This window comes from Exiguobacterium sp. s56 (assembly GCF_018618255.1).
Lineage (GTDB): Bacteria > Bacillota > Bacilli > Exiguobacteriales > Exiguobacteriaceae > Exiguobacterium > Exiguobacterium chiriqhucha.
Genome location: NZ_JACSLR010000001.1, coordinates 344,025 through 401,695 on the forward strand (window position 1 = coordinate 344,025; position 57,671 = coordinate 401,695).

The window sequence follows — 57,671 nt, forward strand, 5'->3', positions numbered from 1 at the left end:
AATGGCGAGATTTTCGATGCTGCCCTGAACAAATCGGACGAAGAGCTTGAGAAGATGATGGCGTTTTACGATTTCATCGAGATTCATCCGCCGGCGCTCTATATGCATCTCATCGATAAAGAAATTGTCGCCAACGAACTTGAGTTGCGTGAAATCATCAAACGGATCATTCGCGTCGCAGGTCAGGCCGGACTGCCGGTCTGTGCGACTGGCAACGTCCACTATCTCGACCGGACGGACCGTTCGTATCGGGAGATTTTGATTCGGACGCAAGGTGGCGCCAACTTCATCAACACGCGGAAAGAACTCCCGCACGCTCATTTCCGCACGACGAAAGAGATGATGGAAGACTTCAAATTCCTCGGGGACGAGCTCGCCCGCGAGATCGTCATCACGAACCCGAACGCGATCGCCGATCAAATCGAGTCGATTCAAATCATCCCGGACGACTTGTATACGCCGAAGATTGAAGGGGCCGACGATGAAGTCCGGAATATGAGTTATGATATGGCCCGCTCGATTTATGGAGAACAACTGCCTGAAATCGTCGAAGCTCGGCTCGAGAAAGAGTTAAAGTCGATTATCGGTCACGGGTTTGCGGTCATTTATTTAATCTCGCATAAACTCGTGAAGAAATCGCTCGATGACGGCTATCTCGTTGGGTCACGTGGTTCGGTTGGATCGAGTTTCGTTGCGACGATGACCGAAATCACCGAGGTCAATCCGCTGCCACCGCATTACGTCTGTCCGAAGTGTCAACATTCCCACTTCTTCGACGACGGATCGGTCGGGTCCGGGTATGACCTTCCCGACAAGCAATGTCCGGAGTGCGGGACTTGGTATACGAAGGACGGGCACGATATCCCGTTCGAGACGTTCCTTGGTTTCAAAGGGGACAAAGTACCGGATATCGATTTGAACTTCTCGGGTGAATATCAACCACACGCCCACGCTTACACGAAAGTGTTGTTCGGTGAAGAGTATGTGTATCGTGCCGGTACAATTGGGACGATTGCCGATAAGACGGCGTACGGATACGTGAAAGGCTATGCGACCGAGAACGATAAGATTTATCGGAATGCCGAGGTCGACCGGCTCGTCTCGGGTGTCACCGGCGTCAAACGGACGTCCGGGCAACACCCGGGGGGGATTATCGTCGTCCCAGATTATATGGACATCGCCGAAATTTCGCCGATCCAATATCCGGCCGATGATAAGTCGTCCGAATGGAAGACGACCCACTTCGACTTCCACTCGATTCACGACAACTTGCTCAAACTCGATATTCTCGGTCACGATGATCCGACCGCCATCCGGATGCTCCAAGACTTGTCCGGTATCGATCCGAAGACGATTCCGACGGACGATCCGACGGTCATGAAAATCTTTTCGTCGCCGGAAGTACTCGGTGTGACGCCGGAACAAATCGAATCGAAGACGGGTACGCTAGGGATTCCAGAGTTCGGGACGAAGTTCGTCCGGCAGATGCTCGAAGAGACGAAACCGTCGACGTTCTCCGAACTCGTTCAAATTTCGGGACTGTCTCACGGGACAGATGTCTGGATTGGGAACGCGAACGAACTCATCTATAACGGGACGTGTGAATTGAAAGACGTTATCGGGTGTCGTGATGACATCATGGTCTACTTGATTTATGCGGGCCTCGAACCGTCATTCGCCTTCAAAATCATGGAGTCGGTACGGAAAGGGAAAGGCTTGTCGGAAGACATGGAGACGGAGATGCGGGCCAACGATGTCCCGGAATGGTACATCTCGTCTTGTAAGAAGATCAAGTATATGTTCCCGAAAGCGCACGCCACGGCGTACGTGCTCATGGCCGTCCGGATTGCCTACTTCAAAGTGCATCATCCGATTCTGTATTACGCGACGTACTTCACGGTCCGGGCCGGCGACTTCGATTTGTCGGCGATGATCAAAGGGTCACAGGCCGTGCGTAAAGCGATGTCGGATATCCGTGAAAAAGGATTTGAAGCCACGGCGAAAGACAAAGGTCTCCACACCGTGCTCGAGCTCGCACTCGAGATGTTAGAGCGCGGCATGAAATTCCAGAACATCGATTTGTACCGTTCGAGCGCGACCGAGTTCTTGATTGAAGGGAACACGCTCATCCCGCCGTTCAATGCCGTCGATGGTCTCGGTACGAACGCGGCGAAAGCGATTGTCGATGCACGTGCCGAAGGACAGTTTTTATCGAAAGAAGACTTGCGCAAACGGGCCAAGTTGTCGAAGACGATCGTCGAGACGCTCGATACGATGAAATGTCTCGAAGGCCTCCCGGATGAGAACCAACTCTCGTTCTTTGATTTTGGGGTGTAAGTTGCGAAAAACCGGGAAAATATGATATATTGGTATCGAACAATGTTGGATACTACGACGGAAAGGAGTAGGGAACCCTACTCCTTTCTTGTATGTAAAAGCCAGAAGGAGGGATGAGAGTGTCCAAAATAACAGAAGTCGTCGAAGCGATCGCGTTGCCGATCGTGGAGCGTGAGAACATGGAATTGGTCGATGTCGAATTCGTGAAAGAAGGGCCAGACTGGTTCTTGCGCGTCTATATCGACAAGCCGGGGGGCGTCGATTTAGATGATTGCGTCAACATCAACGAACAACTCTCGGAAAAACTAAACGATAGCGATCCGATCGAACAAGCCTATTATCTTGACGTCTCGAGTCCCGGTGCCGAACGACCGCTGAAGAAGCCGACCGACTTTGAACGCGCGATTGGAAAGAACGTCTATATCAAGACGTTTGCCCCGATTGAAGGTGCCAAAGAGTTCGAAGGGATTTTGACGGAATATGACGGCGAGACCGCCATCGTCGAGACACGCATCAAGACAAGAAAAAAAGCGATATCGCTACCGGTAGACAAAATTGCACAAGCCCGCCTAGCGGTCACGTTTAGTTAAGGAGAGGTAAAGATGGGGCCACAATTACTCACAACAATCGAACAGATTGCTAACGAAAAAGGAATCGAGAAGGAGATTATCATCGATGCACTTGAGCAGGCGCTCATTTCGGCATACCGCCGAAACGTCGCCAACCCGAATGAAAACGTAAAAGTTGAATTCGACCAAGTGACCGGTGATATTCGTGTCTTCGCACTTCTCGAAGTCGTTGAACGTCTCTCGCATCCCGAGCAACAATTGTCGCTCGAAGAAGCGCATGAGATTGACCCGAACTATGAGTTAGGGGACTTCCATAAAGAAGAAGTCACACCGAGCGACTTCGGTCGCGTCGCAGCGATGACAGCCAAACAAGTCGTCACGCAAAAGATGCGGGAAGCCGAGCGCGAGCGCATCTATAACCACTTCGTCGATAAAGAAGACGAGATCATGACGGGGATTGTGGAACGGTTCGACCCACGCAACTTGTATATCGGTCTTGAAAACAATATCGAAGCGGTGCTCACACCGAACGAGCAGATGCCAAATGAATCGTACCAGATTCATGACCGCATCAAGGTGTATGTCACAAAAGTCGATTCGACGACGAAAGGGTCTGGCGCAGCCATTCAAGTCTCGCGGACGCATCCAGGTCTGTTGCGTCGTCTGTTCGAGCTCGAAGTGCCAGAAATCGCGAGCGGAACGGTCGACGTCATGTCGGTCTCACGCGAAGCGGGTGATCGCTCGAAGATTGCTGTTCATTCAGACATCGTCGATCCAGTCGGCGCTTGTGTCGGTCCGAAAGGGCAACGTGTCCAAACAATCGTCGATGAGCTCAACGGTGAGAAAATCGATATCGTACGTTGGTCGAACGACCCGAAAGAGTTCGTGAAAAACGCACTCAGCCCGGCTCAAGTCGTTGACGTGTACGTCAATGAACCGAATAAATCGACGACGGTCGTTGTGCCAGACTATCAATTGTCACTCGCCATCGGGAAACGCGGTCAAAACGCCCGTCTTGCCGCTAAGTTGACGGGATGGAAAATCGATATTAAGAGCGAGACCGATGCAGAAAGCATGGACTTGTATGATACGTACGCCGAAAAAGTTGAACCGGAGCCAGAAATTGTTCACAATGAAGTGGAACAGACTGACTCGGTTGACGTCGCCCTCGAGCCGACAACGGTGAAAGAAGAGGAATGACCATGAAGCAAAAGAAACTTCCTTTGCGCAAATGTGTGGTCACGCAAGAAATGTTACCGAAACAAGCGTTGATTCGTGTCGTTCGGACGCCGGAAGGTGACGTCGTCATCGATACGTCCGGTAAATTGAACGGACGTGGAGCGTATTTGTCGAAAGATGCGGATGTGATTCGTTTAGCAGAGAAAAAACGGACACTCGATCATCATTTAAAAGTCAAGACGAGTGACGCGCTTTATGAGCAGCTGCTTCAAGCTGTCACAGGAGCCGAATCATGAGTCAGTGGGAATCATTGTTAGGCCTTGCCGCACGTGCGAGGAAAATAACGATGGGAGAAGAGTTTGTGTTGAAGGATGTACGAGCTGGCCGAGCCAAGCTTGTCATCCTTGCCGGAGATGCAGGAGCGTCTACGAGAAAACGGGTTACCGACAAGTGTACATCGTATGGTGTTCCATTGATTGAAGTGAGCGACCGATATACAATCGGGGCTGCTTTAGGTAAAGACATGCGAGTCGTCGTGTCTGTGACAGAATCCGGATTTGCGAACAAGCTTAAGCAACTTCTCTCTTAACTATTAACGGAGGTGGATGCTTTGGGAAAACGCGTCTATGAATTTGCAAAAGAACAGAATGTAACAAGTAAACAAGTCATTACTCAGCTCGAGAAAATGAACAAGCCAGTAAAAAACCACATGGCTGTCTTAGATGAGGAGTCGGTCAAGCAACTCGACCGTGTCTTCAATCCTGAGAAATACCGTTCGGCTGACAAGCAAGAAAAGCCAGCTGCAACGAAACCAGCTGAAACGAAGTCTGCCGAGTCAAAACCGGCTGACGCGAAACCTGCTGCCAAGCAAGAAGCACCGAAAGCACGCCCACAAGCGTCTGGCGGTCAAAGCAACCAAGCGGGCAACCGTGGTGGCAACCGTTTCGGCAACAACCGCAATGACAACCGCAACAAAAAGCGCGGTGGTAAATTCAAAGGCAAGCCTGCAAAAGCAGCCGTGCCATTAGAAGCGGATCCAAATTCGAAAACGAGTCAGCGTAAAGCAGCTCGTTTAGCGCAAGAGTCTGAAATGGGCAACGTCATCAAGTACGATGATGTACTCAGCGTATCGGACCTCGCTGCGAAGATGGATAAAAAGCCAAACGAGATCATCATGAAGTTGATGGGTCTTGGTGTCATGGCGACAATCAACCAAACACTTGATGACGAGACGATTGAGTTGCTTGCAACTGAATTCGGTTATGAAGTTGAGAAAGAAGTACTCATCGATGAGACGGACTTTGAAGAAGTAGAAATCGACTTCTCTGAGTATGAGCTTGTTGAGCGTCCAGCTGTCGTCACAATCATGGGTCACGTCGACCACGGTAAGACAACACTCCTTGACTCGATCCGCAACACGAAAGTCGTTGCTGGTGAAGCCGGCGGAATCACGCAGCACATCGGTGCTTATCAAGTTGAAGTCAACGATAAAAAGATCACGTTCCTCGATACACCAGGTCACGCCGCCTTTACGACGATGCGTGCTCGTGGAGCCGAAGTGACGGATATCGCGATTATCGTTGTCGCAGCGGATGACGGCGTCATGCCACAGACAGAAGAAGCCATCTCACATGCGAAAGCGGCAAACGTGCCGATTATCGTCGCTGTGAACAAAATGGATAAAGAAGGCGCAAACCCTGACCGCGTCAAACAAGAATTGACAGAGTTCGGTCTTGTACCGGAAGAGTGGGGCGGCGAAACGATTTTCGTACCGATCTCAGCTTTGAAAGACGAAGGAATCGATGAGTTGCTCGAGATGATCTTGCTCGTTTCTGAAGTCGAAGAGTACAAGTCGACGCCTAAAATGCCAGCTCGCGGTTCGGTCATCGAAGCGAAGCTCGACAAAGGCCGCGGTCCTGTCGCCACGCTTCTCGTTCAACACGGGACACTCCGGATCGGTGACTCAATCGTCGTCGGTAGCACGTTCGGACGCGTCCGGGCCATGGTCAACGATATCGGTCGTCGTGTGAAAGAAGTCGGTCCATCGACGCCAATCGAAATTACAGGATTGAACGATGTCCCACAAGCGGGTGACCAGTTCATCGTGTTTGAAGATGAGAAGAAAGCACGTGCAATCGGAGAAAAACGTTACCAACGTTACCTCGAATCACAGCGTCGCGAATCGGCTAAAGTTAGTCTTGATGACTTGTTCAGCCGCATTCAAGAAGGCGAAGTCAAAGATTTGAACGTCATCATCAAAGCAGACGTTCAAGGTTCGGCTGAAGCACTCGCTGGTTCACTCCGTAAAATCGACGTCGCAGGCGTTAAAATCAACATCGTCCACCAAGGTGTCGGTGCAATCACAGAAGGTGACGTCATTCTCGCTTCGGCGGCAAATGCGATCATCATCGGATTCAACGTTCGCCCAGATGGTAACGCCCGGTCGATGGCCGAGCAAGAGCATGTTGAAATGCGTCTGCACCGCATCATCTATAACGCAATCGATGAAATCGAAAGCGCGATGAAAGGGATGCTCGACCCTGAGTTCGTTGAAGAAATCACAGGACAAGTTGAAGTCCGTGACGTCTTTAAAGTCTCGAAAGTCGGTACGATTGCCGGCTGTTACGTCACAGAAGGTAAAATCTCACGCGACGCCGGCGTCCGCATCATCCGTAACGGGATTGTTGTGTACGAAGGAAAACTCGATACGCTTCGCCGTTTCAAAGACGACGTCAAAGAAGTCGCGACAGGTTACGAGTGTGGGATTAAAGTAGAGAAGTTCGACGACATCAAAGTGGAGGACGTTATTGAAGCGTTCATCATGAAAGAAGTCGAACGTAAATAAAGCGAGGAGGGAACACGTATGAACATTCGTGCCCAACGCGTCGCAGAGCAGATGCGTAAAGAGATTACAGATATCTTGCTCCGTGAAGTCAACGACCCACGTACGAAGAACGCTACAATCACGAGCGTTGATGTGACGGGAGACTTGCAGCAAGCGACAGCCTACTACACGGTGCTCGGAGACGACGCCACGGTGAAGGCTGAAACGCAAGCTGGTCTTGATAAGGCGAGCGCATTTATTCGCCGCGAGATCGGGAGCCGCATCCGTCTTCGGAAAACGCCAGAATTGTCGTTCGAATACGATTCATCGGTCGCATATGGTAGCCATATCGATTCATTGATTCGTGACTTAAATCGGAACGACCAATAAATTGAAGGGGGGACTCGCGTCTCCCCTTTTTTGATGGGAGGAATTCAGATGGAACCAACTGGCGTATTGATTTTAGATAAAGAGAGCGGCATGACGAGCCACGACTGTGTGTTCAAGCTCCGTAAATTGTTCCAAACGAAAAAAGTCGGACATACCGGCACGCTGGACCCGGAAGTGACCGGTGTCCTACCGATTTGCCTCGGACGGGCGACAAAGCTGTCTCGTTTTCTGACCGATGAAGGCAAACGGTACGCCGCCGAGATTACAATCGGAACAGCGACGATGACGGAGGACGCCCATGGCGAGGTGGTCGAGACGCGTGAAGTCGGTCCCGAGGTGTTCACCGCTGCGGACATCGATCGTGTCCTTGAGAAGCTGACAGGAAAAATCGAGCAAATCCCGCCTTACTTCTCTGCTGTCAAAGTGAACGGTAAGAAATTGTACGAATACGCCCGAAAAGGTCAGACGGTGGACCGACCGCGCCGCATCGTCGAGATTCATCGCCTCGTCCGGACGAATGAGCCGGTCATCGAAGACGGTGTCTGCCGTTTCCGTGTCGACGTCGAGTGTGGCAAAGGGACGTTCATCCGGACGCTCGCCGTTCAAATCGGGGAGCAGCTCGGCTATCCGGCCCATATGAGCGACTTACGGCGGACCCGGTCTGGTTCGTTTGAGGAAACGGCCGCCGTCACGTTGCAGCAACTGGCCGACCTCGAAACGGTCGAGGAACGAATGAACCACCTCATCCCGCTCGAAGAGGTCATCAAACGTTGGCCGGCCATGACGATTCCAGCCAATCGAGAACGGTATATTCGAAACGGAGGTCGTTTGAACGACGTCTCGCTCGAATTTGAACTGTTTACTGTCTATAATGAAGAAGGAATTCCACTTGCCCTCTATCGACGGCTTGACGGAACAACAGACGCAACTGTCGAGGTCATGTTGACTATCGACTAAAGGGGAGATTGAAGTATGGAAACAATCCATCTGACGTATCCTGAGACACCAGACCTGGTCCCTTCGGTCATGGTGCTCGGATTTTTTGACGGCGTCCACACCGGACATCAGGCCGTGATTCGGCATGCGCAGGCGCAAGCAAAACAGCTTGACGTGCCCGTGACCGTCATCACGTTCGACCCGCACCCGAAACAAGTGTTATCGAACAAACCGGATGCGGTCCGTTACATCACACCGCTCCAGCGGAAATTGAACCGGATTGCCGCACTCGGTGTCGAACGGTGCATCGTCATCACGTTCACGAAAGAGTTGGCGAGCCTGTCGCCACAACAGTTCGTGGATGACTATTTGATTGGTGCCGGTGCGGTCCATGTGACGGCAGGTTTTGACTACTCGTACGGTAAATTCGGCGAGGGGACGATGGAGACGCTGCCGTATCATGCGCGCGGTCGCTTCACGACCTCGGTCGTCGCCGAACAGACGAGCGGCGGCGAAAAAGTGTCGTCGACGCGGATTCGTCAGTTGCTCGGTGCCGGTGATGTCGATGTGGCGAGCAAATTGCTCGGTACGCCGTACGTTATCTGCGGGGAAGTCATCCACGGTGACGCCCGAGGCCGGACGATCGGCTACCCGACGGCGAACGTCGTCATGGACGCATCGTATGTCATGCCGCGTCTAGGCGTCTACGCGACGCGTGTACGGCTTCAGGACGGTCGGACGTTCGACGCGATGACGAACGTCGGTCGGCGGCCGACGTTCTATGCGACCGGTGACGTCTCAATCGAGAGCCACTTGTTCGACTTCTCGGAAGATTTATACGGACAATTGATCGAAATCGAATGGATGCACTATTTACGGGACGAGCGGGCGTTCGACGGACTCGACTCGCTCATCGCCCAACTCAAGCAAGATGAGACGGCCGCTCGGGCAATCCTGTCTTGACTTTGGATGGGTGGTACGGTATCCTATTTTGGTACGCAAAGTACACCGCTTCGCTTGGCTGATCGATTCACCAACGTCGGCTCGGCAACGCGGCAATTTTCTATTAAATGGAGGTGGAGAGGCAATGGCACTCTCAAAAGAACGTAAGAACGAAATCATCGCGGAATACGCGACAAAACAAGGTGACACTGGTTCACCGGAAGTTCAAGTTGCAGTATTGACTGAACAAATCAACACTTTAAACGATCATCTTCGTACACACAAGAAAGACCACCACTCACGTCGCGGTCTTTTGAAAATGGTTGGACGTCGCCGTAACTTGCTTACGTACCTTCGTAACAAGGACGTTACACGTTACCGTGAATTGATTCAACGCCTTGGTCTCCGTCGTTAATCCGAACGGACCATGTGACGGGCTGGGACACTTGTTCCTAGTCCGTTTCTTCTTTTTTAGGAGGAAAATCATTAGACATTCATATGAATGAGTTACATAATAAACTAGATAAGGTTTGAGAGGAGAATGTTCATGTTAGGTACGAAACAAGTATTTTCTACAGAATGGGGCGGGCGTCCGCTGTCTGTAGAAGTCGGGCAACTTGCGAAACAAGCAAACGGCTCGGCACTCGTCCGTTATGGGGACACGGTCGTGCTCGCCACGGTCACAGCATCGAAAGCGCCGAAGGATTTAGATTTCTTCCCGCTCACGGTCAACTATGAAGAAAAATTATACTCGGTCGGTAAAATTCCAGGAGGTTTCCTCCGTCGGGAAGGTCGTCCTGGGGAGAACGCGATTTTGACATCGCGCCTCATCGACCGTCCGATCCGTCCGCTTTTCCCGGATGGCTTCCGTCATGATATCCAAGTGATGATTTACGTCATGTCGAACGACCCGGACTGCCCAGCTGAGATGGCCGGTATGCTCGGAACGTCAATCGCACTCTCGATTTCAGACATCCCGTTCGATGGCCCGATCGCCGGTGCGACAGTCGGACGCGTCAACGGTGAGTTCGTCGTCAACCCGACGACGGCTCAGCTCGAACAGACAGACCTCGAACTCCAAGTCGCCGGAACGGCAACTGCAATCAACATGGTTGAAGCAGGCGCCAACGAAGTACCGGAAGACGTCATGCTCGAGTCAATCTTGTTCGGTCATGAAGAAATCAAGAAATTGGTCGCTTTCCAAACGGAAATCGTCGAAGCTGTCGGGAAACCGAAGTTCGAATACACGGTGTCGAAATTTGATGACGCCTTGACGGCTGAGCTCGAAGCAGCTCGTCCAGAAATCAACGCTGCGGTTCAAGTCGAAGAGAAGCATGCGCGTGATGCAGCAATCAACGAAGTGATTGCCAAGTACGTCGCCATCTACGAAGAGCGCCTTGTCGACGAGCCGGCCAAGTTGAAAGAAGTGTCTGGCATCTTGAACAAATTTGTCAAAGATGAAGTTCGCCGTCTCATCACGGTCGATAAAGTTCGTCCGGACGGTCGTCGCCCGGAAGTCATCCGTCCACTTGCGTCGGAAACGGGCTTATTGCCACGCGCCCATGGCGTTGGGTTGTTCACACGTGGACAAACACAAGTCATGTCGGTGGCGACACTCGGCGTCATCGGAGATGCTCAAATCATCGACGGCATCGGTCTCGAAGAGAACAAGCGCTTCATGCACCATTACAACTTCCCGCCGTTCTCGGTCGGAGAAGCTCGTCCGGTGCGTGCGCCAGGTCGTCGTGAAATCGGTCACGGTGCTCTCGGAGAACGTGCGTTGCTTCCGGTCATCCCGAAAGAAGCCGACTTCCCGTACACGATTCGTCTCGTCTCGGAAGTACTCGAGTCGAACGGTTCAAGTTCACAGGCGTCAATCTGTGGCTCGACACTCGCTCTCATGGATGCAGGGGTTCCAATCAAGGCACCGGTTGCCGGGATTGCGATGGGTCTCATCATGGAAGGCGAACATTACACGGTTCTCACGGACATCCAAGGACTCGAAGATCACCTCGGTGACATGGACTTCAAAGTCGCTGGAACGAAAGACGGGATCACGGCGCTCCAAATGGATATCAAAATCGCCGGAATCACGCGTGAGATTTTGGAAGAGGCACTCGAACAAGCACGTTCAGGCCGTCTCCACATCTTGAATCATATGCTTGAGACGCTCGACGCACCGCGTCCGCAGTTGTCGAAGTATGCACCGAAAATCGTGACGATGACGATCAATCCGGATAAGATCCGCGATGTGATTGGACCGGGCGGGAAGATGATTAACAGCATCATCGACCAAACGGGCGTCAAAATCGATATCGAGCAAGACGGAACGGTCTTCATCGCGTCGACCGATCAAGATGGCATCGATATGGCGATGGCCCTCATCGGCGACATCGTCCGTGAAGTCGTCGTCGGCGAAGAGTTCGATGCAACGGTCCGCCGCATCGAGAAGTTCGGCGCGTTCGTCGAATTGTTCAAAGGGAAAGACGCGCTCGTCCACGTCTCTGAGTTCAGCTTAGAGCGTGTCGCGAACGTGGAAGACGTCGTTAAACTCGGCGATACAATCAAAGTCCGTGTGACGGAGATTGACGACAAAGGCCGAGTCAATGCCTCACACAAAGTACTCATCCTTGAAGGATTATCACCGGAAGAACGTGAAGCATACGAAGCAAAACGTAAAGCGCAGCGCGAAAGCCGTCCACCACGTGACAGCCGTCCGCCGCGTCGTGACGGAGACCGTCGTCCGCCACGCTCGACAAACTAATCATGATGGCCATCGTCTGGTGCGATGGCCTTTTTCATAGGAGTGATAACATGGAATGGATCACATTAGACAACGGCGTCCGCATCGTGATTGAGCCGATGGCGGATGTCCGTAGCACGTCGACCGGTGTCTTTATCAAAGCCGGAACTCGGACCGAAGACATGACCGAGATCGGCATCAGCCATTTGATTGAACATATGTTATTTAAAGGGACGAAGACGCGAACGGCAAAAGAAATCGCGTCGTTCTTCGATGAGCTCGGGGGTAGCGTCAACGCGTTCACGTCGAAAGATCATACGTGCTATTACGTGAAGACGCTTGACGAGCACGCGGTCATCGCGTTCGATGCGCTCGCCGACATGCTGTTCGATTCGTTATTTGATGAGACGGAGCTCGAGAAAGAGAAGCGGGTCGTCTTAGAAGAAATTAAAATGTATGAGGACACACCGGAAGACCTCGTCCACGAGCTGCTCGCGAAAGCCGTCTATAAGGACGACATCCTTGCCGAACCGATTCTCGGGACGGAAGCGAGCGTCCTCAGCCTATCGCGGGACCAACTGCTCCGTTACGTCGCTTCGACGTACACGGGCAATCGTGTCGTCGTTTCAATCGCCGGGCATGTGACCGATGAATTGATTGAGGCGGTCAAGACAAGGTTTGCCGACCTCCCATCAGGGGAATCTCCGAAAGAATCGACGACTCCGATTTTATACAGTGACGTGATGAAAAAACAGAAAGAGACAGAGCAAGCACACCTCTGTTGGAACTTTGAGGCGATTGCCGCCAAAGATGACCGTCTGCCGCATTTGGCCTTGATGAACAATGCCATCGGGGCCACGATGTCATCACGTCTTTTTCAGTCGATTCGAGAAGAAGAGGGGCTGGCATACTCGATTTACTCGTACTACACGACGTTCGATGACCACGGGACGTTCACCATCTATATCGGGACATCTCCGGATACGCTCGCCCAAGTCGAGACGATTATGACGCGCGAACTCGAGACGTTGATTGCGGACGGATTGTCCGACGAGGAAGTCGAGAAAGGCAAGCGCCAATTGAAAGGCTCGCTCGTCCTCGGGAATGAGAGTACGAGTGCCCGCATGAACCGAAACGGTCGAAACCTCGTCCTGCTCGACGATGTCGAGGACTTGAATGAGGTGCTCGATAAAATCGATCGCATCGATGTGCATGGTGTCAACGCCTTAATCAGAGAGGTGCTCAGCCACGCCCCTGCCAAATCTTATGTCCTTCCGTCCGAAGACTGACTTGAAACCGAATTGTAAGTTCTCTACACTGATTAAGAGGTATTCTTTACTTTGGACAGGAACAGGTGAAAGAAGGGAAAGACTTGAACTTAACGGATTTAGCTAAACACATTCAATTGATTAATCAACCAAACTTACAAGCCATCCCAGTGACCCATGTGACGACCGACTCGAGAGAAGTCGTCCCTGGGACGCTGTTCGTCGCCATCAAAGGCTATACGGTCGACGGCCATGACTATGCCGAATTGGCGGTCAGCAAAGGGGCCGTAGCCGTCGTCAGCGAGCGTCCGCTCTCGTTAAGCGTACCGAACTTAATCGTGCGCGACAGCACACGATCGGTCGGCCTCTTAGCGTCGGCGTTCTATCAGTATCCGTCTGAACAGATGCGTCTGTTCGGGATCACGGGGACGAACGGCAAGACGACGACAACGACGATTTTGCGCGACGTCCTCACCGAGCTCGGTCATAGCACCGGATTGATCGGCACGGTCGAGGTCCGCATCAACGATACGGTCGTCCCAAGTAAAAATACGACACCGCAAAGCTCGGAGCTACAACAGTTGCTCGCCCGGATGCACGCAGAAGGCGTGACCGATGTGATGATGGAAGTGTCATCGCACGGACTCGAACTCGGCCGTGTCATCGGGACGGACTTTGATATCGTCGGATTCACGAACTTGACGCACGACCATCTCGATTTCCACGGTACGTTCGAGAACTATGCGCGAGCGAAAGGCCTACTGTTCGCACAGCTCGGACAGATGGCGTCACGTCACAAGGTCGCCGTACTGAACGCAGACGACCCGTACAGCAAGCTGTATGAGACGATGACAGGGGCGCGAGTAATTACTTATGCGATTGACGCGATGGCAGACGTGACGGCATCAGATATCGTTCAGACGCTGTCAGAGACGAGCTTTTGCCTCAACTATCAAGGCGAACGCCATCCGTTGACGGTTCAATTCATCGGCCGCTTCAACGTGTATAACATCTTGCTCGCGACAGGTTGCCTGCTCGCGGCAGGCTATCGCTTGCCCGAAATCGTCCAGGCGCTCGAAGCGATCCATCCGGCCAAAGGGCGGATGCAACGCCTCGATGTGCCGGGCTATAACGTCTATGCGGATTACGCCCACACGCCCGACGGTATCGAGCAATGCTTGAAGTCGCTCGTCGGCGTGCCGAAAGAGAAGATTGTGTTCTTAATCGGGACAGGCGGAAATCGTGACGTTACGAAGCGACCGACGATGGGAGAGATGGCCTCGAAGTATGCGGGAACGGTCGTCATCACGACGGACGATCCACGCTTTGAAGCCTACGACTCAATCACGAGCGGCATCGCTGCCGGGATGACCCACGACAATTTCGTTGAAATCGGGGACCGCGAAGAGGCGGTCCGCTACGCGGCCAAATTGGCCGAGTCCGATAACATCGTCGTCCTGGCCGGCAAAGGACATGAGAAATATCAAATCATTGGCAATGAGAAAATTCCGCTAGATGAAGAAGCGATCGTCCGAGCGACAATTTTGAAGACGGAGGAATCATGATTTATGGCAGTACAACCGATCACCTTGACAGAAAAAGAGCATGACGAGTTCGTCAAAACACATGACCGTGGGGATTTGCTTCAACTCTCAAGTTGGGCCAACGTCAAACGACAAAACGGCTGGTTCGCCGAGCGGATCGCCGTCGCGACCGGTGATGTGACGAGCGGGGTCGCATTACTCTTGTTCAAACGCGTACCTAAACTCCCGTTCACGCTTTGCTACGCGCCACGCGGTTTCGTCGTCGACTATGACGATGTGGCTTCGTTGACCGCGTTGACCGAAGAAGCGAAACGGGTCGCCAAAGCGAATAAAGCAATCACCGTGAAAATCGATCCAAATATCGACCGAGACGAAGTGCCAGGCCTGTTGACGGAAATGGCTAGCCTCGGTTTTAGCCATAAAGGATACGGCGGCGGGTTCGATTACGCCCAGCCGCGGTTCACGATGGAGACGGACTTGCGTCCGAGCGAGAAAGAGATTTTTGGCAAGTTCCATCATAAGTTCCGCTATAACGTGCGTTTGGCAGAACGAAAAGGAATCGTCTGCACGGAAGTCGGTCGCGATGGTCTCCAGACGTTCGCGGAGTTGATGAAAGTGACAGGCGAGCGGGACGGCTTTGCCATCCGCGGCCTTGATTACTTCGAGAACTTATACGATTGCCTGCAGCCAGGGGACGCGCGTCTGTTCTTGACGAAACTCGAACCGAAGCTCGCGCTCGACCAACAGATGGCCACGCTCGAAAAAGCCGAACGTGACCTCGGCAAGATTGAACGTTCCCTCGAGACGGAGACGGTCGAGAAGAAACGGACAAGTCTGTTGAACCGTCAAAAGCAGACGGGCGAACAGATTGAAAAGATTAAAGCTGCGTTGCCGGAACTGAACGAGTTGCACGACAAGTACCCGAACGGGCTCGTCTTATCGGGCGGTCTGTTGACGTTAGCCGGACGACGCTCGTATTACTTGTACGGTGCGTCTTCGAACGAGTTCCGTGACTTCATGCCGAACCACCTCATGCAATGGACGATGATGCAAGCGGCCAAGGCGAGCGGGGCCGAACGCTATGATTTCGGTGGCGTATCGGGCAGAACCGACGCCGATGATGAGTATGCGGGTCTGTATGCGTTCAAATCAGGTTGGGGTAGCGATATGATCGAGAAGGTTGGCGAGTTCGATCTCGTCTTGAATCGTCCGCTCTATTTCGCCCTTGAAACAGGATTACCGCTCGTCAAAGGACTCCGTAAACGGTTGCGCCGATGAAATGGACCGGCGTCTTGACGTTCGCGATGACGGCTTTTTTAGTCGGAATCTTTTTAGCGTATACGTTGTCACGTCCGGGGCCGATGCCATGGGTCGATGAACCGACGTTCGAGTCGGGGATGTGTGAGCGCAACTCGCGCTCGGAAGCGGTCATCGTCGAGCGTAGCGAGAAGGCGTTCGCCAAACTGCATCCGCACGTACGGGAGCGGAGTGAATCGTTCGTGCGGCTAGCCTATTCGTGCCTCGGTCTCGAGGTTCGCCTGACGTCAGGATACCGTTCAGCCGATGAGCAGAACGCCCTGTACGCCCAAGGTCGCTCGAAACCAGGTCAAGTCGTGACGAACGCCAAAGCAGGTGAGAGCTACCATAACTATGGCCTTGCCGTCGACTTCGTCATCATTCACAACAACCGCGCCGACTATGATTTGGAGTCGGACCACAATCGGTCGGATGAACCGGATTGGCAAGAACTAGGGGAGCTCGGCAAGGCGCTCGGCTTCGAATGGGGCGGGGATTGGAGAAGTTTTCCGGATTACCCACACTTACAAATGGACTTCGGTTTGTCGATTCGTCAGCTCGCTTCCGGGAAACGTCCGGATGACAAAGCGACGATGCCGCTTGCCGATGTGATGAAACCTCTCGTCGATTGAACGGAAATGTTGGCATATCAGCAGTTTTCCGATACAATATTCAGTAGCGATAAGTGGACGAAACAGAATATGCAACATCTAGGAGGTTTTTGTTAGTGTCAAAGAAGAAGACAGAGAACGTTAGCGTCTTTGCGCTTGGAGGCGTAGGCGAAATCGGGAAGAACATGTACGTCGTGGAACTAGACGACGACATCTTCGTCATCGATGCCGGCCTTATGTTCCCAGGCGATGAGATGCTCGGGATTGATATCGTCATCCCGGACATTACGTATTTGAAAGAAAATAAAGATCGGGTACGCGCGATTTTCATCACACACGGTCACGAAGACCATATCGGTGGGCTCAGCTACGTACTCCGTGATTTGAAACACGTTCCCGTATATGGGACGAAATTGACGCTCGGTTTAATCGAGCTCAAATTGAAAGAGGCTGGCTTATTGAAAGAAGTCGACCTCCGATTGATTGACGCCAAAACGAAATTGACTATCGCTGATCATTTCATCACTTTCTTCCGCGTCAACCACTCGATCCCGGATTGTGTCGGGGTCTGTATCCAAACGTCACAAGGCGCCATCGTTCACACGGGCGACTTCAAGTTTGACTACACACCGGTCGATGGGAAACAGTCAGACTTCAACAAGTTGGCGGCAATCGGCCAACGGGGCGTCCTTTGCCTCTTGTCGGATTCGACGAACGCGGAACGTCCGGGTCAAACCGGTTCGGAATCGCTCGTCGGTGCCGAGTTGAACGACGTCATCTATCAAGCCGAAGGCCGCGTCATCGTCGCGTCATTCGCCTCGAACGTGCACCGTCTGCAACAAGTGTTCGCGGCAGCCGAAGCGAACGACCGTAAAGTGGCCGTCGTCGGCCGCAGCATGGTCAATATCGTCGAAGTGGCCCAGAAGCTGAACTACTTGCGCTTCAAGCCGAAGACGCTCGTCGAGCTTTCACAAGTGAATCGCTTGCCTGACAACAAAGTCGTCATCTTGACGACTGGTTCGCAAGGTGAGCCGATGGCGGCCTTGACGCGCATGGCGCGCAACGCCCATAAACAAGTGAACATCCGCCTGAACGATACGGTCGTCATCGCGGCGACGCCGATTCCGGGGAACGAGAAGTCCGTTTCGAAGACGATTGACCTGCTCTTCCGCTCAGGCGCCAACGTCATCTATAACCAACGCAAAGTACACGTCTCGGGACACGGTTCGGCCGAAGAGCTCAAGCTCATGTTGAACCTCGTCAAACCGAAGTACTTCCTCCCGATTCACGGGGAGTACCGGATGCAGATGGCCCACTCGAAACTCGCCGAGCAAGTCGGTGTGAAGTCGAACAACATCTTCATCGTTGAAAAAGGAGATGTCGTTGAGTTCACGGGCCGCAAAGCCCGGATGAGCCGCAAAGTGCCGGCTGGAAACGTCTTAATCGATGGAATCGGTGTCGGGGACGTCGGGAATATCGTGCTCCGTGACCGTCGTCTCTTGTCACAAGACGGTGTCGTTCTCTGTGTCGTCACGTTGAACCGGAAACAGAAGAAATTGATTTCAGGACCTGAACTCATCTCGCGTGGATTCGTCTATATGCGTGAATCGGAAGAGATGATTTCAGAAGCGAACCGCATCGTCACGAAACAGATTGAGAAGAGTCTCCAAGCTGGAAGTGATTGGACCGAGTTGAAATCAAATATCCGCGAACGGCTCAGCGTCTATTTGTACGAGCAGACGAAACGTCGTCCGATGATCTTGCCGATCATCATGGAGATTTAAAGAATTGAGATTAAGGCAAAAGTCATCAGACTTTTGCCTTGTTTTTTTAGGAGGAATCTAAGGTGGCACAAAAAACGAGAAAAACTCCGGTGAAGCGGAAGCGACCGACGACGAGACGTGCGAAAAAACAGCCCATCCCACTGCGTACATATGGCTGGATCGCCTTCGTCCTGTCGATTACGGCCTTCATCTTTTCCCTGTTCGATTTCGGATGGGTCGGCAATCAGACGTCACTTCTCGCGACGACGTTATTCGGGGGCTGGGGGGCATTGACGTATTTGGCAATCGCGTTCACGTTGCTCGTCTTCTTAAATGAGTTTCGCCCGATGCAACGGACCGGGATTCTATTGTTGTTCACGTCGTTTCTCATGTTCGGGGACTTGGTATGGGGGGCCGAACGAGGCGAGGTCAACGGGGCGCTCTATCGACTCAACCAATACTTGCTCTCTGACTTCGGGATCGTCTTTTTAGGCGCCCTCTGCATGATTGTCGGGATTTCCCTATTGTCGCCAACGATTTGGCGGACGATGGGTTCGCGGCTGCTTGAGACGGGCACGGCCATCAAACAAGAGTGGCACGACCGGGAACGGGTCAAACCGGCCCCTGTGAAGCGTCAGAAGGCTGTCCCGGCCCCGGCAAAGGTCGTGGAACCGACACCTGCCGAAGCGGAGCCTGAGGCGGATGCGGTGACGATGCACGATATCCCGATCGTCGGGTTCAGCGAGAAAGTCGTCGCCGAGAAACGTCCGAAAACGGAGGAGGCGGCCCCGTCGGAAGAAGTGACCGACCTGCCGACCGAGGATATGATGATGACGGCGTCACAGGATGTATCGGATACGTATGAGCTTCCGACGTTCACCATTCTCAGTGAACCGGTCGTGACCGATTTGTCCGGCGAGAACGCCCGCTTGAAAGCGAATGCGACAAAACTCGTCCAAACGCTCAAATCGTTCGGCGTCGGCGTGAAAGTATTGAAGATTCATCTCGGGCCCACCGTGACGAAATATGAACTGCAACCGGATATCGGGGTCAAAGTGAGCCGCATCACCTCGCTCAGTGACGATCTTGCCCTCGCGCTCGCGGCGAAAGATATCCGCATCGAGGCACCGATCCCGGGCAAAGCAGCCATCGGGATTGAAGTGCCGAACCAGGAAGTGGCCCCGGTCTGTCTCCGTGAAGTGCTCGAAGCTGATCCGGTCAAGCGGGAACAGTCGCCGCTCCTCGTCGCATTGGGCCGCAGCATCAGCGGTGAGACGGTGACGATCGCCTTGAACAAGATGCCGCATTTGCTCGTCGCCGGTTCGACTGGTTCGGGGAAATCGGTCTGCATCAACGGAATGATCGTGTCGCTCTTGATGCGGACGCGTCCTGATGAGGTCCGGCTCATGATGATTGACCCGAAAATGGTCGAGTTGAACGTCTATAACGGTGTCCCACACTTATTGACGCCGGTCGTGACGGATCCGAAGAAAGCGGCCCAAGCGCTCAAACAAGTCGTCGCCGAGATGGAGCGGCGCTATGAGCTGTTCAGCCGCTACGGAGTCCGGAACATCGAAGGCTATAACGAACTCGTCGATAAGTCGGATGACGAGGACGCGAAGCGTCTGCCGTTCATCGTCGTCATCGTCGATGAGCTCGCCGACTTGATGATGGTCGCCTCGAACGACGTCGAGGACGCGATTATGCGTCTCGCCCAGATGGCTCGGGCAGCCGGCATTCATATGGTACTTGCCACGCAGCGTCCATCGGTCGATGTCATCACCGGTGTCATCAAAGCGAACATCCCGTCACGGATCGCGTTCGCGGTCTCGTCGCAAACGGATTCCCGGACGATTCTTGACGGCGGCGGTGCGGAAAAGCTGCTCGGACGGGGTGACATGCTCATGCTCGCCAACGGGATGAACAAACCGATTCGTGTCCAAGGTGCGTTCGTCTCGGATCAAGAAGTCGAGACGGTCGTCAATCACGTCATCGCCCAACAACGGGCCCAGTATGTCGAGGCGATGATGCCGAAAGAAGAGGAAGTCACGACGATCGACTCGGACGATTCATTGTTTGAAGAAGTCGTTCAATTCATCTTGACGCAAGAGACGACTTCCACTTCGATGATTCAACGAAGATTCCGCATCGGTTATAATCGAGCCGCCCGATTGATCGATTCGCTCGAACAGGCTGGATATGTCGGGCCGTCAGAAGGCTCAAAGCCGCGGAAAGTGCTCATTAACCAACCAGAGGGTTAAACATTAAAACGAACGATTAGGTATAAAAAATCCTAATCGTTCGTTTTTTATATAATTTCAGATAATCCTGTTCAAACGTGATGATCGAGGTCGACGTCATGTTGAGACGAACTAATATAGCACATCTGACCTATTCGAGACATTAAGACATACTACTAAAATCGTTGAACCGCTTTCATTTTTTAATACCGTTTACATTTTACGTTTTCTTTTCAAACGGCTTCACAACAGGTATTATAGACTAAGAGGTATACATAATCCCTTCACTTTAAAATATTTCCCTGATTCCGAACAAAAAGTATTGCGTTCTAATTCTCGAATCCCTATACTTAGTATTGGCAAGGACATTCATACGTCAGATGTCTGAGCACTGGTTAGAATAGGTAAAGGTGGTGAGGCCCATGTCGATCAAGCTCGATCATCGCTTGCTCTATCTTCGCGTGATTGAGAAAATCAAGCAAGATATCGACGATGGTGTCTATCGTGAAGGAGAGAAACTTCCTTCAGAGTTCGAGTTGTCGAAGCAACTAGGAGTCAGTCGAGCGACACTCCGGGAAGCCCTTCGTATCCTCGAAGACGAGAAATTTGTCGTGCGGAAACATGGCGTCGGAACATTTATCAGTTCAAAACCCCCGTTCACTTCAGGGATTGAAGAACTGTTCAGTGTCACGGACATGATCATGCGCGCCAAGATGACACCAGGAACGAAAGTATTGGTGGCCGAAAAGGTTCTAGCGACCGAGAGAGAAGCTGAGCGTCTGAAAATCGAACCGAACTCGCCGATTTATCGGATCGTGCGGATTCGTTATGCAGACGAGACACCAGTTGTATACTGTGTCGATAAAATTCCGGCCCACCTCGTCTCGAATCCTAAAGCGTTGACGGAAGGTAAGTCGTTGTTTGATGCGCTCGAACAAGAGGTAGGACGTCGGGTCGCTTATGCGATCACGCACATCGAACCGAGTGTGAACGCGGAAATCTCGACGCAACTTCAAACGGACCAACCGTTACTGGCATTAAAGCAATTGCATTACGATGAGAGCGACTTACCGCTGCTCGATTCGGCGAACTTTTTCCGAGCGGACCGCTTCGACTTCCACGTCGTTCGCAAACGCGTCTAAGCACGTTCGTTTTATCCGGAAACGGTTATTTTTGGGGAACAGCGTGAAAGCGCTTTCTTATACCGGTGTAAAGACTACTGATGACATGACAACCTTAATTGTTATGATCCGAAAGGGGAAACACGACGATGAACAAGAAAAAAACGATTCTCTCAGCTTTAGCAGCAGGTCTCACACTCTCAACAGTGCTCGCAGCATGTGGCGGGGATGACAATGAAGGTGCTTCAAACGGCGAAGGCGGCGGCGAAGGCAGCGACTTCAAAGTAGCAATGGTAACCGATACTGGCGGTGTCGATGATAAATCGTTCAACCAATCAGCTTGGGAAGGTCTTACGAAGTTCGGGAAAGACAACAACTTGACTGAGAACGAAGGCTTCAAATATCTTCAATCTTCAAAACAAGCGGATTATCAGCCTAACTTGCAACAATTGGCACGCGATAATTTCAACTTGATTTACGGAATCGGCTTCTTGATGGGCGAAGACATCCAAAAAGTTGCTGAGCAGTTCCCAGACAACAACTTCGCAATCGTCGACATGGTCGTTGATGCACCGAACGTCGCATCGATCACGTTCAAAGAGCAAGAAGGTTCGTTCCTCGTCGGTGTTGTCGCTGGTCTCACTACGAAAACTGACAAAGTTGGATTCGTCGGTGGCGTTGAGTCTGACTTGATCAAGAAGTTCGAGAACGGTTATAAAGCTGGCGTCATGGCCGTTAACCCGGATGCAACAATTGACGTGAAGTACGCTGAAGACTTCAACTCAGCTGAAAAAGGTACAGCAATCGCTTCAGGTATGTACGGAGCAGGTTCTGATATCGTGTATCACGCAGCAGGCGGTACTGGGGTAGGGGTATTCACAGAAGCGAAAAACCGTAAGAAGAACGGCGAAGATGTATGGGTCATCGGTGTTGACCGTGACCAATACGAAGAGGGTCTTCCAGAAAACGTAACGCTTACTTCAATGGTCAAACGTGTTGACACGGCTACTTACGAAGTATCGAAACTTGCAATGGAAGATAAATTCCCTGCAGGCGAAATCGTTGAGTTCTCTTTGAAAGACGATGGAGTAGGGATTGCTGAAACATCTGATGAGAACGTTGCAGCTGACGTCCTCACAAAAGTTGAAGAGTACCGCACACAGTTGATCGACGGAGACATCACGGCTCCAGCGACTGACGCTGAGTTCGAAGAGTTCATGAAAACAGTAAAATAATTCATTGAGTTAGGGGGGACCCATGCGGTCTCCCTTTACTTAAAGTTAGGGGTGGACTTTCTTGGAATATGTAATTGAAATGCTCAATATTCGCAAAGAGTTCGGAACGTTCGTTGCCAACGACAATATCACCCTCCAATTGCGTAAAGGAGAGATTCATGCGTTGCTCGGCGAGAATGGTGCCGGAAAATCGACGCTCATGAACGTCCTGTTCGGTCTTTATCAGCCGGAAGGCGGGGAGATCCGCGTGCGTGGGGAGAAAGTGAACATTGAGAATCCGAACATCGCCAACGACCTTGGGATCGGTATGGTACACCAACACTTCATGCTCGTCGAGAAGTTCACGGTGACCGAGAACATCATCCTCGGCTCAGAGCCGAAGAGTGGATTGACGGTCGACCGGGCCACGGCGCGTAAAAAAGTTATGGAGATCTCGGAACAATACGGTCTCCGCATTGATCCGGACGCTAAAATCGAGGACATCTCGGTCGGGATGCAACAACGTGTCGAAATTTTGAAGACGCTCTATCGCGGCGCTGAAATCTTGATTTTTGACGAGCCAACCGCTGTATTGACGCCACAAGAGATTCAAGAACTCATTCAAATCATGAAGCGTTTGATCGAAGAAGGTAAATCGATCATCTTGATCACGCATAAACTGAAAGAGATCATGCAAGTGGCCGACCGCTGTACGGTTATCCGTCGCGGACGTTATATCGGCACCGTCGATATCGATGAGACGGTCAATGAAGACCGTTTGGCTGAAATGATGGTCGGGCGTGAAGTTAACTTTGATGCGGAATATTCCAAGGCAGATCCACAGCAAGTCGTCCTCGACGTGCAAAAACTCGTCGTCAAAGACAGTCGCGGGCTTGAAGCCGTCGACGGCTTGGATTTACAGATTCGTTCAGGAGAGATTCTTGGAATCGCCGGGATTGATGGAAACGGACAGACCGAGTTGATTGAAGCTATCTCAGGCTTGAAGAAACCGGAGTCTGGAAAAGTATTGTTGAATGGGAAAGACGTGACTGGGTTCACGCCACGTAAAGTGACGGAATCTGGCGTCGGTCATATCCCGCAAGACCGTCATAAACACGGACTCGTCCTCGACTATTCGATTCGGGACAACATGGTCCTCCAAACGTATTACAAAGAGCCGTTCTCGAAGCGTGGTTTGATGAACTATAAAGCTGTGGCTGAGAAAGCGAAGGCGTTGATTGAGAAGTTTGACGTCCGAACTCCATCGGTCGATGTGCCAGCCCGTGCCTTATCAGGTGGTAACCAGCAGAAAGCGATTATCGCCCGTGAAGTCGACCGGTCACCTGACTTGTTGATTGCGGCCCAACCGACGCGTGGACTTGACGTCGGTGCAATCGAGTTCATTCATGAACAGCTCATCAAAGAACGTGAGAAAGGACGCGCCGTCCTCTTAATCTCGTTCGAACTCGAAGAGATTTTACACGTCGCGGACCGAGTCGCCGTCTTATATGAAGGTAAGATTGTCGGGATTCGTGATCCGAAAGAAACGACCGAGCAAGAACTCGGCTTCTTGATGGCCGGCGGTAAGAGAGGAGAAGAAACAGTATGAATAAGTTAGGATTCAATCGACTGCTCATCCCGCTCTTGTCGATTTTGATGGGACTTCTCGTTGGGGCAATCGTCATGCTGATTGGCGGTTATGACCCGATTCAAGGGTTCTCGTCATTGTTCGAAGGTATGGTCGGAAGCCCATATGCAATCGGAGAAACACTTCGTGCCGCAGCGCCGCTCATCTTCTCAGGTTTAGCGGTCGCGTTCGCGTTCCGGACCGGTCTCTTCAACATCGGGGTCGAAGGTCAAGTGTTAATCGGTTGGGTGGCAGCCGTTTACGTCGGAATTAACTTTGATTTACCGATGTTCATCCACCTTCCGCTCGCGCTTCTCGCGGCTATGTTCGCGGCAGCGCTCTGGGCGTTCGTCCCTGGTTTTTTGAAAGCCAAGTTCCACGTTCATGAAGTTATCACATCGATCATGATGAACTATATCGCCTTGTACACGACGAACGCGATCTTGCGTAGCGTCATCGGCGTAACGAACGAACGGACCGAGTCAATCAACGAGTCGGCGTCGCTCGCGTCGCCATGGCTTCAAGAAATGACGCAGTTCTCACGCTTGCACTGGGGTGTCCTCATCGCTGTGCTCGCGGCGATCGTCTATTACTACATCTTGCAACGGACGACGCTCGGCTATGAGCTTCGGGCCGTCGGCTTCAACAAACACGCGTCGCAATACGCAGGGATGAGTGTCAATCGCAACATCATCCTATCGTTCGTCATCTCGGGTATGTTCGCTGGACTCGCTGGAGCGATGGAAGGTCTTGGTACGTTCAACGGGATGACGCTCAGTGCTTCGTTCACTGGAGTCGGATTCGATGGGATTGCCGTCGCTCTTCTCGGTGCGAACACGGCCATCGGTGTCGTCTTGGCAGCCATCTTGTTCGCCGGACTCAATATCGGTGGACTCGCGATGCAGCTCGGCGCCAACATTCCGTCCGAGCTCGTCAAAGTCATCATCGCCGCCATCGTCATCTTCGTGGCGTCTGGTTATGCGTTCAACTACGTGATTGACAAATTCAAAGGAAATCGTAAGAAAGGAGTGGAGAAAAAATGAGCTTCTTAGAAGTCCTCTATATCGTCGTTCCGGTCGCGTTGGCCTATGCGACTCCACTCATCATCGCGGCGCTCGGCGGCATTTTCAGTGAACGTTCGGGTGTCGTCAACATCGCCTTGGAAGGCATCATGGTCATCGGTGCCGCCACGGGAATCATCACGACGCTCACGTTGACGGAGATGGGGCTTGGTGGTCTCAGTCCTTGGATCTCGCTCTTGGTCGCCATGGTCGTCGGCGCACTCTTCTCACTTTTCTTGGCAGTGCCGGCCATCCTTTGGCGTGCTGACCAAACGGTGCTCGGGGTCGCGATCAACATGCTTGCGATCGGTCTCGCCATCTTCGTCGTCCGTGTCCTCTACAACAAAGGACAAACCGATTTCATCGAGTTTCGGATTGCGAAAGAGAACGTGCCGATTTTATCGGATATCCCGGTGCTTCGTATGTTCTTCATCAACGTCCAGTACACGTCGTTCATCGCCATCGCGCTCGCGTTCGTCGTCTGGTTCGTCATCTTCAAGACGCCGTTCGGCCTTCGTCTCCGTTCGGTCGGGGAACACCCGATGGCGGCTGACACGATGGGAATCAACGTCACGAAAATGCGCTTCATGGGCGTCATGCTCTCAGGTGCGTTCGGCGGTCTCGCCGGTGCGGTCTACGCCGTCACGGTCACGACGAACTTCAGTGGGACGACGATTGTCGGTCAAGGCTTCTTGGCCATCGCTGCCATGATCTTCGGGAAGTGGAACCCGCTCGGCGCGCTCGGAGCCGGTCTCTTCTTCGGTTTCGCCCAAGCGTTGTCGATCATCGGCAGTAACTTGCCGGTCATCAGCAACGTGCCGCAAGTGTTGCTCTTGATTGCACCGTATGCGCTTACGATTCTTGCCCTCGCGGGTGTCGTCGGACGTGCGGATGCACCGAAATCGGTCGGTATCCCATATATTAAAGGGAAACGCTAATCACCAAAAGGACAAATGTCCATTTCACCAAGGTTGTTTGACGCTTAAGTCAAACAACCTTTTTTGTTATACTGGTGTAGAGGTGAGACAATTGAAAAAATGGTGGCAACTGCTGATTGCCGTCGTGCTGAGCATCTCGCTCGCAGGCTGCTCAGTCGATGACTGGTTCGCTGAACAAATCGACCCGCCGGAGTCGCTCGTCGAACTCGAGGCCGACTTTCCGTCGGCGTCGGTCACGCAACAAGTAGCACGGCCGCTCGGCAAGACTGAGACGGTCACGCTCGACCGCGTCATCGACGGGGATACGCTCAAAGTCGAGTTTGAGAACGGGGCGACGGAATCGATTCGCCTCTTGCTCGTCGATACGCCAGAGACGAGTCATCCGACGTTGCCGGTACAACCGTTCGGAGAAGATGCAAAATCATTCGTCGAGCGTTGGCTACCAGAAGGGGATACGATCACACTGGAGTATGACGTCGGGCGCTACGATCGCTATCAACGGACACTCGCCTACGTCTGGTACGATGATGCGATGCTGAACGAGGAATTGTTACGTCGCGGTCTGGCGCGCGTCGCCTATGTATACGCGCCGAACACGCAACACATCGATGCGTTCCGGGACGTCGAACAGGCCGCGCGTCAGGAATTGCTCGGGATTTGGAGTCTCGAGGATTATGTGACCGGCAACGGGTTCGACTACGAGGCGACCGAGCCGGCCCAGCCGAAACGAGACACGGATGGATGTGACATTAAAGGGAATATCAATCGGGACGGAGAGAAGATTTATCACGTTCCGGGCGGGGCGAGCTATGAGCGCACGATCCCGGAAGAGATGTTCTGTACAGAGAAAGAGGCGCGGGAGGCCGGTTTCCGCAAAGCGACACGTTAAAAAAAGACATGTGCGCCGAGATGGCACACATGTCTCCCTTATTCGTACTTGAGTGCGTCGCCGTCGAATGATTCGTCTGCGACTTTGATTGAGTCGGTCGGGCAGCCCTCGAAGGCGTCCATCAAGTCCTCATACAACTCATCCGGGACTTCAATCGTACCCGTGTTGTCGTCCATCAAGTTGAACGCGAGGCCTTCGTCATCATAGTCGAAGATGTCTGGGGCAGCTGCTCCGCAGGCCCCACATGCGATACATGTATCTTTATCAACAATCGTAAATTTTGCCATTTGTAACCCTCCATACGTTTCGTCTCTCTGCATAGAAATGATTTTCTACTGACTATGAGTAATTGTAGTCTACATACCCAAATATTTCAATGAGGAAACGAATAACGTTTTGGAAGCATAATTTTAACAAGGAGGTGGAACGATGGTTCATTTAGCGGACGGGGTGTTATTACTATCCATCCAACGCTTGAAAGGTGAACGTAGCGAGCGCAGTTTGTTTCATGTGTTGAACGGGAAACGATCGGCGACGACGCTGCAAGATGCCTTTTTTTATGATTTGGAACCGATTTTTGGCTTGTTCCCCTACACGAAGTACGACTATGAGAAACTGCTCGCCTCGTTCGAGAAGCGAGGTTGGCTCAACCGCTCGAGTTTTACCTTGACCGAAGCCGGGTCCATGCTCGCTTCGCCCGAGGCCGTCAGCGACTTGTTCGACCGTCTCGGCGGCGAGTACCGGGACTATACGACGATGACATGGAAACGGCTCAGCCTGTTCGTGCAGACGTTCATGTCGCTCGAGCATGAGCGGACGTTTTATCCGGTCCAGGCCGATCGTCTGGCCGAACGTTGGGTCAAACAAATCGTGCGGACCGAACGCGAATGGCGACCGTTGATTCAAAGTTTCCATCACGAGCTCGAGACGGCGCTTGAAGACATCGGCGACCCTTATGCGACCGCCGTCGTTTATAGGTTCACGGGAGCGTTCGAGACCGGGTATACGTATGAACAAATCGCGGCCCTCCTCGACGTCGATGCACGGACGGCCCGGCTCTACTTCTTGGCCGGGTGGAATGCGCTCCTCTGGAAATTGCCGCGAGATGCGAAACTGTTAGGATTCGCCCACGGCTTATCGAGTGAACGGATGACCTTATCGGCGCGAGGGTCGTATGAACAGTTCTTGGCTGGTCGATCGTTCCAACAAGTCCAGTCACAGCGGCGGTTGCGCACTAGTACGATTGAAGACCACGTCGTCGAGATGGCGATGTATTTAGACGAATTTCCGCTCGATCAATTTGTTCCGCTCGAGCAAATCAAGCAAGTCGAGCAACTGCGTGACGAATCGAGCTGGGCGCTCAAACCGATTTTTGAACAAATCGACGGGATCAGTTATTATCAAATCCGATTGGTGTTCGCACGATTGAAACGAGGTGAGACATTTGTTTGAGAAGACGTTGAAGCGGGTGTTCGGTTATGACAGTTTCCGTCCGGGACAGCGCGAGGTGATCGATGCGGTCGCCGATGGACAAGACGTGCTCGCCATCATGCCGACCGGGGCCGGGAAGTCATTGACGTTCCAACTCCCGTCCTATATCAAGAACGACGGCTTGACGATTATCGTCTCGCCGCTCTTGTCACTGATCGAGGACCAGATGCTCCATATCCGCGAGCGCGGCGAACGTGGGGTTGCCCGATTGACGTCGATGGAGACGCTCGAAGAGAAGCAAGAGATTTTAAACCATTTGAAACGGTACCGCTTCTTGTATTTATCGCCGGAGCAACTTGCCGTGCCCCATGTGACACGGGCGCTGGCGCGCACAAAGATTCAAATGCTCGTCGTTGACGAGGCGCACTGTATCTCGCAGTGGGGCCATGAGTTCCGCCCGGAGTATGCGCGCCTAGGTGAACTGCGCAAGCAGCTCGGCAGTCCGCAGTGCATGGCTGTCACGGCGACCGCACCGGAGACGGTGAAACGAGATATTGTCGAGAAACTGGCGCTCTTCTCGCCGGCGCAGTTCGTCCACTCGGCGAACCGTCCCGAGATTCGCCTCATCGTGGAACGTCTCGGGTCAGAAGATAAGATGCGCCGTCTGAGCGAACTCGTCCACGACGTGCCGAAACCGGCCGTCATCTATACAGCGACACGGCGTGAGGCCGAAGCGCTCGCCCTCCATCTCGATGACGCCTTGTTTTATCACGGTGGCATGTCGACCGAGGACCGGCGCCTTGTACAGTCACAATTTTTACGTGACGAAGTCGCCATCATGGTTTGTACGAGTGCGTTCGGGATGGGTGTCAATAAAGATAACGTCCGTTCCGTCATTCATTATCAAATCCCGGCCACGCTCGAGGCGTACATGCAAGAGATTGGTCGGGCTGGGCGTGACGGCGAGCCGGCTTTCGCGGTCTTGCTATACGCCGAAGGGGATGAGCGGATTCAACAGTTTTTGATCGACCAGCAATATCCGAAAGACAAAGATATCCGTCTCGCCTATTTTGAACGAGACAATGGCACGAGCCTGGCCCAGTTGCCACGTTTATTGCGCTTGAACGAGGAAGATCCGGTTTGGGGACTGTTGAATCAGATGCTTGCCGAGCGGACGCTTGCCGAGGCGGTGGATTGGGTAAAAGATAGAAAGCGGGCCCGGTATCGTCAACTCGGACAGATGATGGACTATGCCCTCATCAAGACGTGTCGGCGCGATTATTTGTTAAATTATTTCTCGGAGCAACCGGTCAAGCAAAGCGATTGTTGTGACATCTGCGGCGAAATCGTGTTCCCGCCGTCGGAGCAACTTGTGTCTAAAAATGTGACAGATTGGAAACATCGGTTGGCTCGTATCTTTTCCTTTGATTGATATCATAGTAAAATGATAAAAAAGGTAAAGGAGGGCACACGTTGCGACATCGGAACCAAGCGGACTCACTTCGTGAAAAAGTGGTGGACACGTTGCCATCTCGCGCTGAACGGCAAGAGCATGAGCGAAAAGAGAAATTGAACGACAACTGGCTGAAGCGACCGCTCGCCATGATGCTGACACTGACGATGTTTGCCATTATTCTTGTATTTTTATATATAGGTCGTCACGACATCTTTTTCTAAACAATACGACGAGAACGTCGTATTTTTTTTATGATTTCATGCCCGAGGTTGTGAATATGCACAATCTCACCAATTTCTCACAAGATTTGCACAATAAAACAGGTAAAGCCGTACAGATGGGTCTATACTGAAAGAGAAGAACTAGTAGGAAAGGAGGGGCTGCTGTGCCGAAGTACTCCATCAAGACGGTCGCGTCACTCACCGGAGTCAACCCGACCACGATTCGGGCGTGGGAACGACGCTATCAATTCATCGTTCCGAGCCGGACAGATTCGGGTCATCGATTGTATTCCGACCAAGACGTCGAGAAGATAAAATGGGTCGTTGAAAAACAACGGGAAGGATTGACCGTGTCCCAAGCGATTCAACAGCTACATGAAGCCCCGAAGCCGAAGCCTGCCCGCCTTTATGACGAGGAGCTCATGGACGGGTTGCTCGAGGCGTTACTTTCATTTGATGAACGTAAGGCGCACGATTTGATTAATCGTGCCTTTAATACGTTTAGTTTTGAAAAGGTTACGACAGATATCATCGGTCCGTTATTGATGGAAATCGGGACGCGTTGGGAGAATGGGACGATTACGATTGCGCATGAACATTTTGCGACGGCCTTTTTGCGTGCCCGCCTGTCGACGTTGTCGCTTCAAATGCCGATGAATCCCTTTTTGCCGCGCATCATTTGCGTCTGTGCCCCGGGCGAGATGCATGAGATCGGGCTCTTGTTCGTGACGCTTTACTTACGCCAATACGGTTATGACGTGATTTTCCTCGGTGCGGGATTCCCGAAAGAGGATTTGAACGAGGCGTTGCACGATATCGATGCCAAGTGTCTGATTTTCTCATGTACGTTGACAGAACATCTCGATGGCCTGAAAGACGCGATGCAGTTCATCCAAGCCGACCACCCGAACCTCGTCATCGGGGCCGGTGGTTACGCGGTCAGCCTTCAAGCGTCCGAATTCGGATCGGCCTTCCTCGGGGACACGCCCGAGGCGTGGACCGAGTGGTTGTCAACTATTTGACAGCTCGAACAAACGGGAGTAGCTTATAAAGTAGGATTGATTATTCTTTGGAGGTTTTCGTTTGAGATTTGAAAAGCAAACAAAAGAACATTTAAGGGTATATTTGACCGCGAGCGACCTATCCACTCGAGGCATCGCCATCGATACCATCGTGGGGGAGAGCGGTCAAGACCTGTGGCGGGAATTGCTTGAGACGGCGGAAGCGGAATTTGGCTTCATGCCGCAAGGGACCGTCGACTTGAACGTGACGATGTTTCCCCGTGACGGGCTCGTCATCGACGTCCAGAAAGTCGATGCGCCCGTAGCGGAATCGGATCAAGAGCAAGTCGAGATTCGGCTCACCATCGACGTGATTCATCATTTGATTTATCAATTTGACGATATCGAGGACGTCATCAACGCCTCGATTCGCTTGTTCCCACATATGCGAGACACCGAGCAAGGCGGAGCGTTCTATCATTACGAGGGACGATATTATCTGCACTTTGTCGAGGTGCTCAAACCAGACGTGGAAGAACGACTGGCCGCCATCTTGTCGGAGTACGGTCGGACGACGACCGTCAGTCCGTACGTCATGATGGAGTACGGGAAGACGATTCAAACTGAACAGGCCGTGAAACAGCTGTACGATACGTTCGCGTAAGTACGGCTTTTTACCGTTCTGTTTCTATTGTTTTCGGCCGACACATGGTATGATAAAACTTGAATTTTGGAGTAGCTAGCTGAAGGAGAGATTTGATGAAAGTCGCGGTATTATATGGTGGTGTATCAGGTGAGCGGGAAGTGTCGCTCACGAGTGGTAAAGGAATGATTGAAGCGCTCGAAGAACGGGGTCACGACGTCGTGGCGATTGATTTTCACCCGGACCGGGCCAATGAACTGTTGACGCTTCAAGCCGACGTCGTCGTCAGCGCCTTGCATGGCAAATACGGTGAAGACGGACGCGTGCAGTCGCTCTTGGAGATGGCGGGCTTGCCGTACACGGGGTCTGGTGTGTTGGCGTCCGCGCTCGCGATGGACAAAGCCCGTGCGAAAATCATCTTCGCCGCTGCCGGCATCCGAATCGCCCGTGACGTCCTCATCGAGACAGGGGACGATATCGACGCGAAAATCGTCGAGTGGGGCGGTGAATTCCCATGTGTCGTCAAACCGGCCCAAGAAGGGTCTTCGAACGGATTGACAATCGCGATGGACGAAACGATGCTCCGTGAAGGAATCGACAAAGCGTTCGCCTGCGATACGGCCGTCTTGGTCGAACAATATATTAAAGGCCGTGAATTGACGGTACCTGTACTCGGAAACCATGGCGCCGAAGCCGCGCTCCCGGTCATCGAGATTATCCCGAAAAACGAGTTTTATGACTATGAGTCGAAGTATTCAGAGGGTGGATCGATTCACGTCTGTCCGGCCGAGTTGCCGGCTTCGTTGACCGAAGAAGTTCAGGCGGCCGCGATTCAAGCGCACCGTGCCCTCGGCTGCAGCGGATATTCCCGCTCAGACTTCCTCGTGTCAGAAGACGGGCTCGCCTATATTTTAGAGACGAACACACTGCCTGGCATGACGCCGCTCAGCTTGTTCCCGGACAGCGCCCGCGCCGTCGGCATCTCGTACGGTGAACTGTTAGAGCGATTCATCGCACTCGCACTTGAAAAGTAAGAAGGGGCACCCCCTTCTTTTTTCGTTTTAGAAAACGCTTTCATTATTTTTGTAAAAGCCTTTCAAATTGGGCGCGTATCAGATATACTTTTAAACGAATACGAGGTTGATTCTTGGGGGAGAATCGACAATTTAGGGGAGGAAACCTTCATGATTACGGATCAAGAAAAAGGTCATCAAAAACGAAAAAACATCCTTGAATCGACACAAGAAGTGATACACGAGGCGCTCGATAAACTCGGGTATCCAGAAGAGATGTACGAGCTCTTGAAAGAGCCGCTTCGGATGTTGACCGTCCGCATCCCGGTACGGATGGATGATGGATCGACCAAGATTTTCACAGGATATCGTGCGCAACATAACGATGCCGTCGGACCGACGAAAGGTGGAATCCGATTCCATCCGAGCGTGACCGAGGTCGAAGTGAAGGCGTTGTCGGTCTGGATGAGCTTGAAAGCCGGCATCGTCGACCTTCCATATGGCGGCGGTAAAGGTGGAATCGTTTGTGATCCGCGTGAGATGAGTTTCCGTGAAATTGAGCGGTTGAGCCGTGGTTACGTTCGGGCCATCAGTCAAATCGTCGGACCGACGAAAGACATCCCGGCACCGGATGTGTTCACGAACTCGCAAATCATGGCATGGATGATGGACGAGTATAGCCGGATCGATGAATTCAACTCACCAGGATTCATCACCGGGAAGCCGCTCGTGCTCGGTGGCTCGCACGGTCGCGAGACGGCGACGGCAAAAGGTGTCGCCATCATGATTCGAGAAGCGGCGCTTCGTCGCGGGATCGAGTTAAAAGGCGCCCGCGTCGTCGTCCAAGGGTTCGGCAACGCTGGTAGCTTCTTGTCGAAGTTCATGCATGACGCCGGAGCGAAAGTCATCGCCGTCAGCGATGCGTACGGAGCCATCCATGACGAGAACGGTCTCGACATCCCGTACCTGCTCGACCGTCGTGACTCGTTCGGGACGATCTCGACCTTGTTCAAGAACACGATCTCGAACAAAGAGATGCTCGAACTCGACTGCGACATTTTGGTCCCGGCCGCGATCGAGAACCAAATCACCGAGGACAATGCCGACAACATCAAAGCGTCCATCGTCGTCGAGGCCGCGAACGGACCGACAACGAACGAAGCGACCCGCATCTTGACGGAACGTGGCATCCTGCTTGTCCCAGACGTGCTCGCTTCGAGCGGTGGAGTGACGGTCTCATACTTCGAATGGGTTCAAAACAATCAAGGTTACTATTGGACGGAAGAGGAAGTGGAAGAAAAGCTTGAGAAAGTGCTCGTCCACTCGTTCAATACGGTATACAATACCTCGTCGGCCCGTAAGGTCGACATGCGTCTCGCCGCCTATATGGTCGGTGTGCGCAAGATGGCAGAAGCGTCGCGCTTCCGCGGTTGGGTATAACAAAAGAGAGGGAAGACCTGAAACCAGGTCCTCCCTCTCTTTATTTATATTGTGACACCGTTGCGCTCCCGAAGCGTCTCGGCGATCGCTTGGCCATGGAAACGTCCGTTCTCGATAAAAATCTTATTGGCATCATTTCCGGCAGCGACGACACCGGCGATGAACAAGCCGTCGACGTTCGTCTCGAACGTCGATTCGTCGAATGCCGGCACACCGGTCTCTTCATCGACTTGGACCCCGGCATCGGCGAACAGCCCATGGTCGGGCAAGTAGCCCGTCATGGCGAGGACGTGGTCGGTCTCGAGTCGATGTTCTTCACCATGCTGACGATAGACGACATGATGCGGTTCGATCCGAACGATCTCCGCTTCGAGCTCGAGTCGCACCTTGTCGTGACGGACGAGCGAGTCGAACGTCGGCAGTACCCACGGTTTGACGGACGGACTGTAACCGTCCCCGCGATAGAGCACCGTGACATGGGCGCCGGCCTTCTCAAGCTCGATGGCCGCGTCGACGGCGGAGTTTTTCCCGCCGATGACCGTGACGCGCTGCCGATAGAACGGATGCGCCTCTTTGAAGTAATGGGCGACGTGGGGAAGCTCTTCACCAGGCACGTCAAGTCGACGAGGGCGTCCGTAGTAGCCGGTCGCCAAGATGACGTAGTCGGCCTGACGCTCTTTGGCACCGTCCCGGTCGTGTCGGGACCGAACGACGAAACCGTCTTCGGTCCGCTCGACCGCTTCGACCGTCTCGAACGGATGGACATCGAGCCCGGTCCGGCTGACGACTTCCCGATAATAGACGAGTGCGTCTTGACGTCGTGGTTTCAAATCTTTACAGATGAACGGGATATCCCCGATTTCAAGCAAACTAGCAGACGAGAAGAACGTCTGATGGGTCGGATACCGATAGATGGCATCGACGATATTGCCGCGCTCGATAATCGTGCACGAGATGCCGATGCGTTCCAATTCAATCGCAGCCGACAGCCCACATGGTCCGGCGCCGACGACGATAGCGTGTTTATTCAATGAAATCACCTCATCCCTCATTGTATGGAAGGACGAAACGGTTGGCAAGTCGCCAACTCATTGTTGGAAACTAAAGCTGTGCTCCATGACCGCTTGCGACGACCCAGACTCGAGTTCGACGAGGAGACGCAGTCTCGCTTTTTGTGAGTTCAACCCGTTCGAGAAGATGATGCCCATCTCTTTGAGCTGCTGGCCACCGCCGACGTAACCGTACACGTCTTGCACGATCCCGTTGAAGCAACGGCTGACGATGACGACCGGCATGCGTTCGACGAGCAGTTCGAGCGCCGGAACGATTGACGGCGGGACGTTACCTTGACCGAGCACCTCGAGGACGAGCCCGTCATAACCGAGCGCGAGTACCGCCTCAATCAAATCTGGGTCCATCCCGGCAACGACTTTCAGCACCGCGACCCGTTTCGTGATCGTCGAAATCATCTTCGGTTGCTTCGTCGTCGGCTGACTATAGATGAGGACATGGTCTTTCGTCACCATGCCGACGTTTCCGAAGTGGACCGATTTGAACGTGTCGACCGAGGACGTATGCGTCTTCGTGACGTTGAAGGCGGAATGAATCTCACCGTTGAAGACGACGAGCACGCCTTTGCCTCGCGCGACATCACTTTGGGCGACCCGAAGCGCCGTGATGAGATTGAATTCGCCGTCGGAGCCGACCTCGTTCGACGAGCGCATCGCCCCCGTCAAGACGATCGGAACCGGGGCGCCGAGCGTGATTTGTAAGAAATACGCCGTCTCTTCGAGCGTATCGGTCCCGTGGGTGATGACGACCCCGTCATATGTATCTTGCGTCAACTGTTGATTGATGAATTGGGCGAGATCGAGCATTTTTTCAGGCGTCATATGCGGGGACGGGATATTTGAAAAGTGCTTCGTCGTGATGTTGGCGATATCCGTCGCTTTCGGCAACGTCGCATCAATTGGATTGACCTCGCTCGGCATGACATGTCCCGACCCCGATTGGGACATGGCGATTGTGCCGCCGGTGTGGATGAGTAATAAATGATTCATAACAGACCTCCAACTTTTTTGTTCGTTTCTTCCAATTTCTAGGCGTGACCTACTTTTTCTTTCCTCTATTTCAGTGTATGCTTAACGTGAGAAAGGAGAGATGCATCATGATTGCAATCGCCTTGTCTGCGGTTGCGCCAGGGTTCGCCCTTCTTTCCTACTTCTATCTCCGGCATGAACTAGAAGCGGAACCGCTCGGCTATGTGATCCGGTCGTTCGTCGCCGGGGCCATTCTCGTCTTTCCGATCATGTTCGTCCAGTATGCGTTCGTGGAAGAAGGGGTGCTCGTGGGCCCGTTTTGGAAGGCGTTCGTGGCCACCGCGCTATTAGAAGAGTTTTTTAAGTGGTTCATGATTTATTATACAATATACATACATAAAGTCTTTGATGATTACTACGACGGGATTCTCTATGCGGTCGCCTGTTCACTCGGCTTTGCCACGTTAGAGAATTTTCTATATTTATGGGTGTACGACTCAATCGAAATCGCGATCTGGCGCGCCGTGCTGCCGGTGAGCGGCCACGCGCTGTTCGCCGTCGTCATGGGGTTTTGTCTCGGCCGGGCCAAACATTCCAACCACGAGCGGTTTTGGTTGTTCACCGCCGTCATGGCGGCCACGCTGTTGCATGGGATGTTCGACTATATCTTGCTCGTCGAACCGATGAACAAAGTTCCGGCTGTCGTCTATATCGTCGTCTTATGGATGGTCGCCTTATTGCTCGTCCGTACCGCCAATCGTTCCAATCATCGCCAATATAAATAGAATAAAGGGGAATCGTTTCATGTTAAAAGTAGGTCAAGAGTTACGGGTGGAAGTCGAAGGGAGAAAAGAAGGAAAGACGAAGATCGCAGCTATTAACGATCAAGTCGTCTGGATCGAGTCCCCGAGTGAAACGGATACGTTAAAGACGTTCTTCTTGCACGAAGACGAATCGATGCGTGTCTATTTCTTCAAAGGAGAAGAGCAACTGTACGCCTTTGATACCGTTGTGTCGAGACGCGTGAGCGATGCGCAGTTGACGCTTCGCTATGCGTTCCCAGTGCCGGATGAGAAGAAAATCAAACGAGTCCAGCGCCGTGAATATTTACGGGTGCCAGAGATGATTCACGTGACCGTGTCTGCGGAAGACGGCCAAGCGTTCCCATCGTTCGAGTCGACATCACTCGACGTCTCGGCCGGGGGCATGCGCATCATCGCCAATCGAGCCCCGGTCGCTGTCGACGAGGCGATGATCGTCTCGTTCCATATCAATGACGACCGAGGTATTCCGCAAACGTTCCGCGTCAAGAGCCGCCTCGTCCGCATCCATGAACAGACGGCCAAACAAGAGTTGTCGCTTTGCTTTGAAGAGTTATCACACCGGGACCAGGAGACGATTTTACGTTATTGCTTCCGAGCCCAGCTCGAAGCGAGAAAACGGACCGGCTCCGTATTTTCTTCACGCTAAAAAACTGGTATGATGTTCTCGGAACAAATGACCGAGAGGAGGCGGGTATCGGGATGAGCCGATACCCAATTTTTATGAATAAACCATTACAAATCGCATTAGATGGGCCGGCCGGGGCCGGCAAGAGCACGATCGCGAAAACGCTCGCTAAAAAACTAGGGTACGTCTATATCGATACGGGTGCGATTTATCGCGCCGTCACGTATCGCGCGCTTCAAGACGGCGTCGGTCTCGAAGACGGTCCGATGCTCGCTGAGATGATCGACAAGATGGATTTACGTCTCGTCCCGTCCGAAAACGGTCAACGCGTGTACGATGGCACGGAAGAAGTGACCGATGTCATCCGGACGAGCGAAGTGACGAACAACGTCAGCTTCGTCGCACGCCAGCCGGAAGTACGGGCTGCCCTTATGGATTTACAGCGTGACCTCGCCAGTAAAGGCGGAATCGTCATGGACGGCCGCGATATCGGCACGCACGTCTTACCAGGCGCCGACTTGAAAGTGTTCATGACGGCGACGGTCGAAGAACGGGCCCGCCGCCGCCACGAAGAGAACGTATCGAAAGGATTGCCGAGCGACCTCGAACAATTACAGCTCGAGATCGCCTTGCGCGACAAACGCGATTCCGAGCGTGAGGTCGCCCCGCTTCGTCAGGCCGACGATGCGCATTATCTCGATACGACCGAGCTGTCGATTGACGGCGTCGTCGAGGCAATCGAGCACTTGATGAAGCAGGTGATTGAACGATGAAACCGCTCAACAATGGACCGTTCGGCATGTATCGTCTTGCGGTAGGTGTCGTCAATATCATCCGCAGATTGAGCTTCCGCGTCGAGTATATCGGGCGCGATAACGTCCCACTCGACGGTTCGATGATCGTCTGTTCGAACCATCAATCGAACTGGGACCCGGTCATGCTCGCCGGGGCGATGCCGAAACAGCGTCAGCTTCGTTTCTTCGCGAAAAAAGAGTTGTTCGACGTGCCGGTATTGAAACACATTTTGAATCGGGCTGGACAGATTCCTGTGTCACGCGGGGAAGGAGACCGACAAGCACTCCGGGTCGTCTTGCAAAAGTTGAAGGAAGACGAGGTCATCTCGATTTTCCCGGAAGGAACGCGGTCAAAAGACGGTACGCTCGGCAAAGCCCAAGCAGGCGTCGGGTTCTTCGCGCTCCGTTCGGAAGCGTCGGTACTTCCGGTGGCGATTATCGGGACGTATAAGTTCCGCTCGAAGCTGAAGGTCGTCATCGGCCAACCGATCGACATGAGCGGCTTGAAAGCGGACAAGGCGAGCGCCCAAATCGCGGCCGACTTGATTATGACGACAATCGGTGACTTGTACATGCAGCATTCACGGAACGTTCGTTAATTTCAGGTTTAATCTCGCGCTAGGAGAGGAACTAACCTGATAACACCTTGACAAATCTTTCGAATTATAAGAAGTTTATACTAGGTGTAAGCGCCTTAGGGCGCTCCTTTTTGTACTCATCGTGAGGGGGTAGTGTTGGAATGGTCGAAGAAATGAAAGATATGCCTGATTTTGAAATCAATCGAGGTCAAATTGTGACCGGTACTGTTGTCAAAATCGAGGACAAGCAAGCGTTGATCGATATCGGTTATAAAACCGAGGCAATTTTACCAATCAGCGAAGTATCAAGCATGCATTTAGACGATTTAAACGAATCACTCCATGTTAACGACGAAATCCGTGTCAAAGTGAAAAAGGTCACGGACGAAGAGGTGGTCGTTTCGAAGAAAGACGTTGATGCCGAGGCAGCTTGGGATCAAATCGTCGAGAAATTCGAATCCGGCGAAGTATTCGAAGTCATGGTAAAAGACAAGGTCAAAGGTGGACTTGTCGTTGACATCGGTATCCGTGGATTTATCCCGGCTTCGCTCGTAGAGAACCATTTCGTCGAAGACTTCTCATCCTACTTGAATAAACCAATTACGGTTAAAGTCGTCGAGATTGACCGCGAGAAAAATCGCGTCATCTTGTCGCATAAAGCGGTTGCCGAAGCGGAAATGAGCGCCAAGAAAGCGGAGACGCTCGAATCGCTTGAAGTCGGTCAAATCATCGAAGGGACGGTTCAACGTCTCACAGATTTCGGTGCGTTTGTCGATATCGGCGGTGTCGATGGCCTCGTCCACATTTCGGAAATGGCGCATAGCCGGGTTGAGAAACCGAGCGATGTTGTGACTGAAGGAGATAAAGTCAAAGTGAAAGTGCTTGGACTTGACCTCGACAACGAGAAAGTGAAGTTGTCGATTAAAGAGACGCAGCCTGGACCGTGGGAATCGGTAGAAGGTAAAATTCAGCCAGGTGACGTGATTGAAGGGAAAGTCAAACGTCTCGTCACGTTCGGTGCGTTCGTCGAAGTCGCACCACAAGTTGAAGGTTTGCTCCATATCTCGCAAATTGCGAACCGACACATCGCGACACCATCTGAAGTCTTGTCAGAAGGCCAAGAAGTAACCGTCAAAGTACTCGACGTCCATCTTGACGAGAAGAAAATCTCGTTGTCGATGCGTGCGCTCGAGTCGAGCGATTCATCACGTGGCGACGCGGATCAATCGTTGCTTGACGAGTATAGCGACCAAGGAGGTTTCTCTGTCTCTGAATTGACAGGTGACGAGGCCTCGGACGATTCTAAATAAGACGATCGTTCAAGCGGGAGCCAGACTCCCGCTTCTTTTTGTATGGTCACAGAAATTCGCCTGTGATATGATAGTACAGTTGCAATTAGAAACGATAGACTTATTGAATGAAAGTTAGAGAGGTGTTTATATGGGAATTCCAGCAGTGGCCATCGTAGGCCGCCCGAATATTGGGAAATCCACGATTTTTAACCGGATTATCGGAGATCGCGTGTCGATCGTCGATGATAAGCCCGGTGTAACACGCGACCGCATTTATGGGACGGGTGAGTGGTTGAACCGTAAGTTTCATTTAATCGACACAGGTGGAATCGAGGTCGGTGATGAGCCACTCCTCGTGCAAATGCGGCATCAGGCCGAGCTTGCGATCGATGAGGCGGACGTCATTGTCTTCATGGTGAACGGACGCGAAGGCATTACAGCAGCAGACGAAGAAGTGGCGAACTTGTTGTTCCGTTCGAACAAACCGGTCGTCCTCGCCGTCAACAAAGTCGACAACTTCGAGATGCGCGAACTCATGTATGAGTTCTATTCACTCGGATTCGGCGATCCGTTCCCGATTTCAGGGACGCACGGTCTCGGTCTCGGGGACTTGCTCGACAAAGTGCTCGACATGGCTCCAGACAAAGACGACTATGAGTACAATGAAGAAGTCATCCAGTTCTCGCTCATCGGACGTCCGAACGTTGGGAAATCGAGCTTGACGAACGCGATTCTCGGTGAAGAACGCGTCATCGTCTCGGACATCGCGGGGACGACTCGTGATGCCATCGATACACCGTTCACACGGGATGGGCAAGAATACGTCATCATCGATACGGCAGGGATGCGCAAGCGTGGGAAAGTGTATGAATCTACCGAGCGCTACAGCGTCATGCGTGCCCAAAAAGCGATTGAACGCTCGAACGTCGTTCTCGTCGTCATCGACGGTGAAGAAGGCATCATCGAGCAAGACAAACGTGTTGCCGGACTCGCCCACGAAGCGGGGAAAGCCATCGTTCTCGTCGTCAACAAATGGGACGCCGTCGACAAAGACGATAAAACGATGAAGAAAATGGAAGAGAAGATTCGTAAAGAATTCTTGTTCCTTGACTATGCACCGATCGTCTTCTTGTCGGCGCTCACGTCGAAACGATTGCAGACACTTCTGCCGGTCGTCAAAGAAGTGGCTGATTCACATCGCCGTCGCATCTCGACGAGCGTCTTGAACGACGTCATCGTCGACGCAGTCGCGATGAACCCGACACCGACGGACAAAGGACAACGACTCAAGATCAACTACGCGACGCAAGTGGCCATCGAGCCGCCGACGTTCGTGTTGTTCGTCAACGATCCAGAGTTGCTTCACTTCTCATACAAACGTTATCTAGATAACCAGATTCGCCGCGCATTTGACTTTACTGGTACACCGATTCATATCGTGGCTCGTCAGAAAAACTAGTAATGGGGGTGCCTCCTATGGCAAAAGTAGCTGTCATCGGCGCAGGGAGCTGGGGAACGGCGATATCGCTCGTCCTCGCTGACAACGGACATGATGTTCTACTATATGGACGTGAGGAAGACCACGTTCATGAAATCAACACGGCCCACACGAACGCGACCTATTTGAAAGACGCACCGTTGCCGACTTCGATTCGGGCGACGACAGACTTGGCGGAAGCGGTCAAAGATCGTTCCATCGTATTCCTCGTCGTCCCGAGTTCGGCGATTCGTCCGGTGTCGCGTGAGTTGAACGCGCTCCTTACGAAACCGGCGGTCATCGTGCATGCCGCCAAAGGAATCGAACCGAAGACGCATAAACGTCTGTCGGAGATTATCGCCGAAGAAATCGACCCGTCGAAACGTCGGGCCATCGGTGTCTTGACGGGACCGACGCATGCCGAGGAAGTGGCCGTCCGTAAATTGACGACCATCACAATCGCTTGCGAGGACTTGGACGTGGCCGATGAGATTCAAGAGTTGCTCACGAACGATCAGTTCCGGGTCTATTTGAATTCGGACGTCATCGGGGCGGAGTACGGGGGCGCACTTAAAAACATCATCGCGCTCGCCGCAGGAATGACGGATGGGCTCGGCTATGGCGATAACGCCAAAGCGGCCCTCATGACACGCGGGATCGTCGAGATCGCCCGGCTCGGGGTCAAACTCGGTGCCAACCCGGCGTCGTTCTCCGGCTTGACGGGAATCGGCGATTTGATTGTCACGGCCACGTCTCAGCATAGCCGTAACTGGCGAGCCGGGAACGCGATCGGTCGCGGCGAGAAGCTCGGGGATGTACTCGGTCAAATGGGCATGGTCGTGGAAGGAGTGCGTGCCTGTGAGGCGGCGCATACGCTCGCTCGGGAAGCCGGTGTCGAGATGCCGATCACAGAGGCCCTCTACAACGTGTTATTCGAAGGTAAGAGCCCACACGATGAAGTACAAAAGTTAATGAGACGCCCGCAGAAGCATGAAATGGAAGAAGTGTTCCATTTCGAAGGCGACGTAGAGCAAAGGGACTGACGTTTTCGTTCAGTTCCTTTGTTTTTTTTGCTACACTAATGTACGGAGCTAGATTTAAAGAGAAAGTCGAGGGGATAGACGTGACACCGTCACTGATCAAGATGTGGATTTCATTTGCGGGCATCGGGGCGTTTGCCATCGCCGCGCTCATGGTGGCAGTCAGCCATACGAAACTAACGGGATGGTTCGCGGCACTCGTCCGCGTCATCGCATTCGTCATATTTTTATTTGGGACGATCATCATGATTTATGTGGTCGCTTCAGGACCGACAGGAGGATAAGACGTGAAACGGATTTTTTTGGTCGCGAGTCTATTGGCGGCGACCGTGCTCAGTGGATGTATGTTCCCAGATTCGAACCGGGTCGATAACGTCCCGTATGAAGACCAACTGAAGTCGGTACAGACGGCCGTCGACTCGTTCAAGGAGACGACCGGGGTGTTGCCGATTAAAACAAGGCCGGCCGAGACGCCACTCATGGAACGTTATCCGATCGAGTTCGCCCGGCTCGTCCCCGGTTATTTAGCCGACCCGCCGGCAAACAGCTTCGAAGGAGGCGGTCTGTTCTTGTACGTCCTCGTGGACGCCGAGACGGAGCCGAAGGTCAAACTCATTGATTTACGTGTGTCAGAAAGCTTGCAACAGTTACAGACGAATATTAACGCGTTCCGGGCCAAAGAAGGCAAGTTCCCGTTTGACGGGTCGCTCGGAAAGAATCAATTCACGATTGATTATGATCTCGTCTTCGTCTCTGAAGAGCCAAGTATCCCAAGTCCGTACACGGAAAACGAGTTGCCGATCTATGTCGACGGGACCGGACAATTATTTGTCGACTACCGTGCCGACTTGGAAGCCGCCCTCGAGAACACGGATGTAGAGCCAAAAGTCGGTGAGGACATTCGGTATTTGCTCTATAATGACTCCCCATTCGCTCCGGCTTATTCGCAAGGGTACACGATTAATGAACAAGGTGAAGTCGAGTTTTTAAACAACTGATTGACTGAGCGGGTCGAATATAGGCCGATTGCTTAAAAAATGTTGTCATATCAACGTTTGTACGATATGATTAATCCCGTAAACTCTCAGTGAGAGGAGGTGAATCGTGATGAACAAAACTGAATTGATCCAAGCAGTTGCGGAGAAAGCAAATGTTTCGAAAAAAGAAGCTACACAAGTTGTAGAAGCTACTTTCGAATCTATCACTGAAGCACTCCAAAACGGTGATAAAATTCAATTGATCGGTTTTGGTACTTTTGAAGTTCGTGAGCGCGCTGCCCGTAAAGGTCGCAACCCACGTACGAAAGAAGATATCGAAATCCCGGCAAGCAAAGTTCCTGCCTTCAAAGCAGGTAAAGCGCTTAAAGATGCGGTCAAATAATGGGCAATACATAAGTCGCCGAAAGGCGGCTTTTTTTGTGTCGGAAAGCGAGTTCACATGGCGTGAATGTGACAAAAATGTGCTATACTATGTCAGAATGACAACGAAGAGGACGAGGGGGGATAGCATGGAACAGATGACATACGAAACCGTTGTCACCGACCTTGCTCGTCAAATCGAAGAACGCATGAACCATCCGTATTTGACGAGACACGAGATTGTACCCGTAGTCGACATGCCTTTACTTCGTTGGATGGTCGAGATGATTGAAATCGAATCGAATCAACAACGTCAGCTCGTGCTTGCGACGTATTTTGCACATCAAGCACTTGAACTGCACGATCAAGTAAAGGAGTGCCCGAACGGCTCGCTCGAGCGGCAACTCAAAGTGCTCGCCGGCGATTTCGCCTCGGCTCAATTTTATAAAATATTGGCACTGTTTCCTGCCGACTATAGCAATCGCTTCGGTCGGTCGGTCCAGCTTGTCAATGGGGCGAAATGTACGCTCGCGCTTGATGCGGACGTATCCGTCACGACTTGGATGGAAGCGAACTTCGGATTGATTAAAACGTTTTCTGAGGTGATAGGTCGGTCCTACTTGACCACATACGGAAAAACGATCATCGAACGAAAGGCGACAGTACTGCGCCAAGATCAACGAGAACAGCTAACGACGCTCCTGGCGCACGCTGTCGCTTAGAACGGAAAGGATGTTACGTATTGCAACCGAAAGAAAAAGAGCAAAAAGTATATGACGTGTTTCAATCAATCTCACCGAGCTACGATACGATGAACTCGATCATCAGTTTCCGTTTGCATAAATGGTGGCGCAAAGCGACGATGCGTCGCATGCAAGTGTTCCCGGGCGCAAAATGTCTCGACGTCTGCTGCGGGACGGCCGACTGGACGATTCAACTCGCCGAGGCGGCTGGTAATACCGGTGTCGTCAAAGGTCTTGATTTTTCCGAGAATATGCTCGCGGTCGGCCAAGAGAAAGTGGCCGATTATCCGACGATCGAACTCATCCATGGTAACGCGATGGCATTGCCGTTCGGGGATCACTCATTCGACTACGTGACAATCGGCTTCGGCCTTCGCAACGTACCGGATTACATGACGGTGCTCCGTGAACTGCACCGGGTCTTGAAACCGGGCGGGACGGTCGTCTGTCTCGAGACGAGCCAACCGACAGCACCGCTGTTCAGCGAACTGTATCGCTTCTATTTCGGCTCGGTCATGCCGTTATTCGGGAAAGTGTTCGCCGGCTCATACGATCAATACAAATGGCTCCAAGAGTCGACCGACCAATTCCCGGACCGGTTGACGCTAAAACGCATGTTCGAGACGGCAGGCTTCGAACAAGTCGAAGTGAAGGCGTTCTCCGGCGGTGCGTGTGCCATGCACCTAGGAAAGAAGTGGTGACCGATGTCTTTGAAGCGACTTTATCGCCACATGAACCGAGAGATTGAGCAGATCGATCGCTTCTTGTCGACGCGGGTCCATACGGATCACCCGGTCATCGAGGCGGCCTCGAAGCAACTGCTTGATGCGGGCGGGAAGCGGATCCGTCCGGCGTTCGTATTGCTGAGCGCTGGTTTCGGGCAAGCGAAAGACATCCGCTTGACGAAAGTGGCGGCGAGTCTTGAACTGATTCATATGGCCTCGCTCGTCCATGATGACGTCATCGATGACGCCACACTTCGCCGGGGCAAACCGACCGTCATGGAACGTTACGATGAGCAGGTCGCGATGTATACAGGGAATACGTTGTTCGGCGAAGCGATTCGACTCGTCTCTGAGGTCGACTCGCCGCGCGTGATGGAAATCATGGCAGACACGATGGAACTGATTTGTATCGGTGAAATCAATCAAATCCAAGACCAATACGACTGGGGCCAGTCCCCGAAACGATATCTCGATCGGATTGCCCGAAAGACGGCGCTCTTGATTGAGACGAGTTGTGCGACCGGGGCCGTCGTCTCAGGGGCGTCACCCGAAGTCGTCAAACAGCTGCGGCTGTTCGGCTATGACATCGGGATGGCGTTCCAAATGACGGATGATTTGCTCGATTTCACCGCGAAAAGTTTTCAGCTTGGAAAGCCGGTCGGAGAAGATTTGAAACACGGCCATAAAACGTTGCCGCTCTTCTATTCAGCGGAAGACCCTGAATTCTTTGGTCGGTTGCAGCAAGTCAACCAGTCGTCCGATTACGCGACGACCCATACGCTCGTTCGTGAAGTGCAGCGCAACGGGACGCTCGAGCGAAGCCAACGAACAATCGACCGGTACGTGAACCGGGCGATTCAACGTCTCGATGGCTTGCCGGACGTACCGGATAAGCGCTCGCTCATTGAAATCGCCGAGTATATCGGGAAACGAAAATGGTAACAACCACCTTGTAAACCCTTTCAATAATCAAGATGACCGTGTAAACTAATAAAGTACATGGTACACATATTGATTTAGGGGGATTAGGGGAATGGAAAAAACATTTTTAATGGTAAAACCGGATGGAGTGAAACGCGGTCTGATTGGGGAAATCATCTCGCGCTTCGAAACGAAAGGATATACGTTGAACCGTCTTGAGCTATTGACGCCATCGGTTGAAGTCGCACAATCGCATTATGCGGAACATAAGGAAAAGCCGTTCTTTGGAGAGCTTGTCGAATTCTTAACGTCTGGTCCTGTTGTAGCGATGGAGTGGGAAGGCGAAAATATCGTCGCCGTCTCTCGATTGATGATCGGGAAGACGAACCCGTTGGACGCACAACCTGGAACAATTCGTGGCGATTTGGCCTCGACGATGTCACAAAACGTCATCCATGGTTCAGATAGCGTGGAGAGCGCAGAGCGTGAATTGTCACTCTGGTTCGCCACTGAAGCATCACACGTTTGATGACGATAAAAGGGACGGGGGCCTCCTGTCCCTTTTTATATTGGGATTAAAGCGCTTTCGCTTGTTTTGGCACGACATGATCTAGGAGAAGAGAAAGAATTGAGGTTGGAACTGGTGATAAATGATTATGCCATCTTCGTAAAAAAGTTTTATATGAAGTCGGGGATTGACTTAAACCTATACAAAGAAGCCCAGATGAAGCGACGTATGATTGCACTTCGCGAGAAGAAAGGGTATGCCACGTTTATCGAATACTTCAAAGCGATGGAGTCGGACCGGGGCTTATACGATGAATTTTTAGATCGCATGACCATCAACGTGAGTGAATTTTACCGGAACCCGGTCCGTTGGCAGCAACTAGAGACGGACATTTTGCCGGAACTCATCCGTAAGAGCCAGGGCAAGTTGCGCGTCTGGAGCGCAGCGTGCTCGACGGGTGAAGAACCGTATTCGTTGGCGATGCTGTTATCGAAACATTTGTCACCCGCACAGTTCACAATCACGGCGACGGACCTAGATGACGTGGTGATCGAAAAAGCGAAACAAGGCAAGTATCATGAGCGTGCGCTCGTCGACTTGCCATCAGAGTTTCGGCAGCGTTACTTCACCCGCCGTGGAGATGACTATTACATCACAGAGGACATCAAAAAATTAGTGACGTTCAAAAAACATAATCTGCTGGCCGACGTGTATGAACGGAATTTTGATTTAATCGTCTGTCGTAACGTCTTGATTTATTTCACCGAGGAAGCGAAAGAGAAAGTTTATACATCGTTCCACCGATCGCTCCGACCAGGCGGTGTCCTCTTCGTCGGAGGGACCGAGCAGATCTTTCAACCGAAGCGATACGGCTACAAGATGAAGCAGAGCTTCTTCTACGAAAAATTTGAAGAATGAGGTGGCAGCTATGCGTTATTTGACGGCAGGAGAATCGCACGGGCCTGGACTTTCAATCATCATCGAGGGTGTACCGGCCGGGCTTGAGGTCGATGTGCAAGCCATCAATGCGGAACTCGCGAAACGGCAGTCCGGCTACGGCCGCGGCCGCCGCATGCAAATTGAATCAGACCGAATCGAGGTGAGGGCCGGTATTCGTCACGGGGTGACGACAGGGGCCCCTATTTCGTTCTGGATCGAGAACAAGGACCATACTCATTGGCGGAACGTCATGCAGGCCGAACCGATCGATGCGGACGTGGAAATCAAACGCCGCGTCGTCCGCCCGCGACCAGGACATGCGGACCTCGTCGGCGGCTTGAAATACGACCATCGTGACCTGCGAGACGTCCTCGAACGCTCGAGCGCACGTGAGACGGCCGCCCGGGTCGCCGTCGGCGCCCTGAGCAAACAACTGCTCGCTGCTGTCGGGATGTCGCTCGTCAGCTATGTCAAAGTGATTGGCGGGGTCGAGGCCGATGCCTCATACGAGTCGCTCGACACATTGCGCGCCACGATCGAGGCGTCACCGGTCCGGACGATGGATGAGACGGCAGGCCAGGCGATGATGCATCGAATCGATGAGGCGAAAGCCGCCGGTGACTCGCTCGGAGGTGTCGTCTGTACGGAAGTGCATGGTGTCATCCCGGGGCTCGGATCGTACGTCCAATATGACCGGAAACTCGATGCGGTCATCGCTCGCGCCGTCATGAGTGTCAACGCCATCAAAGGCGTCGCGTTCGGTGATGGGTTCGAGATGGCGTATCGACCAGGGTCGGAAGTGATGGACCCGATCGCTTATGGTCCCGACGGCTATACACGCCTGAGCAATCATCTCGGCGGTTTCGAAGGTGGGATGACGACTGGGATGCCGATTGTCTGTACCGCAGTGATGAAACCGATTCCGACACTTTACAAGCCGCTCCAATCCGTTGATGTCGATACGAAACAACCGTTCCTCGCCCAAATCGAGCGAAGTGACGCCTGTGCCGTCCCGGCCGCATCGCTCGTCGTCGAGGCCGTCGTCGCGTTTGAGCTCGCCCGTGAGTTATGCGAGACGTTCGGACATGATACGGTCGGGCGCATCCAAGCGCGCGTCGACGCGTACCGCGAGGAGATTCGCACGTGGTGACGATTCGCGTGAACGCCTCGACTCCATATGACGTCACAATTGAACGAGGGGACGCCTGGCTCGACCGCGTCCCTTACTTCTCGTGCTCGACCGTGTGGGTCATCACGGACGAGACGGTAGATCGCCTGCACGGGAAGGCGTTTCGGACTCGTCTCGAGGCAAGCGCGCGTCCAATCGTCTGGTCGGTCGTCCGTCCGGGCGACGCATCGAAATCGCTCGCGACGATCGAACGTCTCGTCGCGGACGGGTTGACGTCTGGCTGTGACCGGGACACGCTCGTCGTCGCCTTTGGCGGCGGCATGATTGGCGACTTGGCCGGCTTTTTGGCGAGTGTTTATATGCGTGGCCTGCATTACATACAAGTGCCGACGACAGTTCTCGCCCACGATTCAGCCGTCGGCGGAAAAGTCGCGGTCAACCATCCGCTCGCCAAAAATGCGATCGGTGCCTTTTATCAGCCAGCGGGCGTCCACTATAACGTCGACCGTCTCGAGACGTTGACGGACCGAGACATACTGAGTGGGCTCGGCGAGTTAATTAAACATGCCTACTTGTCACGATACGTCCTCGGGCACTCGTTCGAGACCGAGCTGTTCACCGCCTTGGCGCAAGGACCGCTCGATTGGGAGGCGTGGCTCGCGCGTGGGATTGAAGTGAAACGACAGGTCGTCGAGACCGATGAACGGGAACACGGCGTAAGGACTTGGCTGAACTTTGGTCATACGTTCGGCCATGCGTTGGAGTCGGTCGAGGCGTACCGATTAGCGCATGGGGAGGCCATCCTATACGGAATGGTGTACGCCTTCCTTGTCGCCGGAGACGTCTCACGCGCGGAAACGCTCGCCGGATACGTGAAACAGCAAGCAATCACGCCGGTCGTCTGGCAGCCATTCGAGGCGTATCTCGAGGTGATGGGCCACGATAAAAAGAATCGAACTGGACAGATTCGCTTCGTACTGCTCGGTGAAGAAGTGACCGTGACGAGCGTCACGGCCGAACGGCTCGTCGAAGCGTATAATCAGTTGAAAGGGTGGTTTTAAGATGGGATTGAACGGATTGATACGCGTACCGAGCGATAAGTCGATCACGCACCGGGCGTTATTGCTCGGGGCCGTGGCGCACGGACAGACGACGGTGTACGACCCGCTCCTCGGTGAGGATTGCCGGTCGACGCTCGAGGCGATCCGTCGTTTGGGCGCACAAGTCGATGAACAAGCGGAACGACTCGTCATCACTGGCAGCCCGTCGCTCACGTCGGCGGAACTCGATTGCGGGAACTCCGGCACGACGATGCGTCTCTTGACGGGACTGCTTGCAGGCTACGACGGTACGTTCACGCTCACCGGCGACGCCTCGCTCTCGAAGCGACCGATGCGTCGCGTCACTGCCCCGTTGCGCGCCATGGGAGCCGACCTTGCAGGTGACGTCGCTCCGCTCCACATCCGAGGGCGGGCGTTGACGGGCATCGATTACACGTTGCCTGTCGCGAGCGCGCAAGTGAAATCGGCCATCTTATTGGCTGGACTCCGTGCGGACAGTCCGACGATCGTGCGCGAGCCGGTCTTGTCGAGGGATCATACCGAACGCATGCTGCCGCTGTTCAACGGGCAGATTGACATCACCTCGGAAGAGGGGGTTCGGACGATTCGGCTGTCGCCGTCCGTCCTGGAGGGCGCGACGGTGGCCGTACCGGCTGACCCGTCCTCGGCCGCCTTTTGGTGGGCCGGGGCCGCGCTTGTCCCGGATAGTCGCGTCACGACGACCGACGTCTGTTTGAACGAGACACGGATTGGCTTTTTGCGCACGCTCGAACGGATGGGGGCGCACGTTGACGTGACGAACGTCCGCGCACTCGGAGAAGAATCGGTCGGGGACGTCACCGTGTCGACGAGCACGCTCCATGGCATCCGGTTGGACGGGACCGCCATCCCACATCAAATCGACGAGTTGCCATTATTCGCCCTCGTCGCGTCGCAGGCATCGAGCCCATCGTCGGTCCGGGATGCGGGGGAGCTCCGCGTAAAAGAGACGGACCGGATTCAGACGGTCGCGAGCGAATTGAAGGCGCTCGGTGTCGACCTTCGCGAGACGGATGACGGCTTTGACGTCTATCCGAGCCGTTTGCACGGGGGACACGTCACCTCGCACGGAGATCATCGCTTGGCGATGATGCTCCAAATTGCGGACTTATTGACGACGGAACATGTGACGATTGACGACGTCGAGGCAGCGGATGTGAGTTATCCGCGCTTCCGTGACGATTTACAACGACTCGGTCGTGAGATAGAATAACGTCAATACGAGTAGCCGCTAGGAGGAATTTTGACGATGTTAGACGAAACAGAATTAAACCATATCATTGAGATGCTTGAAAAAGGTGAGACGGAGCATGCCCTCATGCATCTCGAATCGCTCGAGAAGGAAGGGTCGGACGAGGACCGGTTGGCCATCGCCGATCTCTACCTCGAACTCGGCCTCGCCGATCGGGCCGTCAAGTTGCTCGCGGCGCTATATGTCGATTATGCGGGCAACCCGCACGTCGCCTTGTCGCTCGCCGAGGCCTACTTGGACAGTGACCGGGAAGAAGAGGCGATTGCCGTCCTCGAGAAAATCGATACGACGGACAAGGAAGCGCATATGCGCAGTCTCGTCCTCCTCGCCGATTTATATCAATCACAAGGGTTGGACGAGGTCGCCGTCAAGAAACTGATGGAGGCGCTCGAGACGAACCCGGACGAACCGCTCCTCATCTACGGATTGGCCGAGTTGTACGCGTCGATCGGCTCGTTCGAACAGGCGGTCCCGCTGTACGCGCGTCTGCCGCACTTGCGCTTGCCGGAAGAACTCGATTATCAGGCCGATTACGCGGAGGCGCTCACGATGATCGGCTCTTTCGAAGAGGCACTCGATGAGTATGAGAAAGCGGAAGACCGCAACTTGAACACGATTTTCGGTCACGCCATGACGGCCCACCGCATCGGCCGTGACGAAATTGCCGTCAAACAGTTTGAGTCGCTTCGCTCGATGGACCCCGACTTCACGTCGCTCTATCTGCCTTACACGGAAGCGCTCGACGAACTCGGCCGCTTCGATGAGGCGCTCGAGGTGATTGGCCAAGGGATTGACCGCGACGACTATAACGATGAGTTGCGCACGGTAAAAGCGAAACTGTTCTTGAAACAAGGTCGGACAGATGAGGCGGTCACGGAATTGCGCGAGGCTCTCGCGTTGAATCCGGAGTCGCTTCAGGCGACTGAGCTGCTCTTATCGGTCTTGTTCGAAGGTGGGGACATGGAGGCCGTCCTCGAGACGATCGATGCGCTCGAGGAACATTCGACTTCCCCGCTCATGACATGGTACAAGGCGAAAGCGGCCTATGAACTTGAAGACTATGATACGGCCGTCACGTTATACCGGTCGATCGAGCAAGTTTATAAAGAGGACGTGTCATTTGCGATTGAATGGGCTACACTATTGATAGAAGAAGGACAGCGTGACCAAGCGCAACGAGTGCTCGAGCAAACGCTTGCGCTCACTGTCGATGTCGATGACCGCCAAGCACTTGAAGAGCGGCTCGAACGGTTGACGGATCACGATTAAACGATATAAAGGAGATGGGGTCATATGGTCGAGCGGAAAAGAACATTTTTAAAGCGATTCCTCGCTCATCATACGCTTCGTAAACGAGAAGCCAAGTGGATTATCGACTACTGGCTCAGACATCCAGAAAAACTCGGGAACGTTCATTTCGTCACGAACGCCTCGGTCTCACCGCGCAGTTTGATCATGACGGCGTATGGATTTGACGGCGAACCGTTCCGTTACCGTCGGGGTGACCTCATCACGGTCAATCCCGAGAAGGCGTATCACGACATCCGGCTCCACGACGGCGCCATCTACGTGGAGTTGAACTTTCAAGGCATGATGATTGATGAGCTGTGGATTGATATCGTGGAATTGAATCCGTTCGAACCCGTCGCCGAAGTGAAAGACGAAGTGACGACGTCGGCCCAGACGGTCATTCGGGCCTCGGTTGCCCAGTTCGAGGAGGAGCGTCTGCTCGTCGAAATCGATAAGGCACTCGACCGACGGGACGAGAAATTGTTCCGCAACTTGACGAGCCAGCTCCATCAAGTCCGAGCCTCAAAATTATTTTAATAAAAACAAGCGCTTCCGTTATGGTAAGCGCTTGTTTTTTGGTATATTAATGACGTAGGAATACACAATAATTTCACATTTCGTTCATAAGTTTCGCAGAGGGAACGATTGTAGGTACGCTACAATGAACATAATGATGTATGTCTAATGGAGAGGAGGAGGAAGATGAGGTTCGATGGTCTAGACGCGATGAAGTCGCTCTCAGAACGCCAATACGTCGATACGCTCGTCGTCCCGCTCGTCGAACTGGCGTTTGATGAGGACATGGTGCGCAAAGCCGAAGGAAACGAAGTCATCCAGGCGGTGGCACTTGAAACCGAGCGTCAATTGTCCGGCCGGACGATGCTAAGCCCGACAATCAGTTATGTCGACGCGGAGGCAGGGCGTGCGCTCGCCGAACAAGTTACTGTTCAGGCGACGGCATCGGGGTTTACCCACGTGTTGTTCATCTCCTCGGATTTGCGTTTCAAGGGCTCTGAACTGCCGATTATTTTCGTTCCGCCGCTTGCGTTGAAAGGCATGTCCGGCGAGCAGTCGCACACGATGGTTCAAAATTTTGCGACGCAAGTCATTACCGATCTTTCGAGCCGTTGGATGGCGACATGAAGCGGTTGACGTGGAGGTTTTATTGATATACTATTTTGTTGAGTGAGAAATTTTTGTGAAGAATGCATAAAGAATTATGGGGTTATGCACACGAATGAGGGGGGAACGAAATGGCTCAAAATGGGTCAAAAGTCACACGCCGTCAGTTCTTAACGTATACGTTGACTGGTGTAGGTGGCTTTATGGCGGCAACATTGATCAGTCCGATGGTCAACTTTGCGATCGATCCGGTCTTAAAAAAATCGGGAGCGGGCGATAAAGTAAAAGTCATCAGTCTTGATGACATCACGACTGAGCCGCAACGTGTCGACTTTAAGAAACAAACGCAAGATGCTTGGTATGAATTTGAAGAAACGCTTTCGGCGTGGGTATTTAAAGATGAGAGCGGCGAAATCATCGCCTTGTCTCCAATTTGTACGCACCTCGGCTGCCAAGTAGGATATGGTGGAGACCCGACTCGACCGACAGAATTCTTCTGCCCGTGTCACTTCGGTCGCTATGAGAAAGATGGAACGAACATTCCTGGTACGCCTCCGACTGCACCACTTGCACGCTACGAAAAAGAAGAAAAAGACGGCTTCCTATACTTGGGCAGTCCAGTCGCACAGTTGTGAGAGGGGGAATAGTCGATGTTACAAAAAATTTATGATTGGGTCGATGAACGCGTCGACATCACGCCGTTATGGCGCGACATCGCTGACCATGAAGTTCCAGAACACGTCAACCCTGCCCATCACTTTTCAGCATTTGTTTATTGCTTCGGCGGTCTGACGTTCTTCACGATCGTGATTCAAATTCTGTCAGGGATGTTCTTGACGATGTACTATGTACCAGACATCATCAACGCGCACGCGTCGGTGTACTATCTTCAAAACGAGATCGCGCACGGACAAATCGTTCGTGGGATGCACCACTGGGGCGCATCGGTTGCGATCGTCATGTTGTTCTTACATACGCTCCGCGTATTCTTTACCGGGTCGTATAAGAAACCTCGCGAACTCAACTGGGTCGTCGGTGTTCTCTTGTTCTTCGTCGTCTTGGCGCTCGGTCTTACAGGGTACTTGTTGCCGTGGGATATGAAAGCGTTGTTCGCGACGAAAGTTACACTTCAAATTGCCGAGAGTGTCCCGGTCATTGGTGGTATCGCCAAAACGCTTCTCGCCGGTGGCGAGATCGTCGGCGCACGGACGCTCACGAACTTCTTCGCCATTCACGTCTTCTTCTTACCGGCGGCCTTGTTCGGACTCCTCGGAGCCCACTTCTTGATGATTCGTAAGCAAGGGATCTCAGGACCGCTATAAGCCGATTCGAAGACAAAAAGGAGGAGAAACGATATGCATCGCGGTAAAGGGATGAAATTTGTAACCGACTCTCGAGTAGGAATCTCGAATCGGAAACAAAATATTGCTAAAGACTATTCAGAGTATCCAGGACGCACGGAAGCGTTCTGGCCGAACTTCTTGTTGAAAGAGTGGATGGTCGGTTCGGTCTTCTTGATCGGATTCATCGCCTTGACGATTGTCGAGGCCCCACCGCTCCAAAACATCGCCGATCCAACGAACACGTCATACATTCCGCTTCCGGACTGGTATTTCTTGTTCTTGTATCAATTGCTCAAGTATCAGTTCGCAGCAGGGGATTGGATCTTGCTTGGAACGGTCATCTTGCCAGGGGTCGCTTTCACGGCGCTCTTGATCGCACCATGGCTTGACCAAGGACTCGAACGCCGTCCGGCCAAACGTCCGGTCGCCATTAGCTTCATGTTGCTCGGCGTGTTGTCGATTTTCTACTTGACGTGGGAATCGGTTCAAACGACGCACTGGGATCAAGTTCATGAACAAGGGATCTTGGAAGTTCCGGGCGAGGGCCCTGAAATCGATACGGCCGCACCTGGCTATGAGATTTACTCGGCTCAGTCTTGTGTGAACTGTCACGGTCAGAACCTCGAAGGCGGGGCAGCAGCTCCTGCACTCGTCGGCACACAGTATACGGCCGAAGAGATCGCGGATATCGCGGTCAACGGTGTCGGTACGATGCCAGCCGGTCAATGGGATGGTTCGGATGAAGATCTCCAAGCCATGTCTGAATTCATCGCTTCATACGGTGAAGGCGGCGAAAACAACCAATAATCGATTGGTTCAAGAAGCGTGGCCCGTCTAACGGGTCACGCTTCTTTTTACTTCGCCTCCGTTGCGCTACAATAGAGAAAAAAAGGATGGAATACACGAATGATACATATGTTACGCCCGTTTCTCACCCATCGGACCGTCTTGGTGCTCCTGTTCATCATCAACTTGTTCGGAACGATTTACGGATATGTCTGGTATGAGCCCCAGCTCCGTGACACACCGCTCATCTATTGGCCGTTCGTGCCGGACAGTCCGACGGCCTCGTTCTTCTTCACGGTCGTGCTCGGCTTATGGATTGCCGGGAAGAAGTCACCCCTCATGGAGACGCTCGCCTTCGTGACGCTCATCAAATACGGGGTATGGGCCGTCATCATGAACATCTTGTTCTTACGGGAACTCGGTCCCGATGCCGAGACGTTCACCGTGCTCATGGCCGTCATGCTGATGGTGTCACACGGGGCGATGGCGTTCCAGGCGCTGTTGTACGCACCGTTCATGACATGGACGGTCCGCTCGTTCGTCTTGACGCTCATCTGGGTCATCCATAACGACGTCGTCGACTACGTGCTCGGACAATGGCCGCGTTATCCGTCACTGGCCGAACATATCGCCTGGATCGGCTACGGGTCGTTCTGGTTGACCGGAATATGTTTTTTTATGGGATACCACATCATCCTACGCACTTCGCTTGATAATAAGTTCATTAGAATGTAAAATCAGATTATCAAATACACGCAGAGGTGATAGAGAACATGTCATTAGGTGGCTATATTTTCTATCTTGCACTGATTATGCTCATTCCGTTATGGGCCCAGATGCGAGTGAAAAGTACGTACAAAAAGTTTCTCCAACAACCGATTCAAAGCGGAGTCACGGGTGCACAGGTCGCTGACTTCATCATGAAACAAAACGGCGTTCATAACGTCCGGATCGAGATGGTCGATGGTTTGATGAGTGACCATTACGACCCGGTCAATAAAGTCGTCCGTCTGTCGCGCGAAGTGTATCAAGGGTCGACGATTTCATCGGCTGCGATTGCGGCCCACGAGATCGGCCACGTGATTCAAG

At 52.9% G+C, this 57,671-nt stretch carries 59 protein-coding genes (2 of these 59 cut by a window edge); 56 read left to right on the forward strand and 3 right to left on the reverse strand.

Annotation, left to right across the window (positions count from 1 at the left end; translation table 11 throughout):
- The 23 genes from KNP71_RS01795 to KNP71_RS01905 form a co-directional block, all read left to right on the forward strand.
- A protein-coding gene (locus KNP71_RS01795) for a PolC-type DNA polymerase III (RefSeq protein ID WP_214829873.1) crosses the window boundary here: on the forward strand, positions 1-2,337 show its 3' portion. 1,956 nt of this gene lie to the left of the window's left edge; 2,337 of the gene's 4,293 nt are visible here — the last part of the coding sequence; its start codon lies beyond the left edge, outside the window; it ends in the stop codon at positions 2,335-2,337.
- 119 nt (positions 2,338-2,456) lie between these two features.
- A complete protein-coding gene (rimP, locus tag KNP71_RS01800; RefSeq protein ID WP_021067156.1) occupies positions 2,457-2,927 on the forward strand; it encodes a ribosome maturation factor RimP in 471 nt (156 codons plus the stop codon).
- 12 nt (positions 2,928-2,939) lie between these two features.
- Positions 2,940-4,106, forward strand: coding sequence for a transcription termination factor NusA (gene nusA, locus KNP71_RS01805; protein WP_029595684.1), 1,167 nt, complete (start codon positions 2,940-2,942; stop codon positions 4,104-4,106).
- Complete coding sequence (gene rnpM, locus KNP71_RS01810) at positions 4,103-4,381, forward strand: RNase P modulator RnpM (protein WP_165569410.1); 279 nt, start codon at positions 4,103-4,105, stop codon at positions 4,379-4,381. The genes nusA and rnpM overlap by 4 nt, the downstream gene beginning before the upstream one ends.
- Positions 4,378-4,674, forward strand: a complete 297-nt coding sequence (locus tag KNP71_RS01815; RefSeq protein ID WP_214829875.1) for a YlxQ family RNA-binding protein — start codon at positions 4,378-4,380, stop codon at positions 4,672-4,674. The genes rnpM and KNP71_RS01815 overlap by 4 nt, the downstream gene beginning before the upstream one ends.
- A gap of 21 nt (positions 4,675-4,695) precedes the next feature.
- A complete protein-coding gene (gene infB, locus KNP71_RS01820; RefSeq protein WP_021067160.1) occupies positions 4,696-6,930 on the forward strand; it encodes a translation initiation factor IF-2 in 2,235 nt (744 codons plus the stop codon).
- Between the two features lie 18 nt (positions 6,931-6,948).
- On the forward strand, positions 6,949-7,299 hold the full coding sequence (gene rbfA, locus KNP71_RS01825; protein ID WP_021067161.1) for a 30S ribosome-binding factor RbfA: 351 nt from the start codon (positions 6,949-6,951) through the stop codon (positions 7,297-7,299).
- 48 nt (positions 7,300-7,347) lie between these two features.
- A complete protein-coding gene (gene truB / locus KNP71_RS01830) occupies positions 7,348-8,256 on the forward strand; it encodes a tRNA pseudouridine(55) synthase TruB (protein ID WP_214755814.1) in 909 nt (302 codons plus the stop codon).
- A 15-nt stretch (positions 8,257-8,271) separates the two neighbouring features.
- A complete protein-coding gene (locus tag KNP71_RS01835) occupies positions 8,272-9,198 on the forward strand; it encodes a bifunctional riboflavin kinase/FAD synthetase (RefSeq protein ID WP_214829878.1) in 927 nt (308 codons plus the stop codon).
- Positions 9,199-9,322: 124 nt separating this feature from the next.
- The gene (rpsO, locus tag KNP71_RS01840) at positions 9,323-9,592 is read left to right on the forward strand and encodes a 30S ribosomal protein S15 (RefSeq protein ID WP_015881433.1); all 270 of its coding nucleotides are present in this window, start codon (positions 9,323-9,325) and stop codon (positions 9,590-9,592) included.
- 132 nt (positions 9,593-9,724) lie between these two features.
- Positions 9,725-11,941, forward strand: coding sequence for a polyribonucleotide nucleotidyltransferase (gene pnp, locus KNP71_RS01845; protein WP_021067164.1), 2,217 nt, complete (start codon positions 9,725-9,727; stop codon positions 11,939-11,941).
- A gap of 50 nt (positions 11,942-11,991) precedes the next feature.
- Positions 11,992-13,209: a M16 family metallopeptidase gene (locus tag KNP71_RS01850; protein ID WP_029595681.1), complete on the forward strand. Its 1,218-nt coding sequence runs from the start codon at positions 11,992-11,994 to the stop codon at positions 13,207-13,209.
- 83 nt (positions 13,210-13,292) lie between these two features.
- Positions 13,293-14,753, forward strand: a complete 1,461-nt coding sequence (locus tag KNP71_RS01855; RefSeq protein ID WP_031200186.1) for a UDP-N-acetylmuramoyl-L-alanyl-D-glutamate--2,6-diaminopimelate ligase — start codon at positions 13,293-13,295, stop codon at positions 14,751-14,753.
- Between the two features lie 3 nt (positions 14,754-14,756).
- Entirely contained in the window at positions 14,757-16,010 is a 1,254-nt protein-coding gene (locus KNP71_RS01860) for a lipid II:glycine glycyltransferase FemX (RefSeq protein ID WP_214755815.1), read from the forward strand.
- The gene (locus KNP71_RS01865; protein WP_029595678.1) at positions 16,007-16,660 is read left to right on the forward strand and encodes a M15 family metallopeptidase; all 654 of its coding nucleotides are present in this window, start codon (positions 16,007-16,009) and stop codon (positions 16,658-16,660) included. The genes KNP71_RS01860 and KNP71_RS01865 overlap by 4 nt, the downstream gene beginning before the upstream one ends.
- Before the next feature lie 95 nt (positions 16,661-16,755).
- The gene (locus KNP71_RS01870) at positions 16,756-18,423 is read left to right on the forward strand and encodes a ribonuclease J (RefSeq protein ID WP_021067169.1); all 1,668 of its coding nucleotides are present in this window, start codon (positions 16,756-16,758) and stop codon (positions 18,421-18,423) included.
- A 62-nt stretch (positions 18,424-18,485) separates the two neighbouring features.
- Positions 18,486-20,663 (forward strand): DNA translocase FtsK, encoded by a 2,178-nt coding sequence (locus tag KNP71_RS01875; RefSeq protein WP_214755817.1) that lies wholly within the window; start codon positions 18,486-18,488, stop codon positions 20,661-20,663.
- A gap of 401 nt (positions 20,664-21,064) precedes the next feature.
- Positions 21,065-21,784 carry a GntR family transcriptional regulator gene (locus KNP71_RS01880; protein WP_021067171.1) on the forward strand — a complete coding sequence of 240 codons (720 nt, stop codon included), beginning with the start codon at positions 21,065-21,067 and terminating at the stop codon, positions 21,782-21,784.
- A gap of 128 nt (positions 21,785-21,912) precedes the next feature.
- Positions 21,913-22,998 (forward strand): BMP family lipoprotein, encoded by a 1,086-nt coding sequence (locus KNP71_RS01885; RefSeq protein ID WP_214755819.1) that lies wholly within the window; start codon positions 21,913-21,915, stop codon positions 22,996-22,998.
- A gap of 61 nt (positions 22,999-23,059) precedes the next feature.
- A complete protein-coding gene (locus KNP71_RS01890; protein ID WP_021067173.1) occupies positions 23,060-24,586 on the forward strand; it encodes an ABC transporter ATP-binding protein in 1,527 nt (508 codons plus the stop codon).
- Positions 24,583-25,647 (forward strand): ABC transporter permease, encoded by a 1,065-nt coding sequence (locus KNP71_RS01895; RefSeq protein ID WP_021067174.1) that lies wholly within the window; start codon positions 24,583-24,585, stop codon positions 25,645-25,647. Before KNP71_RS01890 ends, KNP71_RS01895 begins: the two co-directional genes overlap by 4 nt.
- Positions 25,644-26,603, forward strand: a complete 960-nt coding sequence (locus tag KNP71_RS01900; protein WP_021067175.1) for an ABC transporter permease — start codon at positions 25,644-25,646, stop codon at positions 26,601-26,603. Before KNP71_RS01895 ends, KNP71_RS01900 begins: the two co-directional genes overlap by 4 nt.
- Positions 26,604-26,685: 82 nt before the next feature.
- Entirely contained in the window at positions 26,686-27,492 is an 807-nt protein-coding gene (locus KNP71_RS01905; protein WP_029595676.1) for a thermonuclease family protein, read from the forward strand.
- A gap of 38 nt (positions 27,493-27,530) precedes the next feature.
- On the opposite strand, the gene KNP71_RS01910 is transcribed toward KNP71_RS01905, so the two are convergent.
- Positions 27,531-27,779 (reverse strand): ferredoxin, encoded by a 249-nt coding sequence (locus KNP71_RS01910; protein WP_021067177.1) that lies wholly within the window; start codon positions 27,777-27,779, stop codon positions 27,531-27,533.
- A gap of 142 nt (positions 27,780-27,921) precedes the next feature.
- On the opposite strand from KNP71_RS01910, the gene KNP71_RS01915 reads away from it, so the two are divergent.
- From KNP71_RS01915 to KNP71_RS01945, 7 genes are all read left to right on the forward strand, one after another.
- On the forward strand, positions 27,922-28,944 hold the full coding sequence (locus tag KNP71_RS01915; RefSeq protein WP_021067178.1) for a YpbB family protein: 1,023 nt from the start codon (positions 27,922-27,924) through the stop codon (positions 28,942-28,944).
- Positions 28,928-30,355, forward strand: a complete 1,428-nt coding sequence (locus KNP71_RS01920) for a RecQ family ATP-dependent DNA helicase (protein WP_029595674.1) — start codon at positions 28,928-28,930, stop codon at positions 30,353-30,355. The genes KNP71_RS01915 and KNP71_RS01920 overlap by 17 nt, the downstream gene beginning before the upstream one ends.
- A 41-nt stretch (positions 30,356-30,396) precedes the next feature.
- Positions 30,397-30,600: a hypothetical protein gene (locus tag KNP71_RS01925; protein WP_021067180.1), complete on the forward strand. Its 204-nt coding sequence runs from the start codon at positions 30,397-30,399 to the stop codon at positions 30,598-30,600.
- Positions 30,601-30,764: 164 nt separating this feature from the next.
- Positions 30,765-31,622 (forward strand): MerR family transcriptional regulator, encoded by an 858-nt coding sequence (locus KNP71_RS15980; protein ID WP_021067181.1) that lies wholly within the window; start codon positions 30,765-30,767, stop codon positions 31,620-31,622.
- 61 nt (positions 31,623-31,683) lie between these two features.
- The gene (locus KNP71_RS01935) at positions 31,684-32,265 is read left to right on the forward strand and encodes an adaptor protein MecA (protein ID WP_021067182.1); all 582 of its coding nucleotides are present in this window, start codon (positions 31,684-31,686) and stop codon (positions 32,263-32,265) included.
- Positions 32,266-32,360: 95 nt separating this feature from the next.
- Positions 32,361-33,278 (forward strand): D-alanine--D-alanine ligase, encoded by a 918-nt coding sequence (locus tag KNP71_RS01940; protein WP_021067183.1) that lies wholly within the window; start codon positions 32,361-32,363, stop codon positions 33,276-33,278.
- A 150-nt stretch (positions 33,279-33,428) separates the two neighbouring features.
- Positions 33,429-34,697 (forward strand): Glu/Leu/Phe/Val family dehydrogenase, encoded by a 1,269-nt coding sequence (locus KNP71_RS01945; RefSeq protein WP_021067184.1) that lies wholly within the window; start codon positions 33,429-33,431, stop codon positions 34,695-34,697.
- A gap of 44 nt (positions 34,698-34,741) precedes the next feature.
- On the opposite strand, the gene KNP71_RS01950 is transcribed toward KNP71_RS01945, so the two are convergent.
- A complete protein-coding gene (locus tag KNP71_RS01950; protein ID WP_214755946.1) occupies positions 34,742-35,749 on the reverse strand; it encodes a YpdA family putative bacillithiol disulfide reductase in 1,008 nt (335 codons plus the stop codon).
- Positions 35,750-35,785: 36 nt separating this feature from the next.
- Positions 35,786-36,757, reverse strand: coding sequence for an asparaginase (locus tag KNP71_RS01955; protein ID WP_214713773.1), 972 nt, complete (start codon positions 36,755-36,757; stop codon positions 35,786-35,788).
- 107 nt (positions 36,758-36,864) lie between these two features.
- Between KNP71_RS01955 and prsW the strand changes: the two genes are divergently transcribed.
- The 26 genes from prsW to KNP71_RS02085 form a co-directional block, all read left to right on the forward strand.
- Positions 36,865-37,521 (forward strand): glutamic-type intramembrane protease PrsW, encoded by a 657-nt coding sequence (gene prsW / locus KNP71_RS01960; protein WP_021067187.1) that lies wholly within the window; start codon positions 36,865-36,867, stop codon positions 37,519-37,521.
- Between the two features lie 19 nt (positions 37,522-37,540).
- Positions 37,541-38,206: a flagellar brake protein gene (locus KNP71_RS01965; protein ID WP_029595669.1), complete on the forward strand. Its 666-nt coding sequence runs from the start codon at positions 37,541-37,543 to the stop codon at positions 38,204-38,206.
- A 74-nt stretch (positions 38,207-38,280) separates the two neighbouring features.
- Positions 38,281-38,958: a (d)CMP kinase gene (gene cmk, locus KNP71_RS01970; RefSeq protein ID WP_021067189.1), complete on the forward strand. Its 678-nt coding sequence runs from the start codon at positions 38,281-38,283 to the stop codon at positions 38,956-38,958.
- Entirely contained in the window at positions 38,955-39,578 is a 624-nt protein-coding gene (locus KNP71_RS01975; protein WP_214826975.1) for a lysophospholipid acyltransferase family protein, read from the forward strand. The genes cmk and KNP71_RS01975 overlap by 4 nt, the downstream gene beginning before the upstream one ends.
- A gap of 140 nt (positions 39,579-39,718) precedes the next feature.
- A complete protein-coding gene (gene rpsA / locus KNP71_RS01980) occupies positions 39,719-40,867 on the forward strand; it encodes a 30S ribosomal protein S1 (RefSeq protein ID WP_021067191.1) in 1,149 nt (382 codons plus the stop codon).
- Between the two features lie 130 nt (positions 40,868-40,997).
- Entirely contained in the window at positions 40,998-42,308 is a 1,311-nt protein-coding gene (gene der / locus KNP71_RS01985) for a ribosome biogenesis GTPase Der (RefSeq protein ID WP_021067192.1), read from the forward strand.
- Between the two features lie 17 nt (positions 42,309-42,325).
- Entirely contained in the window at positions 42,326-43,369 is a 1,044-nt protein-coding gene (locus tag KNP71_RS01990; protein WP_214755820.1) for an NAD(P)H-dependent glycerol-3-phosphate dehydrogenase, read from the forward strand.
- Positions 43,370-43,449: 80 nt separating this feature from the next.
- Positions 43,450-43,650, forward strand: coding sequence for a DUF2768 family protein (locus KNP71_RS01995; protein ID WP_021067194.1), 201 nt, complete (start codon positions 43,450-43,452; stop codon positions 43,648-43,650).
- Between the two features lie 3 nt (positions 43,651-43,653).
- A complete protein-coding gene (locus KNP71_RS02000) occupies positions 43,654-44,364 on the forward strand; it encodes a hypothetical protein (RefSeq protein ID WP_021067195.1) in 711 nt (236 codons plus the stop codon).
- A 109-nt stretch (positions 44,365-44,473) separates the two neighbouring features.
- Complete coding sequence (locus KNP71_RS02005; RefSeq protein ID WP_021067196.1) at positions 44,474-44,746, forward strand: HU family DNA-binding protein; 273 nt, start codon at positions 44,474-44,476, stop codon at positions 44,744-44,746.
- Between the two features lie 127 nt (positions 44,747-44,873).
- A complete protein-coding gene (locus KNP71_RS02010) occupies positions 44,874-45,446 on the forward strand; it encodes a heptaprenyl diphosphate synthase component 1 (protein ID WP_029595665.1) in 573 nt (190 codons plus the stop codon).
- Between the two features lie 20 nt (positions 45,447-45,466).
- Positions 45,467-46,168, forward strand: a complete 702-nt coding sequence (locus KNP71_RS02015; protein ID WP_021067198.1) for a demethylmenaquinone methyltransferase — start codon at positions 45,467-45,469, stop codon at positions 46,166-46,168.
- 3 nt (positions 46,169-46,171) lie between these two features.
- On the forward strand, positions 46,172-47,134 hold the full coding sequence (locus tag KNP71_RS02020; protein ID WP_214826970.1) for a polyprenyl synthetase family protein: 963 nt from the start codon (positions 46,172-46,174) through the stop codon (positions 47,132-47,134).
- 91 nt (positions 47,135-47,225) lie between these two features.
- Positions 47,226-47,642: a nucleoside-diphosphate kinase gene (gene ndk / locus KNP71_RS02025; RefSeq protein ID WP_021067200.1), complete on the forward strand. Its 417-nt coding sequence runs from the start codon at positions 47,226-47,228 to the stop codon at positions 47,640-47,642.
- Positions 47,643-47,759: 117 nt separating this feature from the next.
- Complete coding sequence (locus KNP71_RS02030; RefSeq protein WP_029595663.1) at positions 47,760-48,539, forward strand: CheR family methyltransferase; 780 nt, start codon at positions 47,760-47,762, stop codon at positions 48,537-48,539.
- Positions 48,540-48,549: 10 nt separating this feature from the next.
- A complete protein-coding gene (aroC, locus tag KNP71_RS02035) occupies positions 48,550-49,710 on the forward strand; it encodes a chorismate synthase (protein WP_214826967.1) in 1,161 nt (386 codons plus the stop codon).
- Positions 49,704-50,750, forward strand: coding sequence for a 3-dehydroquinate synthase (locus KNP71_RS02040; RefSeq protein WP_214826964.1), 1,047 nt, complete (start codon positions 49,704-49,706; stop codon positions 50,748-50,750). The genes aroC and KNP71_RS02040 overlap by 7 nt, the downstream gene beginning before the upstream one ends.
- A 1-nt stretch (position 50,751) precedes the next feature.
- Complete coding sequence (aroA, locus tag KNP71_RS02045) at positions 50,752-52,002, forward strand: 3-phosphoshikimate 1-carboxyvinyltransferase (RefSeq protein WP_029595660.1); 1,251 nt, start codon at positions 50,752-50,754, stop codon at positions 52,000-52,002.
- A gap of 36 nt (positions 52,003-52,038) precedes the next feature.
- A complete protein-coding gene (locus KNP71_RS02050) occupies positions 52,039-53,310 on the forward strand; it encodes a tetratricopeptide repeat protein (protein ID WP_021067205.1) in 1,272 nt (423 codons plus the stop codon).
- A 24-nt stretch (positions 53,311-53,334) separates the two neighbouring features.
- Entirely contained in the window at positions 53,335-53,868 is a 534-nt protein-coding gene (locus KNP71_RS02055; RefSeq protein WP_021067206.1) for a ReoY family proteolytic degradation factor, read from the forward strand.
- A gap of 165 nt (positions 53,869-54,033) precedes the next feature.
- The gene (locus KNP71_RS02060) at positions 54,034-54,474 is read left to right on the forward strand and encodes a DUF2487 family protein (protein ID WP_021067207.1); all 441 of its coding nucleotides are present in this window, start codon (positions 54,034-54,036) and stop codon (positions 54,472-54,474) included.
- 110 nt (positions 54,475-54,584) lie between these two features.
- Entirely contained in the window at positions 54,585-55,088 is a 504-nt protein-coding gene (locus KNP71_RS02065; RefSeq protein ID WP_021067208.1) for a QcrA and Rieske domain-containing protein, read from the forward strand.
- Positions 55,089-55,103: 15 nt separating this feature from the next.
- Entirely contained in the window at positions 55,104-55,775 is a 672-nt protein-coding gene (gene qcrB / locus KNP71_RS02070) for a menaquinol-cytochrome c reductase cytochrome b subunit (protein ID WP_021067209.1), read from the forward strand.
- Positions 55,776-55,808: 33 nt separating this feature from the next.
- On the forward strand, positions 55,809-56,603 hold the full coding sequence (locus KNP71_RS02075) for a menaquinol-cytochrome c reductase cytochrome b/c subunit (RefSeq protein WP_021067210.1): 795 nt from the start codon (positions 55,809-55,811) through the stop codon (positions 56,601-56,603).
- 99 nt (positions 56,604-56,702) lie between these two features.
- The gene (locus tag KNP71_RS02080; RefSeq protein ID WP_029595659.1) at positions 56,703-57,317 is read left to right on the forward strand and encodes a DUF1405 domain-containing protein; all 615 of its coding nucleotides are present in this window, start codon (positions 56,703-56,705) and stop codon (positions 57,315-57,317) included.
- A gap of 38 nt (positions 57,318-57,355) precedes the next feature.
- Positions 57,356-57,671 carry the 5' end (the start) of a zinc metallopeptidase gene (locus tag KNP71_RS02085; RefSeq protein ID WP_029595658.1) on the forward strand. The gene runs 368 nt beyond the window's last position, so the window shows 316 of its 684 coding nt (coding positions 1-316); the start codon lies at positions 57,356-57,358; the stop codon falls past the right edge of the window.

Coding starts and splice junctions, on each gene's coding strand:
- KNP71_RS01955 (WP_214713773.1), bottom strand. CDS start 36,757: ATGAATCATTTATTACTCATCCACACCGGCGGCACAATCGCCATGTCC.
- truB (WP_214755814.1), top strand. CDS start 7,348: ATGGAACCAACTGGCGTATTGATTTTAGATAAAGAGAGCGGCATGACG.
- KNP71_RS01880 (WP_021067171.1), top strand. CDS start 21,065: ATGTCGATCAAGCTCGATCATCGCTTGCTCTATCTTCGCGTGATTGAG.
- aroA (WP_029595660.1), top strand. CDS start 50,752: ATGGGATTGAACGGATTGATACGCGTACCGAGCGATAAGTCGATCACG.
- KNP71_RS01965 (WP_029595669.1), top strand. CDS start 37,541: ATGTTAAAAGTAGGTCAAGAGTTACGGGTGGAAGTCGAAGGGAGAAAA.
- KNP71_RS01915 (WP_021067178.1), top strand. CDS start 27,922: ATGGTTCATTTAGCGGACGGGGTGTTATTACTATCCATCCAACGCTTG.
- KNP71_RS02080 (WP_029595659.1), top strand. CDS start 56,703: ATGATACATATGTTACGCCCGTTTCTCACCCATCGGACCGTCTTGGTG.
- KNP71_RS01850 (WP_029595681.1), top strand. CDS start 11,992: ATGGAATGGATCACATTAGACAACGGCGTCCGCATCGTGATTGAGCCG.
- KNP71_RS01910 (WP_021067177.1), bottom strand. CDS start 27,779: ATGGCAAAATTTACGATTGTTGATAAAGATACATGTATCGCATGTGGG.
- KNP71_RS02065 (WP_021067208.1), top strand. CDS start 54,585: ATGGCTCAAAATGGGTCAAAAGTCACACGCCGTCAGTTCTTAACGTAT.
- aroC (WP_214826967.1), top strand. CDS start 48,550: ATGCGTTATTTGACGGCAGGAGAATCGCACGGGCCTGGACTTTCAATC.
- qcrB (WP_021067209.1), top strand. CDS start 55,104: ATGTTACAAAAAATTTATGATTGGGTCGATGAACGCGTCGACATCACG.
- cmk (WP_021067189.1), top strand. CDS start 38,281: ATGAATAAACCATTACAAATCGCATTAGATGGGCCGGCCGGGGCCGGC.
- KNP71_RS01940 (WP_021067183.1), top strand. CDS start 32,361: ATGAAAGTCGCGGTATTATATGGTGGTGTATCAGGTGAGCGGGAAGTG.
- rbfA (WP_021067161.1), top strand. CDS start 6,949: ATGAACATTCGTGCCCAACGCGTCGCAGAGCAGATGCGTAAAGAGATT.
- prsW (WP_021067187.1), top strand. CDS start 36,865: ATGATTGCAATCGCCTTGTCTGCGGTTGCGCCAGGGTTCGCCCTTCTT.
- KNP71_RS02055 (WP_021067206.1), top strand. CDS start 53,335: ATGGTCGAGCGGAAAAGAACATTTTTAAAGCGATTCCTCGCTCATCAT.
- nusA (WP_029595684.1), top strand. CDS start 2,940: ATGGGGCCACAATTACTCACAACAATCGAACAGATTGCTAACGAAAAA.
- KNP71_RS02010 (WP_029595665.1), top strand. CDS start 44,874: ATGGAACAGATGACATACGAAACCGTTGTCACCGACCTTGCTCGTCAA.
- pnp (WP_021067164.1), top strand. CDS start 9,725: ATGTTAGGTACGAAACAAGTATTTTCTACAGAATGGGGCGGGCGTCCG.
- KNP71_RS02050 (WP_021067205.1), top strand. CDS start 52,039: ATGTTAGACGAAACAGAATTAAACCATATCATTGAGATGCTTGAAAAA.
- rpsA (WP_021067191.1), top strand. CDS start 39,719: ATGGTCGAAGAAATGAAAGATATGCCTGATTTTGAAATCAATCGAGGT.
- rnpM (WP_165569410.1), top strand. CDS start 4,103: ATGACCATGAAGCAAAAGAAACTTCCTTTGCGCAAATGTGTGGTCACG.
- KNP71_RS01975 (WP_214826975.1), top strand. CDS start 38,955: ATGAAACCGCTCAACAATGGACCGTTCGGCATGTATCGTCTTGCGGTA.
- KNP71_RS02060 (WP_021067207.1), top strand. CDS start 54,034: ATGAGGTTCGATGGTCTAGACGCGATGAAGTCGCTCTCAGAACGCCAA.
- KNP71_RS01990 (WP_214755820.1), top strand. CDS start 42,326: ATGGCAAAAGTAGCTGTCATCGGCGCAGGGAGCTGGGGAACGGCGATA.
- KNP71_RS01815 (WP_214829875.1), top strand. CDS start 4,378: ATGAGTCAGTGGGAATCATTGTTAGGCCTTGCCGCACGTGCGAGGAAA.
- KNP71_RS02005 (WP_021067196.1), top strand. CDS start 44,474: ATGAACAAAACTGAATTGATCCAAGCAGTTGCGGAGAAAGCAAATGTT.
- ndk (WP_021067200.1), top strand. CDS start 47,226: ATGGAAAAAACATTTTTAATGGTAAAACCGGATGGAGTGAAACGCGGT.
- rpsO (WP_015881433.1), top strand. CDS start 9,323: ATGGCACTCTCAAAAGAACGTAAGAACGAAATCATCGCGGAATACGCG.
- KNP71_RS01950 (WP_214755946.1), bottom strand. CDS start 35,749: ATGAGGGATGAGGTGATTTCATTGAATAAACACGCTATCGTCGTCGGC.
- KNP71_RS01895 (WP_021067174.1), top strand. CDS start 24,583: ATGAATAAGTTAGGATTCAATCGACTGCTCATCCCGCTCTTGTCGATT.
- KNP71_RS01835 (WP_214829878.1), top strand. CDS start 8,272: ATGGAAACAATCCATCTGACGTATCCTGAGACACCAGACCTGGTCCCT.
- KNP71_RS02075 (WP_021067210.1), top strand. CDS start 55,809: ATGCATCGCGGTAAAGGGATGAAATTTGTAACCGACTCTCGAGTAGGA.
- KNP71_RS01865 (WP_029595678.1), top strand. CDS start 16,007: ATGAAATGGACCGGCGTCTTGACGTTCGCGATGACGGCTTTTTTAGTC.
- KNP71_RS01885 (WP_214755819.1), top strand. CDS start 21,913: ATGAACAAGAAAAAAACGATTCTCTCAGCTTTAGCAGCAGGTCTCACA.
- KNP71_RS01945 (WP_021067184.1), top strand. CDS start 33,429: ATGATTACGGATCAAGAAAAAGGTCATCAAAAACGAAAAAACATCCTT.
- KNP71_RS01900 (WP_021067175.1), top strand. CDS start 25,644: ATGAGCTTCTTAGAAGTCCTCTATATCGTCGTTCCGGTCGCGTTGGCC.
- KNP71_RS01860 (WP_214755815.1), top strand. CDS start 14,757: ATGGCAGTACAACCGATCACCTTGACAGAAAAAGAGCATGACGAGTTC.
- der (WP_021067192.1), top strand. CDS start 40,998: ATGGGAATTCCAGCAGTGGCCATCGTAGGCCGCCCGAATATTGGGAAA.
- KNP71_RS02020 (WP_214826970.1), top strand. CDS start 46,172: ATGTCTTTGAAGCGACTTTATCGCCACATGAACCGAGAGATTGAGCAG.